We start from the raw sequence: 56,317 nt of genomic DNA, 5'->3' as shown, positions 1-56,317 counted from the left end.
GCAGGCAGCGCCTGGCCGCCGTACTCGCGGGGCCACGACAACCCGAAGAAGCCCTCTCGGTAGAGGGCCCGATGCCACTCGGCCTGACGGGTCCAGTACTCATCGCCAGAGCCGGAAAACTCCTTGGCGTGCAACGAAAGCCAGGATCGTAGGCGTTCCCGGAAGGCGGCCTCTTGCGGCGAGTCACGAAAGTCCAAGGTCGATCTCCTCCCACCTTGCCGGCCACAGCTCGGTCGAGGTCAGCGCCCGGCGCAGGTACACATGCACCAGGCAGTCCCAGGTATTGCCAATCCCGCCGTGCACCTGCACCGCGGTCTCGCAGACGGTCCGGGTAGCGCGCGCGCAGTAGACCTTCGCGATCTGAGCGGCCCGAATGGCTTGCGCCGGTTCGAGTTCGTCAACCGCCCACGCGGCATGCCGCAGTACGCTCACCGAGCCTTCGATCAGCGCAAGGCTTTCGGCCAACAAGTGGGCGATGGCTTGATATGAACCGATCTGTTTACCGTACTGTTCACGCACTTTCGCGTAGTCGCAGGCAACCGCGTGCGCACCGCGTGCATCTCCGATCAGGTCCGCCGACGTGCCCACCAAAGCCAGCGCCTGCCACCGTCCGGCAGCTTCCACCGACACCTCGCCGATAGCCACCGGCGATCCCGCAATGCGCGTGCTGGTTCTGGTCAGATCCGCGCCAGCGGAGATGCCGTCCAGCTCGGCCGTCAGAACCGTGGTCCCCGAAAGCAGCAAGGCCCTCCGATACCCGCGGGCATCGATGGCGATTTCGCCGACCGCGAACGTGACATCGCCGACGTCGGCATCGAGGTGGCGAGCCAGGTCATCGGCCAGGACCGGCCCGAGGAACGGCGCATCGACCAGCCTGCGCGCGAGTTCCTCTGCGACTACCGCTACTTCGACACCAGAAGCTCCGTCGGAACGCAACGATCGCCATCCGGTCGTATCAATGTGCTTGTCCAGACGCGTGATTCGCTTCGCGTCAGCCAAGTCTTGCACTGCTGCGGGTCCAAGATCGTCGGCTAGCTTGGCGGCGGCGTCCCGTAGCAGCTGCTGTTCAGCTGTCAGACGTACATCCATAGCGCTCCTTCAGCTCTCGGCGCAGCACCTTGCCCGAAGGTAGGCGAGGAACGTCGGGCACGAATACGACCTGGCTCAGTCGCTTATAGCCAGCCAGCTTCGCGTCCACCCGGGCGGCGAGCTCGGCGGCGACTGCGGGGTTGCTGGGGCCGTGGGTCGCGACCGCGGCAACGACCGCCTCCCCATTGGCACCGTCGGGAACGCCGAATACCGCGCAGTCTTTGACCGCCGGATGACCGTGCAGCACCGTCTCGATCTCGGCGGGCGCGACCTGGAACCCGCGCACTTTGATCATCTCTTTGCGGCGGTCGGTGATCCGCAACCAACCGTCGCCGTCGAGCGAGCCCACGTCCCCGGTCCGGTACCAGCCGTCACAGAACACGTCGGCGGTCGCGTCGGCCGGCAGGTAGCCGGCCATCAGCGAATTCGACCGCGCCTGAATCTCACCCACCTCTCCGGGCCGGACCGACTCTCCGGTGTCCAGCGACACGATCCGCAGCTTCACTCCCGGCACCGGGCGCCCCACGGCGTCGAGCCGAGCCCCTTCGAGCGGGTTGCAGGCGATCACGGGCAACTCCGTGGTGCCATACGCGGGGACCCACCCGATGCCGGTGCGCCGGGTCACGGTCTCGGCGATGCTGGCCGTGACCGGAGTGGCACCCCACATGATGAACCGCAGCGACGATAGGTCGTAGGACTCCAGCTTCGGGTGCGAGGCAATGGCCAGCGCGATCGGCGCGGCCGCCATTTCGATTGTGATGCAGTCGTTTTCGATGTGGCGCAGCATCGCGTCGATGTCGAATCGCGGATGTAGCCGCACCCAGGCACCGGTGCGCAGCGCCGTAAGGATGTTGAGCAAGCCGAGGATGTGTGCTGGCGGTGTGGCCACCTGAATGCGGTCGTTATCCGTCAGCTGCAGCGCAGCGCGCCAGTGCCGGATTGCCGCGTCCAACGAAGCGTGGGTGTGGCGGACGGCTTTGGGCAGGCCGGTAGTGCCGGAGCTGAACACCAGCAGCGCGTCGCTTTCGGGCGCCGGCGAGCCGCGCACCGGATCTGCCGCACGGATCGGTTCATCCAGATGCAGCATCGGCATCAGACCAGCCAGCACCGGATGGTCACCGACTGCGTGTTCCGGGTTGGTCACCGCCAGCGCATGCTCGACCTCGTCGCGCTTCCATGCGGTGCCGATCAGCACCGCCGACGCACCCAGCCGCCAGATCCCACTCAGCGCGGCGACGAATTCGGGCCGGTTGGACGCCATGACCGCCACCCGACCGCCGGCGCCCACCCCCATCTTGGTCAGCACCACTGCAAGTCCGCCGGCCAGCGCGTCGAGGTCGGACAGGCTGAATTGCCGTTCCTCGTACACGAGCGCGCCCGGATCGGTCACGTCGCGTTCCCCTTCGTGCGGTCGTGAGAAGATCCTATCGTCTTGTGAGAATAGTATTCTCTATAGTGAAGAACGCAAGTGTGGATGCCTGTCCAAGAGAGTGGTCATGACGGAACCTGGCACGGTGACGATCTACCTGGACCGCAAGAAAGTGTCCGTTCCGCGGGCGCCTGGCGAAACGCTGCTGGAAAGCGCCCGCCGGGCCGGGCTCGACCCACCCTTCAATTGCGAGGCCGGCAACTGCGCGACCTGCATGGCCAGGATCACGGAGGGCAGCGCAACCATGCGGGCCAATGACGCACTCGACGACGACGAAGTGGCCGAAGGTTACATACTGACCTGCCAGGGCATACCCGACACGGCATCGATCACCGTGCGCTACGAATAAGTCACGAGGGACCACAAGGAAGAAGCGACCATGCCCAAAGGCATCATTCATGTCGAGACTCGACCCAGCTCGCCAGATCGCGACCAGGAGTACAACACCTGGTACGACGAGGTCCACATACCCGAACTCGTGGCGCTCGACGGCTTCGTCTCGGCGCGCCGGCTGCGACCCGTCGACGACGAGGGGCCATACGTCGCTCTCTACGAAATCGAGGCCGACGATCTGCAGAGCGTGCTACAGAACATGCTCGACAATGCGCGGAACTTGCACATGTCCGATGCGCTGCAATTCGATCCGCCGCCGGTCATGCGCCTGCTCGAGGTGACGAGCGAGTACCGCCCGTAGCGCTCAGCGCAGCTCCGTCGCGAGCGCCGCGATCATCTCGCGGGTTCGACGCTTGGAGGCGACGAGTTCGTCCCGGTTTTCGCCGATGGGCAACAGCCGCACCGATAGATCGGTCACGCCGGCGTCGGCGAATCGCCGGAACCTGGCCAGGATTGCCTCCGCGTCGCCGGCCGCGCAGATATCGCCGACGTCTTGGGCATCGCCGTAGCCGAGCAACCGCTGATAGTTCGGCGAAACCTCGGCCTCTCCGAGGATCCGGTTGGCGCGCTCGCGGGCTGCGTCGACTTCTCCTGCGCTGCATAGGCATACGGGAATGCCGGCGACGATCCGCGGCGCCGGTCGCCCGGCATTGTCCGCGGCCTTGGCGATCCTTGGGACGACGTGCTCGGCCACCGCGCGCTCGTCGGCCATCCACAGCACGGTGCCGTCAGCGCGTTCACCGGCCAGCGTCAGCATCACCGGTCCGAGTGCGGCTACCAACACGGGCAGCGGTGCCACCGGCGCCAGGTCGAGGGGGTTGTGCACTCGGAAGGTGGCGTTCTCCACATCAACCGGCCCGGGGTTGGCGAACGCTGCGCGCAGCACCTCAAGGTAATCCCGGGTGAACGCGGCGGGCCGCTCGTAGGGAAGGCCGAGCATGTCGTCCACGATCCAGTGGTGCGATGGTCCTACACCCAGCACTAGTCGGCCGCCCGAGGCGGCATGCGCCGATAACGCCTGGCGAGCCAACGCAATTGGGTGCTGCGCTTGCAGCGGAACAACTGCGGTACCCAATTCAATGCGGCGGGTGCGCATCCCCATCAGGGCCACCGCGATCAGCGCGTCGAAGTCCGTGGGTATCTGCGGGATCCACGCGCTGTCGAGGCCGGCACTTTCGGCCCAGTCAATGTCGGCCAGCATCCGAGTGACCTTGCGCGCGGAATCCCCGCGTTCGGGTCCGATCATCACTCCGATGCGCACCATTCCTCCACGAAGTGCCGGATCTACATTATCTATACATGAATAACGTACTTGCAAAAAAAGAGAATGCCAATACCGCTGTTTGCTCAGGTCGCGACGCACGCCTAACGCTAGGCGCGACAGACATTCATGTCGCTTAGTCGACCGGCACGTTGAGAATCGGGCGGTTTACTCCGGCACCCGGACCGTCGAAATGCCACCACTCACCGGAGTAAACGGTCAAACCGCCATACTTCATGGCGTCCCGCAATCGGGCCCGGTTCGCCTGTGCTTCGGCGCTGACGTCCTGGGTTGCGAAAGCTTTTGCCCGCGAGGAGAAGTCGTCGAAGTCGGTGCCCATATCGGCCAGACAGAATCCGGACGCGCGGCGCTCAGACGGGCACGGCTGCTGCGGGCTGGTGAACGTCACGTCAACCGAACGGCCCGCCTCATGACTGTTCGCATATTGGCCCGGACGTGCCACCCACGCCGGGTTGGGGACCACGTTGAACATCCGGACCTGAACGTCGTGCGGGCGGTAGCAATCCCAGAAGACCAGCAACTGTCCGTGCGGGCGCAGCGCCGTCGCGGCCGCCGCCAGGCCGCGCGCCATCGATTCGTGCACGAGACACCTAGCGTCGGCGGGATACAACTGCGTATGGGTGAAATTGTTCGTCGTTGCATAGCGCAGATCGATCACCGCGTCGGCAACCACACTCCGAACATCGACGAACCCGGCCGCGCGTGCGGCGTCGCTGACCGGCGGCACGCCAGGAGTCGACGGCGCGGTGGTACCCACAGGGCGCATAGTGACCGTCCCCGAGACAGGCGAACTCGTGCGATTGACCTCGCAGCCGGCAACAGCAGCAGCCGCGACGGCGATCGCCACCAGCAGTAACCGCACCCGTCGAGCCATGTGTTTATTGTCCCGGGTCATCCAGGCTGGCGCCGGCACCGGTCAGCTGATGTCGCCGTCGACGTAACGCTGCAGGTTGGGCGCCATCGCCGCCACCACCTCGTCGTCCGGCATCGACGCAATCGGTTCGATCTTCCAGACGTATCGCAACAACGCGAACCCGATCAGCTGACTGGAGATCAAACCACTGCGACGCAGCCGTTCATCCTCGTCGCCACCAAGGGTCGACTCGCCGATCAGGCCGCGCTCGACGAGCACCCGTAGTTTTTCGCGGGTCTTGGTTTCGTGTGCGGCGGTCAGCACCACCGCCCGCAGTGCCGGACCAACTTCCTCATCCGTCCAGATGTCCAGCACATTGCGGATCAGCTGCCTGCCCAGATCGGCCCGGGGCGTCGCCCACGTCTTGACGACCGACTCGAGAAACTTCTGTGGCGGCGCAGTCGCCGCGTCGAGCAGGCCTTCCTTAGAGCCGAAGTAGTGGTAGATGAGCGCGGGGTCGACGTCGGCGGCGCGAGCGACGGCGCGGATTGCCGTTCCGGCCCAGCCGTGTTCGGCAAACTCCTCGCGGGCCGCGGCCAGGATGCGCGCCGCCAACACGCCACGTTCGTCGCGTGGACCCGGGGTGATCGAGCGTCTCGCCACAGACCTCACCATACAGTGCAATTTCATCTTGCGTTGAGACTAGTTTCAACATACCGTGAAACTATGCAGACCCTCAACGGCCCGCAGACCACCGGCCGGCAATACCGCAACCTCAGCGAACCGCGCTACACCAAGCGCAGCGACATCAATGCACCGGTCACCATGCGCGATGGCACCAATCTGTTGGCCGACGTCCACCGGCCCGATTCAGACGGCCGCTTCCCCGCGCTGATCGCCGCCTCGCCGTACCCCAGGCAGATGCAGGATCTCGGCGCCCCCGCCGGATTCATCGAAGCAGGCGTGACGGACTTCTGGGTGTCGCGCGGCTACGTGCACGTCATCGCCAACGTGCGCGGCACCTGCGGATCCGGCGGCACCTTTGGCTTCTTCGACGCACAGGAACGCCGGGACATGTACGACCTCGTCGAGTGGGTCGCCGCCCAACCCTGGTGCGACGGCAATGTCGGCATGATCGGCATCAGCTACTTCGCGATGACTCAACTCGCCGCGGCGGTCGAGCGCCCGCCACACCTCAAGGCGATCTTCCCTCTTGCCGTGACGGCGGACGCGTACGAGGCCGCCAACCACCACGGCCTGTTGAGCTCGTCGTTCGTCACGCCCTTCCTCGCGATGATCGGGCTGACCTCCGAGCGCAGCGACAAGCTGTGGCGCGGCAAACCGGTCGGTCTGGCCCGCCGCGTGCTGAACAGCCCACGGCTGCATAAGAAATTCGCGACCGCGAACGGAGAAGCGGCAGTGACCATGCTGCGCCAACTCATCAGGCTGCCGCACAACCCCCACCCATGGGACGAGTTGTGGCTGGAATCCGTGGTCAAGCATCCAACCCGCGACGAGTGGTGGGACGAGCGAAATCTGTTGCCATTGCTGAAAGAAGTCGATATTCCGGTGTACCTCGGGTGCGACTGGGAGAACGTGCCACTGCACTTGCCGTCGACGTTCTACACGTGGAAAGGCTTGTCGGACAACGCATGTGTGCGAATGGGTCTGCTCGGCAAGTTCGGCCTGACCTGGCCTTGGGAGAGCCTGCACACCGAGGCCCTGGCTTGGTATGACCATTGGCTCAAGGGCCGCGACACCGGGATCACCGACGGGCCGCCGATCCGCTACTTCCTGCCCGGCGCCGACCAGTGGCGTACGGCGGACTCGTGGCCGCCGTCGGCCGCTCCGCACCGCGAACTCACCCTGAGAGCCGACGGCTTGTTGGGGGACGACGAGGGTGCGCCGGGCAGTCGTGAGTTCATGGTGCTGGGATCCGGTCTCGGACGAGTCAAGCCGAGCGCGATCGATCCGCCGTCGGTGCTGACCTGGACCAGCGCGCCGCTGAGCGAGGATCTGGATGTTGTGGGCGAGATTGAACTGCGGCTGGTCGCATCGGCGACCGCGATCGACACCGCATGGATGGCGACGCTGCAGGACGTGACGCCGGACGGCCGCACCTGTGATGTGACCGCGGGCTGGTTGCGTGCCAGCATGCGCGAGGTAGACGAGGCGGCCAGCCGCCCCGGCGCGCCGGTGCTGCCGTGCCGGAATGCACGGGCGGTGCCGTTGGGCGAAGATGTCGTCTATCGAATCCCGTTGGTTCCCAATGCTCGACGGTTCAAGCGCGGCCACCGCATTCAATTGGTGCTCACCAGCGATGACCAGGACGCGTCGGCACCGGCGATAATGAAGTTCCGTCATGCCAGCGTCGGGACCAGCAGCCTGAACACCGTCCGCTCAGCCTCGCGGCTACTGATTCCGGTGCTCGACTGATACCGCGCCTAACACGCGGGCGGTTCGTCGAAAATAGTTCCGCCAGAGTCGATTTGGATGACGATGCTAGCCGATGCGGTCAGTGGTGGTCTGAAGGATGGCGGTTGCGATCCGCTCTGCAGGCTCCAGACCCACCACGCCGACGGACATCAACACCGACGACTTTTCGCGATACACATGGCTCCAAGCTTCGGCGGTGATCCGCAGGGTGGACGGATCCGGCTTGTCCAACGTGAAGTCGTAGTCGGCGTCGTGCAGGTCAATGCATGCTTGTAGGGACGACTCCAGCTGATGAAGCGCGCCGCGCGCGGTATGCGAGTCGGGGTACACGGCGACGGCCTGACTCACGGATTGGATCATGGCGGGTCCACCCGGCTTGAGGTCGTCGGTGATGCCGTGGTAGCCGGCACTACGAAACTCTGACCAGCCGCTGCCAAAGGTGAGATCGCTGGTTCCCGCCGCCCGACAGGGTCCCGGAGCGTTGAGGTCTCCTTGTGGTGGGTGACGCAAGTCCGCGTGTGAATGCGCGGTGAGCTCCTCATAGTTGGCGATGCGCCGGACATCTTCGACACTGACGATCAATGCATCGGCACGTGACACGGGCGCGGAACTCGGCTTGGCCGACGTTCCGCTATGCGAGCATGCCGTGATCGCGACCAATGCGCAGCACGCGAGGACCGCCGAGCTGCCGGCTTTTGGCTTCATCGTCGACGCCATGGTCAATATCTTAGAGACGCATGCTCATCTTGGTGGCCAATGCCACGAAGGCTGTTCAAGGAGGCGCTGACCGGCGATCCGGGTCTCACCAAGCTCTTTTGTCAGGCGCACGGTGTGCACGTCGGCGGCCGCCTGCAGGGCTGCGACGAGGTGTTCGGAGTGGGTAACGACGACGATCTGGCTGCGGTCGGCGGCGGTGGCGATCAGCGATGCCAAGGCGGGCAGCAGCTCGGGGTGCAAGCTGGTCTCGGGTTCGTTGAGCACGAGCAATTGCGGTGGACGTGGTGTCAGCAGGGCCGCGGTCCAAAGCAGATACCGCAGCGTGCCGTCGGATAACTCGGCTGCGGCTAACGGGCGTAGCATCCCGGGCTGGTGCAGAACCAGTTCGAAGCGAGTATTCGTATTCCGGACTTCGACTCGGCTGCCTTCAAAGGCACGGTCGATGGCTTCGCTGAGCGCGACGTCGTCACCAATCTCGTGAATCGTTTGTATGGCGGCAGCCAAGTCCGCGCCATCGTGGCCCAATACCGGTGTGCGCGTGCCGATTCGGCTCTGCCGTGCGGGCGCGTCGGCGTCCGTGCGCAGATGATCGTAGAAGCGCCAATATCGGGTACGCTCGCGCATCTGCATCAGCTCCGGTGCACGTACCGGGTCTGCCAGCTCGCTAAGCATGGAGTCAAATGGCCGCAGCACGTCGGCGATCACATGCCAGTCGCCGTCGCCGTCACGCACCCGCGCGGTGAGCCCGCCGCGCTCGGCGATCACCGCGGCCGTGCGCCACACCGGCCCGACCCACAGTGCCTCCACCTTGACCTCGGGATCCAGCGCAAAGGCCGTCTTCGTCGTGCTGGGCAGCCCAAGGTCCATCGCATAACCGAAATCGTCGCCGGCAAAGCCAAGTTTCAGGCTGGCCGGGCCGGTGCTCACCGTCCCCTGAACTCGATGGCGCCCTTGGCGCACCGACTTGCCGATCACCGCGGGGCCGGCCCACATCGTTGAGCTCAACCCGCCCTCGCGTGCCAGCGCCGCCACCGCGCCGTTGCGAGCAGAGTCGGCGAGTAGGCGCAACGCTCGATAGAGGTTCGATTTACCACTGCCGTTGGGACCGGTAACGACATTGAGCTGTCGCAGCGGGACGACCAGCTGGCGCAACGAGCGGTAGTTCTCCACCGCGACCGTCACCAGCACCCGGCCACGCTATTCCAACGCCCGCCCACTCGGCAAAGGACGTTCGGCGGTTGGTGCTGCGGGTGGGTGCGGCGCAGCGGTTAGGGCAGGTCGTCGACTCCGTTGAGCCCCAACCATTCTCCGGTTGTACCGACGCCCCCCCGGATCCCGCCGTTGCCGTCTTATGACGTCAAACCGTTACTGGACGGGGTTATCCAGATGGTCAACGGTCAGCCCCTGGAAGCCCTTATCAACGCGATCGACAAACCATCGCCGACAACCCCTCACGGCTTGACCGGGACGCCGTATCGAAGTCCTTGATCGACAAACTCTCTCGGCGTTCCACAGGACGTCAGAGATCCGGAGCACGTGGATACCCAAGCGCTGAAACCACTTGCACCCTGACGCTTGGGTGTCCGTCGACGATTTCTTGATGTCGCGGGGACGTCCACGAAAGATGGCTTTCGGGCACCAGGCGAACTGTCGACGAATAGTGCCGAATTTGCCGCCGTGGCGCTAACATCCGATTTGTCTTAATTGCGGACGGCAATCAGATCAGACGGTTGCGGGAGGCATCGCATGTCGTTTGTAATTGCAGCGCCGGACATTGTGGCCATGACGGCGGAGAATCTCGCAAGTATCGGTTCGTCGCTCACAGCGGCCAATGCGGCGGCCGCGGCCCCGACAAGTGGGCTGGTGGCCGCTGCTGGCGATGAGGTGTCGGCGGCCATCGCGGCGTTATTTTCCAGCCACGCTCAGCAGTTTCAGGCGCTGAACGCCCAGGCGGCGGCGTTTCATGCCCAGTTCGTACAGGCGCTAACCGGCGCTGGGGGCGCGTATGCGGCCGCCGAGGCGGCTAATGCCCTCGAGCAAGGCGTGCTGGGCGCGATGAACGCGCCCGCCGCCGCGTTGTTGGGCCGCCCCCTGATCGGCAATGGGACAAACGGGGCGCCGGGAACCGGGGAGGCCGGTGGGCCTGGGGGGTATTTGTTCGGCAACGGCGGCAACGGTGGCTCTGGTGCCGCCGGGATGGCCGGGGGCGCCGGCGGGGCCGCCGGGCTGATCGGCAACGGCGGGGCAGGCGGCGACGGCGGAGCCGGCGGGTTCGGAGCCACCACCGCCGGCAAAGGCGGCAACGGCGGCAACGCAGTGCTGATCGGCGACGGCGGCAACGGCGGCAACGCCGGGAAGGCCGGCGGCACGGCGGGCACCGGCGGCACTGGCGGGCTCCTGCTCGGCAACAACGGCAACAACGGGAAGGCTTAACCAGGCCAGCGGTCGCGGCCGAGTAGCGAATCGCCAAGTTCTAGCGAACTGGGCGGCGTTCCCACGACGTCGCCCAGTTCGCGACTTCGGACGACGGTGTTCGTGGCGGCGGCCTAGTAGGCTCCCGGTTCAACGCCGCTGCAGATGCTGGTGGCAGGTACAGGATTCGAACCTGTGAAGCTTTCGCGACGGATTTACAGTCCGCTCCCATTGGCCGCTCGGGCAACCTGCCGCCTAGCAGGTTACAACGAACGGGTAGACAGATCACAAACGGCTTGCACCAACGAGGAAGGGCTATCGAATGGCGGACTCATCGTTCGACATCGTCAGCAAGGTCGACCGCCAGGAGGTCGACAATGCTCTCAACCAGGCCGCCAAGGAGTTGGCCACGCGCTTTGACTTCCGCGGCACCGACACCAAGATCGCGTGGAAGGGTGACGAGGCCGTCGAGCTGACCTCGTCCACCGAAGAGCGCGTCAAGGCCGCTGTCGATGTTTTCAAGGAAAAGCTCATCCGGCGCGACATCTCGATGAAGGCCTTCGACGCCGGCGATCCGCAGGCTTCGGGCAAGACCTACAAGGTCACTGGCACCATCAAGCAAGGCATCACCAGCGAGAACGCCAAGAAGATCACCAAGCTCATCCGCGACGATGGGCCCAAGACCGTCAAGACGCAGATTCAGGGCGATGAGATCCGCGTCACCAGCAAGAAGCGCGACGACTTGCAGGCCGTCATCTCGATGTTGAAGCAGGCCGACCTCGACGTCGCGCTGCAGTTCGTCAACTACCGGTAGCGTTCGGTTCGTGCACTAAGCTGGAATGCACGAACCGAACGAAGGAGCTCGCGTGAAGACCACGGTCGCCGAGCTGGACGCGGCGAACCGGCGCCTGCGTGAAAGCGCTCACGCCATCGGTGTCGCGCTGTCGTCGGTCACGGTGTACACCGAACCCGCCGTCGCACGCGCGGTCCAGGCCGAACAAAACCTGTACGCCCGCATCGACGCCGAGTTCGGGATGCTGACCAGCACCGAAGCGGGCAAACGGATGGGATCGCGATCGAGCGCACCCCGCAACCTGGCGACCACCGCACACCGAAACAACGCGCTTGTCGCCGTCCGCCAGGGCAACTATCTCGCCTACCCCGGGTTCCAGTTCGGGTCCGGCGGAAAGCCGCTGGCCGTCATCGCCCGGCTGCGCGAGGTTGCCGATTCCAGCGGCTGGTCGGAGGCGGGCCTGGTGCAGTGGCTCTGCTCACCCACCACCTACTTCGACGGCGAACGCCCCGTGGACCACCTGGCCACCGACCCGGACCGGGTTGTCGCGGTGGCGGCGGAGGCGATGGCCGTCTCTTGGTAAGAGGGCCAGTGAGGCGGCCTCCAGACCCGTTCGACCCGGCCATCGCTACCCTGTCGCCCGGCCATTTGCTCTACCGCGTGCTGTCGGCGACCCGCACCGCCACCGATTTCAACCCGGGGTTAGGCGCGCCAACCCGGTTCGGCTTCTTCGGCAAGCCCGGCAAACCAATAGTGCCGATCCTGTACGCGGCCGAAAGCGAAGACGCCGCCATCGCCGAGACCTTGCTGCACGACATTCCCGTCGAGGGCGGCACCCTCCCCTACGACCAATACGCGAGCAAAGTACTGGTCCGGCTGAAGGTGACGCGGAAGCTGCGCGTCGGGATCCTGCACGGCACCGGACTGCGACGCCTCAAGGTCACCGCTGGTGAGCTGACGGCCGGCCCGGCGTCCAGCTATCGCAGCACGGTGCGGTGGGCCGAGGCGGCCCATGACGTCGGGCTGGATGGGCTGGTATGGATGTCGCGGATGTGCAATGACGCTAAGGCGTATGTCTTCTTCGGCGACAGATGCGGCTCCGATGATCCTGCGTTTTCCCAGGACCCCACCCACGCGCGCATCTTCGCCAGCCCGGCCGACCAGATCTGGCTGATCGACCGTTGCGCGCCCCTGCACGTCGACGTGCTGATGGAGCCTGCTTAATCTTGGTGACGTGACTCCCCAGGATGCCGACTATGTCGACGTCGTGATCGTCGGCGCGGGCATCTCCGGCCTCGGCGCGGCCTACCGGCTGACGGAGCGGAATCCCCACCTGACCTACACGATCCTGGAGCGTCGCGAACGGATCGGCGGCACCTGGGATCTGTTCCGCTATCCGGGGGTGCGATCCGACAGCAGCATCTTCACGCTGTCTTTCCCCTACGAGCCGTGGACCCGCGACGAAGGCGTCGCCGATGGCGACCACATCCGGGAGTACCTGACCACCACCGCCCACAAGTACGGCATCGCCCGCCACATCCAATTCAATAGCTATGTCCGCGCTGCGGACTGGGATTCGTCCACCGACACCTGGACCGTCACCTTTGAGCAAGAGGGCACCCAGCACCGCTACCGCAGCCGCTTCGTGTTCTTCGGCAGCGGCTACTACAACTACGACGAGGGCTACACACCCGACTTTCCCGGCACCGACCAATTCGGTGGCGCCCTAGTGCATCCACAGCACTGGCCGGAAGACCTCGACTACACCGGCAGGAAGATCGTCGTGATCGGCAGCGGAGCCACCGCGGTCACGCTGATCCCGTCGTTGGCCGAGCGGGCTGAAAAGGTCACCATGCTGCAACGCTCGCCGACCTACATGATGTCGGCGTCCAAGTACAGCAGGGTTACCACCGTCGCTCGCATGGTGCTGCCCCGCAGGGCTTCTCACCACGTCATCCGGATGTACAACGCGTTGATGGAAGCGGTGTTCTGGTTCCTGTCCCGCAAGATACCGGCGTTCGTGAAGTGGCTAGTACGGCGTGTTGCGGTCAACAACCTGCCCGAGGGGTACGACATCGACACCCACTTCAAGCCGCGCTACAACCCATGGGACCAGCGGATGTGCCTGATCCCCGACGCCGACTTGTACAGCGCCATCAGCGAAGGCCGCGCCGCCGTGGTCACCGACCACATCGATCACTTCGACGCCACCGGTATCGCGCTCGAATCCGGCGAGCACCTCGACGCCGACATCATCGTCACCGCGACCGGCCTGCAGCTGCAGGCACTTGGCGGCGCCAAGATCAGCCTCGACGGCGTCGATATCGATCCCACCGACCGCTTCGTCTACAAGGCGCACATGCTCGAAGACGTGCCCAACCTGTTCTGGTGCGTGGGATATGTGAACGCGTCCTGGACGCTACGGGCCGACATGACGGCTCGAGCGACCGCAAAGTTGCTGGCGCACATGGCCTCTCACGGATACACCCACGCCTACCCACACCGCGGCAACGGACCGATGGACGAAAAGCCGTCGTGGGACATCCAGGCCAACTACGTGTTGCGGTCGCTGCACGCGCTGCCCAAGTCGGGCACCAAGCGGCCATGGAATGTGCGGCAGAACTACTTCGCCGACGCCATCGACTACCGGTTCGACCGCATCGAGGAGGCGATGGTGTTGGGCCGCGTTCAGCAATACGCTGATCTGCATGGCAGTTGAGAAGCGCGAACCCAAAGTCGTTGTCCTCGGTGGTGGTTCCTGGGGTACCACAGTCGCGTCAATCTGCGCACGCCGAGGACCGACCTTGCAGTGGGTGCGCTCCGAAGCGACCGCCGCCGACATCAACGAGAATCACCGCAACACCCGCTACCTCGGCAACGAGGTCGTGTTAAGCGACACCCTGCGCGCCACCACCGACTTCGCGGAGGCCGCCAATTGCGCCGACGTCGTTGTCATGGGGGTGCCCTCGCATGGATTCCGGGGTGTGCTCACCGAGCTGGCCAAGGAACTGCGCCCCTGGGTGCCGGTGGTGTCGCTGGTCAAGGGGCTCGAGCAGGGCACCAACATGCGGATGTCGCAGATCATCGAGGAGCTGCTGCCCGGTCATCCGGCCGGCATCCTGGCCGGGCCGAACATCGCCCGCGAGGTGGCCGAGGGCTACGCGGCCGCGGCAGTGCTGGCAATGCCCGACCAACACCTGGCGACCCGGCTGGCGGCCTTGTTCCGCACCCGACGCTTCCGCGTGTACACCACCGACGATGTCATCGGTGTCGAGACGGCGGGCGCGCTGAAGAACGTCTTCGCGATCGCGGTCGGGATGGGCTACTCACTTGGTATCGGTGAAAACACCCGCGCGCTGGTGATCGCCCGCGCACTGCGGGAGATGACCAAGCTGGGTGTGGCCTTGGGCGGGAATCCCGAAACGTTCCCCGGACTGGCCGGCCTGGGCGACCTGATCGTCACATGCACCAGCCAGCGCAGCCGAAACCGGCACGTCGGCGAGCAACTCGGCGCGGGCAAACCGATCGACGAGATCATCGCCTCGATGAATCAGGTCGCCGAGGGCGTCAAGGCCGCCAGCGTGATCATGGAGTTCGCCAACGAATTTGGGTTGAACATGCCGATCGCCCGCGAGGTCGACGCCGTCATCAACCACGGGTCCAGCGTGGAGCAGGCTTACAGCGGCCTGATCGCCGAGGTTCCCGGACACGAGGTCCACGGCTCGGGGTTCTAAACGTGATCTCGGAATTCGGTTGGAGGGCAAGCTAGTCGAAGGGAAACGACCCGAAGCCGCCTAGCTGTCGCCCAGAGAGCTTCTGAACCACCAACTGGTTCATCGAAACGCGTTGTTCCGCAGCTTCGATGGCGAGGCGCGCATGCAACGCTCGTGATGTCCTAATGACGATTGTGCCGCTGTAGTTCCGTTCGGTTAGCGGAGTGGGCGGCTCTTCGCCGGTTCCCCGCAGATCACTCACATGCTGGTCAACAGCCTCCGCTATGGCGGCGATGGCTTCGTGGGCGGTTGGCGCCCCCGCGACAAGTATCGCAATTCGACACACGCACCGATGTATTCGTCGTACTCGGGGCACCATTCGGCACGGTAGGTGTAGCGATTCACGCGGAATGTGATAGCACAAGCACTAGCAGTTTCGACAGTCACTCATAGGCCCCGACAACCCAACACACCAAGGGCATAACCCTACTCAAGCTGCTAGCACATCCGCTAGCGGATTCAACAGCCACCCATAGGTCCCGACAACCCAACACACCAAGGGCATAGGCAAGTTCGAAGTTTGATAGCGCATGCGCTATCAAACGCAGCTCAGCCCCGCGCCATCGCTTCCAGCCGGCGGATGCGGTCCTCGATCGGCGGGGGAGGGGAAAACATCGACCCGATCCGTTCACCCGCCCGGAACGGGTTGGCGATCATCAAGTGCGCTTGGCTCGCAAGTTGCGGTTCCGGCGGCAACGGCGCCAGCTGCACGCCACCGGAGATCTTGCGGAGCGCAGATGCCAGCGCCAGCGGGTCTCCTGTCAGCACGGCACCGGATTCGTCGGCTTGGTATTCCCGGGACCGCGACACCGCCAGCCGTACCACGGTGGCGGCAATCGGACCCAACAACGAAACCAGCAGCAGCGCAAAGGGATTAGCGCCTTGTTCGCGGTCACCGCCAAAGGCGCCGAACCACAAGGCCATGTTGGCCAGCGCGGTGATCACCGACGCCAGCGCGCCGGCGACGCACGAGATCAGGATGTCGCGGTTGTAGACGTGCGACAGCTCATGGCCCAGCACGGCCCGCAGCTCGCGCTCGTTGAGGATCTGCAGAATTCCCGTGGTACAACACACCGCGGCATTGCGCGGGTTGCGGCCGGTGGCAAACGCGTTGGGCGCGCTGGTGTCACTGATGTACAGCCGAGGCATCGGCTGGTGCGCGGCGGTGGCCAGCTCGCGCACGATCCGGTACATCACCGGCGCCTGCAGCTCGGAAACGGGCTGGGCGTGCATCGCGCGCAAGGCCAGCTTGTCGCTGTTGTAGTACGTGTAGACGTTGATCCCGACGGCGAACAGGGTGGCGATGATTAACGCCGTCCTGCCGAACAACGCGCCGACGAACACGATCATCGCCGACATACCGACCAACAGCACGAAGGTCTTCAACCTGTTGGCGTGCGGATGCCAGGTCATCAGCGTGTCCTCCTACGAACACCCGGTCTTGCAGCTTCTAGCTAACCCAACGCCCATCATGGCCCCCTGGGTTCCAATGAGTTCGGTCAGCCGTGTCGGCTGACGGTGTAGTCGACTAGCGCCGACAGTGCTCGCCGGCCCGGGACGTCGGGCAGCAGGTCCAGCTCATGGCGCGCCTGGGCCGCGTATTGCGCCAGGACGCCTTTGGCCTTGGCCATACCCGGCGACGCGCGCAACAGGGTCAGCGCCTCGAGCACCTCCGCGTCGTCGTCGACGGGTCCGGCCAGCAGTTCCCGCAGCCGCGCGGCGTCGGGTCCGGTTTCGCGCAATGCGTACAGCATCGGCAGCGTGTTCACCCCTTCGCGGATGTCCGTGCCGGGCAGCTTCCCCGACTTGTCGGATTCACTGTCGATGTCGATGATGTCGTCGGCGATCTGAAACGCAGTGCCCACGAGGTTGCCGAGACGACTCAGCAATTCGACCTGGTCGTCGTCGGCACCGGCAAACATCCCGCCGAACCGGCCCGCCGCGGCGATCAGGCTGCCCGTCTTCTCGTGGACCACCCTGAGGTACTGCTCAATCGTGTCCGCGCCCGCAGGGGCGCCGCGGGTCTCGCGCATCTGGCCGGTAACGAGCTCAGCGAACGTGTCGGCGACAATCCGAACCGCCTTCGGCCCCAGCCGGGACACCAACCGCGACGCCGTCGCCAACAGGTAGTCGCCTGCCAAAATCGCCACGTTGTTGCCCCAGCGCGCGTTGGCGCTCGGTGCACCGCGGCGGACCTGCGCCTCATCCATCACGTCGTCGTGGTACAGCGTCGCCAGGTGGATCAGCTCGACGACCGCGCCGGCGATGGTCACCTCCGCGGCGTCCGGCTTCGGCCCGATCTGCGCGGACAGCACCGTGAACAACGGGCGGAACCGCTTGCCGCCAGCCTTGAAAAGGTGCAGCAGCGAATCGGTCATCACCTCGTCGGTGCCGCGTAACTCGGCATCCATGAGCCGCTCAATCTGGGTGACACCGTCACGCACCGTCGCGGCGAAAACGGCGTCGTCGAAGTCAACGCCCGCCACCACCGTCGCCGCAGTCCTCATCCGACCAACATACTGGTGAACGTGGAGACCCGAGCTGACGTGGTAGTCGTAGGCGCCGGACCGGCCGGCTCGGCGGCGGCCGCCTGGGCCGCCCGCGCCGGCCGCGACGTGCTGGTCATCGACTTCGCCAGCTTCCCGCGCGACAAGGCCTGCGGAGATGGGCTGACACCGCGCGCGGTGGCCGAACTGCAACGGCTTGGGCTCGGCGAGTGGCTGCACGGTCGCATCCAGCACCGCGGTCTGCGGATGAGCGGGTTCGGCGGTGAAGTGCAGGTGGAGTGGCCGGGCCGGTCATTCCCGACGTACAGCAGCGCGGTGGCCCGCCTCGAACTCGACGACCGGATCCGCAAAGTCGCCGAGGATTCCGGCGCACGCATGCTACTGGGCACCAAAGCCGTTGCCGTTCACCATGACTCGTCGAGGCGAGTGGTCTCGCTGACGTTGGCCGACCACACCGAGGTGAGCTGCCGCCAGCTGATCGTTGCCGACGGCGCCCGCTCCCCGCTAGGCCGCAAGCTGGGCCGGCGATGGCATCAGGAGACGGTGTACGGCGTTGCCGCGCGCGGCTACCTGACCACGGCCCGAAGCGACGACCCCTGGCTGACGTCGCACCTGGAACTGCGCTCCCCCGACGGCGCCGTGCTGCCCGGCTACGGCTGGATTTTCCCGCTGGGCAACGGCGAGGTGAATATCGGCGTCGGGGCTCTATCGACGACCAAGCGACCGGCCGACCTGGCGCTGCGGCCACTGATCTCGTATTACACCGACCTGCGCCGCGAAGAGTGGGGCTTTACCAGCGACCCGCGGGCGGTGTCGTCGGCGTTGTTGCCGATGGGCGGCGCGGTTTCGGGGGTGGCCGGGCCGAACTGGATGCTGATCGGCGACGCCGCTGCCTGCGTCAACCCGCTCAATGGCGAAGGCATCGACTACGGGCTGGAGACCGGAAGGCTGGCCGCCGAGCTGCTGGACGCGCGGGATCTGTCGCGGCTGTGGCCGTCGCTGCTACGGGACCACTACAGCCGCGGATTCTCGGTCGCGCGCAGGCTGGCGTCGCTGCTGACCTTTCCACGATTCTTGCCCGCGACCGGGCCCATGGCCATGCGGTCGGCAACGTTGATGAACATCGCGGTGCGCGTGATGGCCAACCTCGTCACCGACGACGACGCCGACTGGGTGGCCCGGGTGTGGCGAAGCGGTGGGCGGGCGTCACGGCTGATCGATCCCCGACCGCCGTTCAGCTGAGCGATGAAAGCCGGCCGATTTTTCAGGGCAACATGTCCAGCGCGTCACGGCATGCCCAGGCGTATAGTCCACCTAATGAACGGCAAGAAGCTGGCTACGATCGCCGGTACCGCAGCGGTGGCAATCATGCTCGCCGCGCCCGCGCAGGCCGACGACTACGACGCCCCCTTCAACAACACCCTCCACGGCTTCGGCATCTACGGACCGCAGGACTACAACGCCTGGCTGGCCAAGATTAGCTGTCAGCGACTGGGCCGGGGCGTGGACGGCGATGCGTACAAGTCGGCCAATTTCATCCAGCACAATCTGCCGCGAGGCACCACCGACGGGCAAGCGTTCCAGTTCCTGGGCGCCGCGATCGACCACTACTGCCCGGAGCAAATAGGCGTGCTACAGCGGGCCGGCACCCGCTAAGTTCTCACCTCACTCGGTTGAGCGGCTTGTACCCGGCATGCAAGGCAACGATGCCGCCGGTCAGGTTTCGCCACCGCACCGCTGCCCACCCCGCTTGCGAGATCTGGTGTGCCAGCGTGGCCTGGTCGGGCCAGGCCCTGATCGACTCCGCGAGGTATACGTAGGCCTTAGGATTGCTGGACGCCGCTCGGGCTAGCCGGGGCAGTGCCTGCATCAGATATTCCTTGTACGCGGTGGCGAACAACTTGCTGGTCGGTGTGGAGAACTCACAGACCACCAAGCGACCACCGGGCCGGGTGACGCGGGCCATCTCGCGCAATGCCGCCTGCTGGTCGACGACGTTGCGCAGGCCGAAACTAATTGTGACCGCATCGAATACGCTGTCGTCAAACGGCAGCCGGGTGGCGTCACCGGCCACCTTCGGCACCTTCCGCGCACCGCCGGCCGCCAGCATCCCGACCGAGAAATCGGCCGCCACACACCACGCCCCGGACTTGGTCAGCTCCACCGTTGACACCGCTGTACCCGCGGCCAGGTCCAGCACCTTCTGCCCCGGCCCAATCCGCAGCGCCGAGCGGGTGGCCCGCCGCCAGTGCCGGTCCTGCCCGAACGACAGGACGGTGTTGGTCAGGTCATAGCGGCGAGCGACGCCGTCGAACATCGACGCGACATCTCGGGGATTCTTGTCCAGCGCCGCGCGACTCACGGAGCGAGGCTACCTCAGGCAGCCTGAGCCCGTCGCTTCCCCTGCACCGCCTCGTAGTGGCCGAGCAACTCGTCACAGATCACCGGCCAGCTACGGCCGAGCACACTACGCCGAGCTTCGGGCGCGTAGCGGTTGCGTTCGTGGATCAAGTGAGCTACTGCGGCCGGTAGCCGAGCCTCGAATTCGTCGACGGGCAGCAGCAGCCCGGTGCGTCGCGGAGTGATCAAATCTCGCGGACCGCCGGCGTCGGGGGCAATCACCGGCAGCCCCGACGCCAGCGCTTCCTGCACGACCTGACAAAACGTCTCGTGCTCGCCGGGATGCACGAAAACGTCCATACTGGCATACGCCGCGGCGAGCTTGTCACCATATAGTGCGCCAGTGAAAAGTGCTGTGGGCATTGCTGATTGAAGCTTGATCCGGTCAACTCCATCACCGATGATGACGAGCCGCACCGCGCCGCCGGCTGCCAGGGCCGCGAGACGATCGACATGCTTCTCGGGTGCGAGTCGGCCAACGAAACCGACGATCGGCTTTCCGTCCGGCGACCATTGGCGCCGCAGCGCATCGTCTCGCGCTGACGGCGCGAACCGGAGCAGATCTACCCCGCGCGCCCACCGATACACTCGGGGGATGCGTTGGGCAGCAAGGACTTCCATCGTCGCCGTGGAGGGCGCTAGGGTGCGGTCGGCAAGACCGTGCAGGTGGCGGAACCATACCCACGCAGCCCGCGCGGTCATCGGGATTCCGTAGCTCGCCGCGAAACCCGGTACGTCGGTTTGGAATACCGCGACCGTGGGTACTCGGAGACGCCGCGCGGCGCGCAGCCCGCCGTAGCCGAGCAATGCCGGCGACGCCAAGTGCACCACGTCGGGATCGAAACCGTGCAGCACACGAAGAATTCGCGGGGTGGGTACCCCCAGCGGCAGTGTGGTCACCTTGGGGAACATTCGCGACGGCGCCCGGTGTACCCGGACGCCGTCGTGCAGGCGGTCGGCACGGGGTTCACCCGGGGGTGCATCCGGGGCGATGACGAGGGCTTCGTGACCGGCCCGACGCAGGTGCTCAAGTACCCGGATCACCGAGTTGCTGACACCGTTGACGTTCGGGAGGAACGATTCGGCGACGATGGCAACGCGCACGCCACCACGGTGTCAGCGACGGCTGTCGGAAAGGTTGCCGACGGGCATACGGGACGCGAAAACTAGCGATTCAGTCGCTTATCCAGGAGCGCGAGCAAGACCAGCGCAACCGTTGCCACCAGCCAGGCCACCACCGCGATGGACCCCGCCGGGATGATCGCCAACGCGGCGTTACGGTGCTGCACCCGGACCAGGTTGGGATCGTTCTTGTTGTATTCGACGTAAATCCGCATACCGGTGGCCAGCTCGGACGGATACAGCACACCGAGTTCCGGCCGATAAGTGACGCGCTCCGGTGTCACGAACTCGATAGTTGAGCGCCGCGGCCCGGCGCTGAGCACCTCTGCCTGCGCGACGCCCATGTTGCGGTCGATGGCCAGATCGTTGCGCCAGGCCCCGGCCACCAACAGCACCGACTGCAGGGTTACCAGAACCGCAGCGATCAGGATAGCGATTCGCACCCACCGCACCACAATCCGCGCACGGGTATCCGGTAGTTCTTCACTCGTTCCGTGAATCAGGGTGCGCAACAACTGTTTTGGCGAAATCACGCGATCCTCACAGGGACGCCTTGATCGCGGCGTGCAGCTGCCGCAGCGAGGACCGGTCCGCCTTGACCTCCAGCACCCGCATGCCGGGGCCGGCCTCGTCGAGCGCCGACTGCAACTCGTCGACCTCGATCTGCCCGCTCTCCACGTGGTAAGCGCGACACAGCGCGCCCACGTCGACGTCATGGGGGGTGCCGAAGATCCGCGATGACACGTCGGCGAACCGCGGGTCCCCCTGCTCAAGCAGTTCGAAGATGCCACCGCCGTTGTCGTTGGACACCACGATCGTTAGCTGTCGCGGCGTCGGTTCGGTGGGACCGATCAACAGCCCGGAGCTGTCGTGGACGAACGTCAGGTCGCCGATCAGCGCGATAGTGCGCCCGGCACCACCGACCCTCTCATAAGCCAGCGCCGCCCCGATGGCGGTGGACACGGTGCCGTCGATACCGGCGACGCCGCGATTCGACCGCACTTGGATGTCATGGGTGTCCAGGCCTACCAACGCTGCATCGCGCACCGGGTTGGACGCCCCCAGTACCAGCTGGTCACCGGGCCTGAGCGCATCCGCCACGGCCGCGGCGACGTGCAGTCCGGTGGTCAGCGGGTGCGCCCTTAGCTGACCGCGCACCGCCTCGTTCGCGTGCCGGTTCAGCTCCGCACAGCGGTGCAGCCAGGCCGGGTTGGGTGACCCGGTGGTGACCGCCCGGGTGCCGGTGGCCTGCGAGTTGCCCGAGACATCCGGCCAGCGCGGCCCGGTGGTTAGCGCGTACACCGGAACCTTGGGGTCGGCCAGTAGCGCCGACACCGGACGGTGCAGTGTCGGGCGGCCCAGCATGATCACCTGCTGGGGGTGCAGCAGCGGCAGCGCCAGCGGGTGCAGCGGGTATGGCCTCGCCTGTCCAAAAGGTGAGGTTGGCTCGGCTACGGTCGGTAATTCCGCCAGGTTGGGGTGCACGCCCGCGCCGTGGCCGGCGACGACCACCGTGTCGGCCGACAGGTCGATCTCCAGCGGCTGGTCGAAGGTGACCGGCGGAGTGTAGGTCCACGGTTTGCCGTCGGGCCGGCCCGGCGGTGTGCCGGCACCGCGCGGTTCCGGATCTGGGACCAGTGGCTCCCGCAGCGGGATGTCGAAATGTACCGGGCCCGCATTGGCGGTCCGAGCACCTGTGGCAGCCACCAACACTCGGCAGGTGGCCGACCGCCACGTCGCGTTGAGGGCGGCCATGCGTTCGGGCGCGTCCTCGGCCAGTCCCAGGCTGATGGTGGCGCGCACTTGAGTGCCGAAATAGCCCAGCTGCTCCATGGTCTGATTGGCCCCGGTGCCCAGCAATTCATAGGGCCGGTTGGCTGATAGCACGATCAGCGGCACCCGGGCGTAATTGGCCTCGACAACCGCCGGCCCAAGGTTGGCGACTGCGGTGCCCGACGTCATCGCGACACATACCGGCGCATCGGCCGCGATCGCCAGGCCGATGGCGAGGTAGCCGGCGGTGCGCTCGTCAATGCGAACGTGCAGCCGGATCCTCCCGGACCGGTCGGCGTCCTGCAGCGCGAAAGCCAGCGGCGCATTCCGCGAGCCCGGGCATAGCACCACGTCGCGGACGCCGCCACGGATCAGCTCATCAACGACGACGCGGGCTTGTGTCGTCGAAGGGTTCACCAGTACAGGGTGTCATAGCCGCGCAGACGTGGACGGGAAGAGTCGTCACCCCTACACCAGCACCGTGCGGCTAGGGGCCGCCGGGTCCGCCGGGTCCGCCGGATCCGCCGGACCCGCCACTGGTCCCGGTCGCGACGGATCCGGTGCCACCGCCGCCGCCGTTGTGGCCGGGGAAAATCCCACCGAAGCCGCTGCCGCCGACGCCGCCGTGGCCGCCGGTGCCGCCTTGCGCGCCGTTGGTGGTGCCGAAGGGAGGCACCCCCCCCGCCCGCGGCGCCCCCGCGCCCGGCCCCGCCCCCGCCCCCGTCCCCCCCCGGGGCGAGAACCCCGAGCCCCCCCCCCCCGCCCCCCCCCCCCCCCCGGTCCCCGGTGGGCCCTCCCCCCCCGCCCCCCCCACCCCCGCCCCCGGAACCCCCAACCGTTCCGCCTTTCCCCCCGCCCCCCCGGCCCCCGCCGGTACCGCCGGTGCCGGTGGCGACGGAGGCAAGGCCGAACTGATTGGGATCTCGGTGGCCGGTGCTGGCGGCGCCGGCGGCGCAGCTCTCACTGGTACCGGCGGCGACGGCGGTGCCGGAGGCGATGCTCTCGGATTCATCGCCGCGGGCGGGAACGGCGGCAACGCCGGCACCGGCGTCGGCGCTGCCGACGGCGGTAACGGCGGTAACGCGGGGTTAGTCATCAACGGCACCTTCGCCCAGTCGCTATACGGCGACGGCGGAAACGGCGGCAACGGCGTCAACGGCGGGAGCGGCGGCACGGGGGGCAGCGCTGGCAAGTTTGGCGGCACGCCGGGGAAGAACGGGTCGCCATAGCTGGATGAGGGGCCGGTAGCCAGGTCAACGTGGTGGCCAGGGGCGGGATCGAACCGCCGACCTTCCGCTTTTCAGGCGGACGCTCATACCGACTGAGCTACCTGGCCGGAAGGCAGCATGTGCCTCGCCGCATTGGCGACCCTGACGGGACTTGAACCCGCGACCTCCGCCGTGACAGGGCGGCGCGCTAACCAACTGCGCCACAGGGCCTTGCTGTGCTGCTCCAGCAGCACCGCGTAGCAGGGTACCCCCTACGGGATTCGAACCCGCGTTACCGCCTTGAAAGGGCGGCGTCCTAGGCCGTCTAGACGAAGGGGGCCAGAACCGAATCTCTCCGGGGCACTCGCAACGTGGTAGCCGTTGGGAGCCACGTCAGCTTAGGTCACCCCGGGCCCAATCCTCAAACGAGCGTCGTGTGACTACCCAGTATTCTGAACCTCCGTGGCCCCTATAGCTCAGTTGGTAGAGCTACGGACTTTTAATCCGCAGGTCCCAGGTTCGAGTCCTGGTGGGGGCACTGAGCACTGAACAGGGGCTGCCGCGTTCCCGCAGTTGCGCGACTAGGCGTCCGCTCAGCCATGTTGCAGTCTGCAACTTGATATCGCATGCGCTATCACGTTTCCGGTTTGGCGATGACGAGCCGCGGCGGTGCTGGCGTGACTGGTGTGACCGCCGGCCACTCATCGACGGGTTTCGTCGGCCGACTACAAAGACGCCTGCCGATTGCACTGTCAGGTGGCGTGAGGACGCTCACACCGTTTGGCTATGCTCGCGGCATGCTTCCCGACACAAATCAGGATGGAATCCAACCCAACGCGCCCGTCGCCCTGGTGACCATGGAAATCCGTCATCCGGCAACGGATTCCCTCAGCGATTCGGCGAGCCGGGAGTTTAAACAGCTGCTCATCAATGACCTGCCGATCGAACGGCAGGCGCAGGACCTCAGTTGGGGGATGACAACGCCAGGTTCGCCTCCGACGCCCGTTGCGGATCGCTTCGTCCGTTACGTCAACCGGGATAACACTGTCGCCGCCTCCCTGAAGAGCCAGGCCGTCGTCGTCGAGACCAGCGCCTACAGCAGCTTTGAGGCCTTCAGCGACATCGTGTTGCGCGTCGCCGACGCCCGCGCGCAAGTCTCGTCAATCGTTGGAGTCGAGCGCATCGGTCTGCGATACGTCCTCGAAATCCGTGTCCCAACCGGTTTCGATGGCCGCGTCGAGTGGAGCAACTGGATCGACGAACAACTGCTGGGACCGCAGCGCCTCACTCCCGGCGGCCTAGCCCTGACCGAATGGCAGGGTGCCGCGGTCTTCCGCGAGGCGCAACCTGGGAAGTCGCTCATCGTGCGCTACGGCCCCGGTGTCGGCCAGGCCCTCGATCCCAGTTACCACCTGCGCCGCACCACGCCGACCCAAACCGGGCCATTCTTCCTCATGGACATCGACAGCTTCTGGACTCCGCCGAGCGGCTCCATTCCCGAATACAACAGGGACGCGCTGATCTCGACGTTCCAGGACTTGTATGGCCCGGCGCGTGTGGTGTTCCAGGACATGATCACCAGCCGACTGAAAGACGAGCTGCTGCGCCAATAGGTCCGGTCAGGCCTCGAAAGGTCTAGGCGCGAGCACCCCGCTGCTGTAGGTGACATCGGCAAAGGCCTCAGCGAGTTCATCGTCGGGGTAGACAAAGCCGTTTGCCTCGTGCAGCTCCTTGACCGTGTGGGACGAAGTCTGCCAGCCGTTGCGAGCCAGATGGTCGATGATGTGGCTGCGCTTGCCGTGGTAAACGAGATCGTTGAAGTCGACCTCGAACCCGAGCTCACTCATCCGGTCATGGTGTGAGCGCCATCGCTCATCGGCGAAAATCGCTGTGTCAGGCACGAATTCAAACGCCAGCCGGCTGTCTGGCGCACTCAAAGCGGTGATGTTGTCGAATAGCCCGTCCTGTGCTTCGTCGGGCAAATAGACGAGCAGCCCCTCGGCACTCCATGCGGCCGGAGATTTCGGGTCAAATCCTGCCGCCCGCAGGGCCGCTGCCCAGTCATCGCGCAAATCGACAGCAACCGTCCGTCGCTCGGCGGTCGGCTCGGCACCGAGACCGCTCAGCGTCGAGGTCTTGAACTCGATCACCTCCGGCATGTCGACCTCGTAGACGACGGTGCCGGCCGGCCACGGTAATCGGTAGGCGCGCGCGTCGAGACCGGACGCGAGAATCACCACCTGGCGAATTCCGTGCCTTGTGGCGTCGAGAAAGAACTGGTCATAGAACCTGGTCCGGCAGGCCATTCCCCTGGCCATCCGCGCCGGATCGAACTCGGAGTCCTCCTCGACGGGAATCTGCCCGTCGACCAGCCGAACATAAACGTCCATACCGACCGCTCGCACCAGCGGTGCCGCGTACGGGTCATCGATGAACGAGTATTCCGGGTCAGAAGCCAGTGCCCGCTGCGCGGCGACCATCGTTGCCGTAGCTCCGACACTGGTCGCCAGATCCCACCTATCACGATCGGTGCGCACCATACTGCTCCCCTATTCCAAAATGCATATACAACAAATATAGATAACCTAGTTAGTATCCCAGGCCTCCCGACGACACCGCCGACTACCCTTCCAAGCGTGACGGACTTCGCCCAACGGACTATCGATCTTGCTCGCCAGAATGTCGCCGAAGGCGGTCGCCCATTCGCGACGGTCATCGTCAAAGATGGCGAGGTCCTCGCCGAGAGCGCCAACAAGGTTGCTCAAACCAACGACCCGACCGCCCACGCCGAAATCCTTGCCATTCGTGACGCGTGCACCAAGTTGGGCACCGAGCATCTCGTTGGTACCACGATCTATGTGCTGGCCCACCCCTGCCCGATGTGCCTGGGTTCGCTTTACTACTGCTCCCCCGACGAAGTCGTATTTCTCACGTCGCGCGACGCGTACGAACCGCATTACGTTGACGACCGCAAGTACTTCGAGTTCGCCACGTTCTACGCCGAGTTCGCCAAAGACTGGCAGGACCGACGCCTCCCGATGCGCTACGAACCTCGGCCCGCCGCAGTAGACGTCTACCGGTTCTGGCAAGAGCGCAACGGTGGTAGCCGCACCGTGACCGTCGTCCAGCCCGGCTAGATCGGCATCAAATCGGCGCAGCGGCACATTGACGAGGCGTCGCGCTATTATCTGCGTATGCATGCAGATAATAGGCCTCTGCGGTTGCCAGATGACCAGATCGGCCTGGTGGTCGAGGTGTTTCGGATGCTGGCCGACGCCACCCGCGTGCAGGTTCTGTGGTCGCTGGCAGATCACGAGATGTCGGTCAACGAACTCGCCGAGCACGTGGGCAAGCCGGCGCCGTCGGTCTCCCAGCATCTTGCGAAGTTGCGGATGGCGCGCCTAGTGCGAACCCGCCGGGACGGAACCACGATCTTCTACAGCCTGGAGAACGAACACGTGCGCCAGCTCGTCATCGACGCCGTCTACAACGCCGAGCACGCCGGCCCCGGGGTTCCCCGTCACCATCGAGCCGATACTGGCCTAAAAGCGGTCTCCCACGATGCCGGCTAACCGAATCTAACAGCAACACAACATATTTCCCGCAAGCAAAGACGACCAGGGTCAGACTTTGGGGCAGTAGTGCGCCGGGTTGTCACGCTCGTCCAGCGGAGGAAGATTGCGCGCCGGCGTCTGCACCAGGGGTGCGTCGGCCGGGATGCGTGAAGTGGCGCGGTCCCAGCCGGCACGAGCCCGTGGGTGCTTGCGGTATCGGCGGGGCACCCAGGCGAAGATGACGCGGACGATGTCGCCGAAGCGCCGGTGCAGCCATTCGTCACGCCGCGACCATCCATAGCCCATCAGCTCACGAACCGGCGGATCGTAGAGGCCCACCGTCAGCCAAACGAAGAACGGCGCCAGCAACTTGCGCTGCGCGGCCCATAGCCGGTCCGGGATCCGTTGAGCGAAAGGAGGTTTGGGCAGCTCGGTGAGGTCCAGCACGGCACGTGCCGCGTAGTTGTTCTCTAACACGTTGCGGCACATGTGATCCCAGTAAACCTGGAATTCCTCCCAGGAATCCGGCACCGGCCGCATGCTCATGCCGTACATCCGATACCAGTCGATGTGTTCGTCGAACAGCTGACACTTCTGCGCGTCGGTCAGCCCGCCACAGAAGCGTTCGGCCACATGGATAGTTCCCATAAAGAACGTCGCGTGTGCCCAGTAGAAGACGTCGGGGTTCAATGCGTGGTAGCGACGGCCGGCAGCGTCGACACCCTTGATGGTGACGTGATAGTCGCGCACCTCCGCTCCAGTGATCGGTGCCCGGTCGCCATCGAAGACAACTCCGGCGATCGGGTACAACGACCGCATAAGCCGCGGCCCGCGCTCCCGGAAGAATGTCGAGTGATCCTCAACCGCGGCGCCCAGCTGTGGGTGCATGTTCTGCATGGATCCGGCCCATGGCCCCTGCAGCATGCCGCGCCAGTCGCCGAAGTACCGCCACGTCAAGGAATCGGGGCCAAGCGGCATCGGCGGCGCCTCGTAGCCCAGCGAAGACACTGGACAGCCGTCGGCCACCAGGTCAGACCCGCGCGGCATTGCGACCTCGCCACCGCCGCCTGCAAATGAGCCAACTTTGGTGCTGGTCAGCGGGCAATGCGCGGACGTATGTTGAGTCACTGTGATTTTCCCCTGGCCTCAGCGTCAGCGTCAGCAATTCTGACTACACGCGTTGTCACTTTGAGATTTTAGGAGCGACGTGCAGACCGGTCAAAGACGGGGCCGCTGGTCCGGTGTCCCCCTCGAGGATCGCAATGCGCTGCGCCGCGACAACCTCATCGCCGCCGGCGTTCAATTGCTGGGCGGTGAAGGCGGCCCGGCGCTGACGGTCCGTGCCGTCTGCCGCAAGGCCGCGCTGACCGAACGCTACTTCTACGAGAGCTTTGCCGACCGGGACCAATTCGTGCGCGCGGTCTACGACGACGTCTGCACCCGCGCGATGGCGACCCTCACGTCCGCCAAGACCCCACGGGAAGCGGTCGAACAATTCGTTGCGCTGATGGTCGACGATCCGGTGCGCGGGCGCGTGTTGTTGTTGGCACCGGCGGTAGAACCAGTTCTGACCCGGTCCGGGGCGGAGTGGATGCCCAACTTCATCGAGTTGCTGCAGCGCAAACTGTCCCGAATCGCTGATCCTGTGCTGCAGAAATTGGTGGCCACCAGCTTGATCGGCGCCCTGACCGGACTGTTCACCGCGTATCTGAACGGCCGGCTGGGAGCCACCCGCGCACAATTCATCGACTACTGCGTCGACATGCTGCTCAGCACGGCTGCCACCTACGTGCCGCGGCGCGAGCACGGCGAAGCCGAGGTCAGGGCGGCAGCCGGGCCACACGACTGATCCAGTCCGCAAGCGAGACTTGGCAAGCGGTTTCGCCGTGTCCGCGATTGTGCAACTGTGACCTGCCACGCCGGGACGCAAACTTGATGCTACTGGGCGACACAGATATATTGAGTGCTACCCATAGACACAGATAACTGGAGGGATCATGTCAGCCACGCTGACCGACCTGCAGCTGCTGCAAGAACTTGAGCCGCTGGTCGAGGACAAGCTCAACCGGCACCTGAGCATGCACAAGCCTTGGAACCCGCACGACTACATCCCATGGTCGGACGGCAAAAACTTCTACGCCCTCGGCGGCCAGGACTGGGACCCCGAACAGAGCAAGCTTTCCGATGTTGCCCAGGTGGCGATGGTTCAGAACCTTGTCACCGAGGACAACCTGCCGTCCTACCATCGCGAGATCGCGATGAATATGGGCATGGACGGCGCCTGGGGCCAGTGGGTCAACCGCTGGACCGCCGAGGAAAACCGGCACGGCATCGCGTTGCGCGACTACCTGGTGGTGACTCGTTCCGTCGACCCCGTAGAGCTGGAGAAACTTCGCATCGAGGTGGTCAACCGGGGCTTCAGCCCGGGCCAGAACCACCAGGGTCAGTATTTTGCCGAGAGCGTCACCGACTCCGTGCTCTACGTCAGCTTCCAAGAACTGGCCACACGGATTTCGCACCGCAACACCGGCAAGGCCTGTAACGACCCCATCGCCGATCAGCTAATGGCTAAGATCTCGGCCGACGAGAACCTGCACATGATCTTCTACCGCGACGTCAGCGAGGCCGCGTTCGACCTCGTTCCCAACCAGGCGATGAAGTCGCTGCACCTGATTCTGAGCCATTTCCAGATGCCCGGCTTCCAGGTACCCGAGTTCCGACGCAAAGCCGTGATCATTGCCGTAGGGGGTGTCTACGACCCGCGAATCCACCTCGACGAGGTCGTCATGCCGGTGCTGAAGAAGTGGCGCATCTTCGAGCGCGAGGACTTCACCGGCGAGGGAGCCAGGTTGCGCGATGATCTTGGCCGGTTGATCAAGGAACTCGAGATGGCCTGCGACAAGTTCGAGGTGTCCAAGCAGCGCCACATCGAGCGGGAAGCCCGTACCGGTAAGAAAGTCACCGCCCACGAGCTGCATAAGACCGCTGGAAAGCTGGCGATGAGCCGTCGGTAGCCCGGCGACGATGCAGAGCGCGCAGCGCGATGAGCGCGATGAGGAGGAGGCGGGCAATCCAACCCAGCCCGGCGACGATGCAGAGCGCGCAGCACGATGAGCGCGATGAGGAGGAGGCGGGCAATCCAACCCAGCCCGGCGACGATGCAGAGCGCGCAGCGCGATGAGCGCGATGAGGAGGAGGCGGGCAATCCAACCCAGCCCGGCGACGATGCAGAGCGCGCAGCGCGATGAGCGCGATGAGGAGGAGGCGGGCAATCCAACCCAGCCCGGCGTTGCGCATCGGTCCGATCCCGCTCGCCAGCCCGGTTGTGCTGGCCCCGATGGCCGGTGTGACGAACGTCGCATTCCGGACGCTGTGTCGCGAGTTAGAGCAGTCGAAGGCGGGCACGGTCAGCGGGCTCTACGTCTGCGAGATGGTGACCGCACGCGCGCTCGTCGAGCGCCATCCGGTAACGATGCACATGACGACGTTCTCCCCGGAGGAGTCCCCACGCTCGCTGCAGCTCTACACCGTCGATCCCGACACCACCTACGCGGCGGCCCGAATGATCGCCGACGAGGGCCTGGCCGATCACATCGACATGAATTTCGGCTGCCCGGTGCCCAAGGTGACCAAGCGCGGCGGCGGCGCCGCCCTGCCGTTTAAGCGGCGGCTGTTCGGCCAGATCGTCGCCGCGGCCGTCCGTGGTACCGACGGCACCGATATTCCGGTGACCGTTAAGTTCCGCATCGGCATCGACGACGCTCACCACACGCACCTGGACGCCGGCCGAATCGCTGAAGCCGAGGGTGCTGCCGCAGTCGCGCTGCACGCCCGGACGGCGGCGCAACGCTATGCCGGCACGGCCGATTGGGAGCAGATCGCCCAGCTCAAACAGCAGGTTCGGACGATCCCGGTCCTGGGTAACGGCGACATCTACGATGCCAGCGATGCGCTGGCGATGATGGCTACCACCGGGTGCGACGGCGTTGTCATCGGCCGCGGCTGCCTGGGCCGGCCGTGGCTTTTTGCCGAGTTATCGGCCGCGTTCACCGGCAACGCACCGCCCGTCCCGCCGACTCTCGGCGAGGTCGCCGACATCATCCGCCGGCACGGGGCCCTGCTTGCCGCACATTTCGGCGAAGACAAGGGCATGCGCGATATCCGCAAACACGTCGGTTGGTATCTGCATGGCTTCCCGGCCGGCTCTGACTTGCGTCGGGCGTTAGCGCTGGTCAAGACGCTGGATGAACTTGACCGCCTGCTGGATCGGCTGGACGGCAACGTCGCGTTCCCGGACGCCGCCACCGGCCCGCGTGGTCGCCAGGGTTCACCCGCCCGGGTTGCCCTGCCCGACGGCTGGCTGAACGACCCCGATGACTGCCATGTGCCCGACGGGGCCGACATCATGCACTCTGGTGGTTGAACCGAGACGCTCTTGAAATCGCGTCTTCGCCGATATGTCAGTACGATGTGAGCCTTACGGAACTGCGCGGCGCTGATCAGATAGCGCTGCGCTCACGCTTGTGCACAGCACCACTGACGTCCGCATCAGACTTTCGGAGGCCGGTAGGACATGAGTGACGGCGAACACGACGCCACTCGTCGCCGTCGGCGCGCCTCGGACGCCCTTGCCGATGCCGATGCTGAATGGCTTACCGCAGAACCGCGGCAAACGCCAGGCGCCGCGCCGTGGGAACGGTTCGCTGCGTCCGCGGTTGATGCGGATCAGCGCCGATGGTCGGCTACGCCACCCGAGGAACCCGAGGAACCCGAAGAACCCGAGCAGCCCGAGGACACCTCGAGGGTCGGAAGCCACATCGGCGGGGGCGTCAGCGTCGCCGAACTGATCGCAAAGCTCGGCGCTCCCGTTCCTGTCCATCCCACTCACCATCGCGTCGCCGCGGACCCTGAACCAGACCCAGAGCCGTCCGACGTGAACGCGGAGGACCCGGACGACCGGCAGGACACCGACGTCATTCCCATCCCGGCCTACTCTCTCCAGCTCCAATCGGAGCTGCCCGACCTCGGGGCGACCAACTATCCGCACGGCGACGAGATCGACGGCGACACCAAGAAGCCCAGCAAGACCACGTCGGCTCGCAGGTCAACAAAGCGGATCCGTCGGTCCGCTGTAACCAAGGCCCCTAAGACTCGCGCAGCGGCGCCGAAATCCCGCCGCCGTCCGCTGTTGCTGGCCGGACGCTCGCTGGCGGCATTGGTTGCCGTGCTGGCACTGACCCTGACCGGCGGGGCTTGGCAGTGGAGCGCGTCGAAGAACAGCCGGCTGAACATCGTAAGCGCGCTCGACCCGAGTTCGGGCGACATCGTCGATCCCAATGCGCAGTACGGCGATGAGAACTTCTTGATCGTCGGAATGGACTCACGCTTAGGCGCGAACGCCAATATCGGCGCCGGCGACACCGAGGATGCGGGTGGCGCGCGGTCGGACACCGTGATGCTGGTCAACATTCCGGCGAATCGCCAACGAGTTGTCGCGGTGTCGTTCCCGCGTGACCTTGCCATCAACCCGATCCAGTGCGAGGCCTGGAACCCAGAGACCGGCAAGTACGGACCCATCTACGACGAGAAGACGGGAAAGATGGGTCCCAGGATGGTCTACACCGAGACCAAGCTGAATTCGGCGTTCTCCTTCGGCGGTCCGAAGTGTCTGGTGAAGGTCATTCAAAAGCTGTCGGGGTTGAGCATCAACCGGTTCATCGCCGTAGATTTTGTCGGTTTCGCGCGGATGGTCGAGGCACTTGGCGGCGTCGAGGTGTGCTCCACCACTCCGCTGCGGGACTACGAATTGGGCACGGTGCTCGATCACGCCGGACGCCAAGTCATCGACGGGCCGACCGCGCTGAACTATGTGCGGGCCCGCCAAGTCACCACCGAGAGCAACGGCGACTACGGCCGCATCAAACGCCAGCAGTTGTTCCTGTCGTCGCTGCTGCGTTCGATGATCTCCGCGGATACCTTGTTGAACCTGAACAAGCTCAACAACGTCGTCAATATGTTCATCGGCAACAGCTACGTCGATAACGTCAAGACCAAAGACCTGGTAGAGCTCGGTCGGTCACTGCAGCACATGGCGGCCGGGCACGTCACGTTCGTCACGGTGCCCACCGGTGTGACAGACCAGAACGGCGACGAGCCCCCGCGCACGTCCGACATGAAGGCACTTTTCACCGCGATCATCAACGATGATCCACTGCCACTGGAAAACGATCACAACGCGCAGACGTTGGGGACCTCCCCAACATCGGGGCCGACTACCGCGCCCACTACCACCAAGAAGACACCCCAGGCGAGCCCGACCAATGAAACTCAGCGCCAGCAGGTGACAACGACCTCGCCGCAAGAGGTCACGGTTCAGGTCTCCAACGGCACCAGCACTGCCGGTCTGGCCACCACCGCGGCTAATCAACTGAGGCGGAACGGCTTCAACGTGATGACGCCGGACGACTACCCGAGTTCGCTGAAGGCCACGACGGTGTTCTTTGCGCCTGGCAACGAGCAGGCCGCCGCCACCGTGGCCGCGGCGTTCGGCGGTTCAAAGGTCGAGCGGGTTACCGGAATTGGACAGGTGATTCAGGTTGTCCTGGGACCAGACTTCAGCTCGGTGACCACGCCCCCGCCTAGCGGCTCCTCGGTCAGCGTTCAGATAAGCCGCAACTCCACCGCAACTCCGACCAGACTCCCCGAAGATCTGACGGTCACCAACGCCGCCGACACTACTTGCGAGTAGAGCCTGGGCAGCGCTTGGCGGCGTTTCGCGTGTTGAGAACGTAGGCTTTATTCCATGCGGACCGCCTACCATGAGCAACTCTCGGAATTGTCCGAGCGGCTCGGCGAGATGTGCGGGCTAGCAGGGATCGCCATGGAGCGGGCAACGCAAGCGTTGTTGCAGGCCGATCTAGTGCTGGCCGAACAGGTGATCTCCGACCACGAGAAGATCGCGAGCCTGAGCACCCGCGCCGAGGAGAGTGCCTTCGTACTGCTGGCTTTACAGGCGCCGGTCGCCGGTGACCTCAGATCTATCGTCAGCGCCATTCAGATGGTGGCCGACATTGACCGCATGGGTGCGCTGGCCCTCCACGTTGCCAAGATCGCCCGCCGCCGCCATCCCCAGCACGCATTGCCTGAAGAGGTCAATGGCTATTTTGCCGAAATGGGCAGGGTCGCAGTCGAATTGGGCAGCAGCGCGCAAGAGGTGGTGCTGTCTCGCGACCCGGAGAAAGCTGCGCGGATCCGCGAAGAAGACGACGCGATGGACGATTTGCACCGGCACTTGTTTACCGTGCTGATGGATCGTGAATGGAAGCACGGTGTGGCGGCCGCCGTCGACGTTACGTTGCTGGGCCGGTTCTACGAACGCTTCGCCGACCATGCCGTCGAAGTGGCACGACGTGTCATCTTCCAGGCCACCGGCAGGTTCCCCGAGGACGATACGGCGCCGTCCTCGCGGCCGTCGCACTAGCTAGCTACAGCCGCTCGGCTTCGTCGCCGAGCCGGGGCTCACTTAGCCAAAGCGGCCGGAGATGTAATCCTCAGTAGCCTTCTGCGTGGGATTGGAGAAGATCTTCTCGGTGTCGTCGATCTCGACCAGGCGGCCGGGCTTTCCCGCGCCTTCTAGGTTGAAGAACGCCGTCTGATCACTCACCCGCGCGGCTTGCTGCATGTTGTGAGTGACGATGACGATGGTGTAGTCCTGCTTCAATTCACTGATCAGGTCTTCGATCGCCATCGTCGAGATGGGGTCCAGCGCCGAGCATGGCTCGTCCATGAGCAACACGTCAGGTTGCACGGCGATGGCCCGAGCGATGCACAGCCGCTGCTGCTGCCCACCGGACAATCCGCCGCCCGGCTTGTCCAACCTGTCTTTGACCTCGTCCCATAGATTGGCGCCACGCAGGGAGTATTCGGCCGTGTCGTCGAGCACTTGGCGATTGCGCACACCCTGCAGCTTCAGGCCGGCCACCACATTGTCGCGAATTGACATCGCTGGGAATGGATTAGGCCGTTGAAACACCATCCCGATTGCCCGGCGTACCCCGACCGGGTCAATGCCGGGTGCGTAAATGTTTTCATCGTCGAGCAGCACCGTGCCATCGACGCGAGCGCCGGGGATCACCTCATGCATCCGGTTCAGCGTGCGAAGCACCGTCGTTTTGCCGCAGCCCGACGCGCCAATGAATGCCGTCACGCTACGGGGCAGAACCGACAGCGACACATCAGCGACCGCGTGAAACGACCCGTAGTAGATGTTGACCTCCTTGAGGTCCAACCGTTTGGCCACTTATGCTCCTGCCGACGACTTCTTAAGGGCGAAGATCTTCGCGACCACCATGGCTCCGATATTGATGGTTGCGACGACCAAGATCAAAGTCAGCGCAGCGCGCGGCCACAAGTTCACCGCACCCGCGTTTGCTGGGTTGGGCGTTGTCACAGTGATCCCGTCGATATTGTCGTCTGCCGAGGCCATCCCGTTGGTCAAACAGTCACTGCATCGCGTTGATCGCGGCGACCAGGCGCGCCTTGACTTTATCCGGCAACGGAACGTAACCGGCCGAAGAGAGGCCGGCTTGGCCGTCGTTGACGGCGGTGGTGAGGAAAGCTTTGATCGCGGCTGCGGTGTCCGGCTCGTATCCGCCGGAGCACACGATCTCGTAGGTGGCCAGCATCAAGGGGTAGGTATTCGGCTCCTGCAGGCCGTAGATCGAGTTCAGCTCCAGTACGAGATCATGGCCACTGGCCGCGAACGAGACGGCGTCGACGGCCTTGCGGGCGGTTTCATCGGTAAGCGGGACCACGCCACTACCGGTGTTGAGCTGCGCGAACGGCACGCGGGCGTGATCGGCGAAGCCCTTCTCGACGTATCCGATCGCACCCGAGGTGGTCTGCACCGCCTGGATCACACCAGCTGACCGTTGCACACCCTCACCGACACCGCCGTGAAACTCGGTGCCAACACCTTTGGTCCAACTCTGAGGCGCGGCGGCGGTCAGATACTTCTGAAAGTTGTCGGTGGTTCCCGACGAGTCGTTGCGGTAGATGGGTGTGATTTTACTGTCGGGCAGCGCCACACCAGGATTGAGTGCGGCCAATACCGGATCGTTCCACATTCGAATCGCGCCGCTGAAGATCTTCGCCACCGCGTCAGCATCAACAATCAACGTTTGCACACCAGCCACGTTGTACACCAATGCAATTGGCCCAAACACCAACGGAAGATCCCACGCTGCATTGCCCTTGCACCGCTTGGCAGCCGGATCGAGCTGCGCCGCGACCAGCGGCGAGTCCGACCCGGCGAAGTCGACATGGCCGGCGATGAACTGCTCGCGCCCGGCACCCGACCCGGTTGGGTTGTACGACACCTTCTTGCCAGGACACGCCTGGCCCCACACCTGGTTGAACAACCTGATGGCGTTCAGTTGCGCGGTTGAGCCCTCAGCCGTCAACGAATTTTTGCCCCCACAAGCCGCCGGGCCGGGGGTTGCCGGCGACATCGCCGTGGAGCCGTTTCCGCGATTGTCGTCACCGCCGCAGGCGGCGAGAACCCCTCCGCATATCGCCGCAACAACCACCGCCATTGCCCTGCCCACCGTGTCGCGCCTCACCCGATCTCGCTTCCGACCGCATTCTCGACGGTTGCCGGCGCTGCTGGCCGTCTCCCACAGGGAGATTGCCAGGTCAGTCGGAAAGTATGCCCGGATATGCCCATCGGCTGGTTTCGGTCAGGTTTCCGTTGACGCAAGCGCGTAGGCTGTGTCGACGCTGTAGATCGTGAAACCCAGGCGTTGGTAGGTCCGCACCGCAGCCGCATTGTCGGATTCCACGTAGAGCATCACGGTGGGTTCGGCTGCATCTGCCAACCGTCGCGCCAGCGACGCAAGCCCAATCGACGTCAACAACTGACCCAGACCGCGACCCTGTGCCGACGGGTCGACACCTAAGACGTAAACCTCACCCAGGCCCGGGTGGTCGCTATGCACTTTGGTCCAGTGGAAGCCCAGCAGCCTGGCGGGTTCGTCGGGCCTGGCGTCGAAGGCCAGGAACAAGCCCGCCGGGTCGAACCACGGTTCGCTACGCCGCTCGGCGAGCTGGACTTCACTCCAGCCACCCTGTTCTGGGTGAGATGAGAAGGCGGCATTGTTGACCCGCAGCAGCTCGGCATCATCTGATGCGCCCGCGTAAGTGCGGACCCGCAGATCGTCGGGGATCGCCGGTTCGGAGATATCACGCAGCGGGCGCCGCATTTGCATCAGTTCGCGGACGGGGATCAGACCGAGCGCGGACCCGGTCGCCTGGGCGGGGGGCAGGGTGCCGTGCGCCCAGAACTGGTTGTGCCCGCCGGACTTGGCCAACGCCGCGCGTACCATCCCGGCGCCAATACCACGACGTCTGGCCTGCGGATGCACCACCAATTCCGCCATCGCGCCACCGCCCGTACTGAGGTTGAGGTAGCCGATGATTGCGTCGTCGGCGTCAGTGGCCAGCAGATGCTCGGTGCGTTCGTGACCCAATTCCCGCAGCACCTGTTCCCCAACAGGTGCCACCCCATCGAATTCGGTTGCCGCCGTGATCAGTTCGCGCACGCGTTGCTGCTCATCGGCGGTCATTGCGGAGCGCCAGCTAGGCGTTGTCACTGACTGCGCAACGGGTCGACCAGTGGGTCTTGGAAATCATCTCGCTCAGGCTCGCTGTCATCGCCGGTGTCGGATTCTGATACCGGAGCTCGACCGCGCGCTGGCCGAACCGCCTTATAACCGACGTTGCGTACGGTGCCGATCAACGCTTCATGTTCGGGACCGAGTTTGGCACGCAGTCGTCGTACATGCACGTCGACAGTCCTTGTGCCGCCGAAGAAGTCATATCCCCATACCTCGTGCAGCAGCTGCGCGCGAGTGAACACGCGGCCCGCGTGCTGCGCCAGGTATTTCAGCAGCTCGAACTCTTTGTAGGTGAGGTCGAGGGGGCGGCCGCGCAGCCGGGCGGTGTAGGTGCCTTCATCGATCACCAGCTCGCCCAGGCTCACCTTGCCCACGCTTTCCTGGTCAGCTAGACCTCCGCGGCGCCCGACCACCAGCCGCAGCCTGGCGTCGATCTCGGCGGGCCCGGTAGTCGGCAGCAATATCTCGTCGAGCCCCCAGTCCGCGCTGACCGCCACCAGCCCGCCTTCGCTCACCACCGCCAATACCGGGGCTGACCGTCCCGCTGTGCTCAACAGACGGCATAGACCGCGCGCAGCCGAGAGGTCATGGCGCGCGTCGACAAGCACCGCGTCGGCGTTTCCCGCCTCCAGCAGTGAGGAAGCCTCCGCAGGCGCTGTCCGCACAGTGTGGGGAAGCAGCGACAGCGAGGGCAAGACCGGGTCGGGATACAGCTCCGAGGTCAGTAGTAATAACTCCAACAAGCCCCTCCAGCGTCGTGGGAAAGGCATCTCCCAGATTCATCGCGCTATGTGACGTTAGCGGCCAGCTGATCTAACGATAACGTGCCACCTGGTCTTTGGCGCTGCGACGATGCGTTCCGGGGCGGAACGCTGAGGAGCAGCGCGATCAGAACGGGCGCTGCGACGATGCGTTCCGGGGCGGAACGCTGAGGAGCAGCGCGATCAGAACGGGCGCTGCGACGATGCGTTCCGGGGCGGAACGCTGACTGTGAACCGGCGGCTTTGAGTGTGCACACAGGGTGGAAAATCCGCGATTCCTCCTCCCTAGACGCTCGCTCAAAGCCATCAGCGCACACTCAACTCACCAAGCGCCGACCCAGCCCGCTGATAGGCCACAATATGCGGATGCGCAAGGTGCTGATCGGTGTGACCGCCGCGACGATCGTCGCCGTCGTCGTCATCATCGGCGCCATCGGCGTCGACTTCGGGGCCAGCATCTACGCCGAATACCGGCTCTCGATCAGTGTGCGCAAGGCGGCAAATCTGGGATCGGACCCCTTCGTCGCAATCCTCGGATTTCCGTTCATCACGCAGGCGATGCGTGACCACTACAACGAGCTGGAAATCAAGGCCTTCGCCGTCGAGCACGCGACGGTCGGCAGCGCCACTCTCGAGGCCACCATGCACTCGATCGACCTGACCAACACGTCGTGGCTAATCGGCCCCGATGCCAAGCTCTCGGTGCATGAGCTAGAGAGCCGCATCATCATCGACTCCACGCACCTGGGCCGCTACCTGGGGATTAGCGACCTGATGGTGCAGGCGCCGCCTCAGGAGAGCAACGACGCCACCGGCGGCACTACCGAATCAGGGATATCCGGCAGCCACGGCCTGGTGTTCAGCGGCACCCCGAAATCGGCGATCTTCGATCACCGGGTCAGCGTCTCGGTAGACCTCTCGATGGCCCCCGACGACCAGACCACCTTGGTGATTACCCCCACAGGCGTGGTGACCGGGCCGGACACCGCGGACCAACCCGTTCCGGCTGATAAACGGGACGCCGTACTGCACGCCTTCACCGGCAGGCTGCCGAACCAAAAGCTACCGTTCGCGGTGGCACCGAACACAGTGGGTGCGCGGGGCTCGGATGTCATCATCGAAGGCATCACCTACGGGGTCACGGTCTCGCTCGACCAGTTCAAGCAGTCGTGAGGATGGGGTGGTCGCTTCGGCTGGACAGCCTCGACCGCTGTTGGCTTGATCACTATGTCATTGGGTAAGCTGACCGACGTGTCAGCTCGCACCCAGCCCTTGCGCACCAAGCGCCGCACAGCGGATTTGTGTCGCATCGCTGGCTGTTGTTGTTGCTGTTGCTGTAGCCGCTGATTAGCCGCGCCCACCCACGCAGCACTCGGAGCCTACCCTGACGTGTCTCCCGTTCCGTGCAACAGGCGCATCTACACGCATTAGCCAGAAGAATCGAAAGGACCGAAACCATGGCACGCTCTGACGTCCTGGTCTCTGCCGACTGGGCTGAGAGCAACCTAGACGCCGCCGATGTCGTCTTCGTTGAGGTTGACGAAGACACTAGCGCTTACGACGGCGGCCACATCGCCGGCGCTATCAAGCTGGACTGGCGCACGGATTTGCAAGACCCGGTTAAGCGCGACTTTGTCGACGCCCAGCAGTTCTCCAAGTTGCTCAGCGACCGCGGCATCTCCAACGACGACACCGTGATCCTGTACGGCGGCAACAACAACTGGTTCGCGGCCTACGCCTACTGGTACTTCAAGCTGTACGGGCATAACAAGGTCAAGTTGCTCGACGGCGGCCGCAAGAAATGGGAGCTCGACGGACGCCCGCTGTCCAGCGACCGGGTCAGCAGACCCGCGACCTCCTACACCGCGGCGGCGCCGGACAACTCGATTAGGGCGTTCCGAGACGAGGTCATCGCCGCCATCAACGTCAAGAACCTCGTAGACGTGCGCTCCCCTGACGAGTTCTCCGGCAAGATCCTGGCGCCCGCGCACCTACCGCAGGAACAAAGCCAGCGGCCCGGGCACATCCCAGGCGCGATCAATGTGCCGTGGAGCAAGGCCGCCAACGAGGATGGCACCTTCAAGTCCGAAGAGGAGTTGGCCAAGCTGTACGCCGACGCCGGCTTGGACGGCACCAAGGAAACGATTGCCTACTGTCGAATCGGGGAACGGTCATCGCACACCTGGTTCGTTCTGCAGGAATTGCTCGGGCATAGGAATGTCAAGAACTACGACGGCAGTTGGACGGAATACGGCTCCCTCGTGGGTGCCCCGATCGAGTTGGGAAGCTGATATGTGCTCTGCGCCAAAGCAAGGACTGACGTTGCCCGCCAGCGTCGATCTGGAGAAGGAAACGGTGATCACCGGCCGCGTCGTGGATCGCGACGGGCAAGCCATCGGCGGCGCGTTCGTGCGCCTGCTGGACTCGTCCGATGAGTTCACGGCTGAAGTCGTCGCGTCGGCCACCGGTGATTTCCGGTTCTTCGCCGCGCCGGGATCTTGGACCCTGCGCGCGTTGTCGGCGGCCGGCAACGGCGACGCCGTTGTGAAGCCTTCGGGCGCCGGCATCCACGAGGTAGACGTCAAGATCGCCTGACTGGCTACGGCCGGCCGGTCCCCGGAAGCCCTCTCCGGCGAATAGACTCGTCGCCGTGGTGCTGTTCTTCGAGATCATGCTGGTCCTAGCGACCGTGGTCATCGCGTGGTTCGCGCTGTATGCGCTGTATCGGCTTATCACCGACGAGTCGTGACCTCAGACGATCCCGCAGGTTCCGGTGACCGTGCCGTGGCTGCTGCGGCCGAACGTGCCAAGTTGACTGCCGCGCGCAATATCCCCGCCTTCGACGACTTGCCGGTCCCCACCGACACCGCGAACCTGCGCGAGGGCGCCAACCTGAACGACGCGCTGCTGGCACTGCTGCCGCTGGTCGGTGTATGGCGCGGCGAAGGCGAGGGCCGCGGCCCCGACGGCGACTACCGATTCGGCCAACAGATTGTCGTGTCGCACGACGGCGGCGACTATCTGAATTGGGAAGCCCGCTCGTGGCGGCTCAGCGAGTCGGGTGACTATCAGGAACCGGGTCTGCGTGAGACGGGCTACTGGCGTTTCGTCGCCGATCCCGACGACCCGAGCGAGTCCCAGGCGATCGAGCTGCTGTTGGCCCATTCGGCCGGTTACGTCGAGTTGTTCTACGGGCGGCCGCGTACCCAGTCGTCGTGGGAGTTGGTGACCGACGCGCTGGCCCGGAGTCGGTCAGGCGTGCTGGTCGGCGGGGCAAAACGGCTCTACGGCATCGTCGAGGGCGGAGACCTCGCCTATGTCGAGGAACGCGTGGATGCCGACGGCGGACTGGTGCCGCATCTCTCGGCGCGACTGTCCCGGTTCGTCGGATAGCCGGCCCAGCCCTGGCGTAGCCCTCGCCCAGCCCGGTCGGTGTTGCCTTCGGCCGATGATTCTGCTTACTGTTCGACGTCCGAGCAGCCGATGTCCGACGAAAGGAAGTCGACGGATGCCGCGTACCAGGACAACTCCGCCCGTGGCGCGGTGGACCGTATCCGCCATTGGGCTGGTGTTGCTCGGCTACCTTGCCGCGCTGGCTCTACAACCTCGTATCCTCGACGTTCTGCCGTCGTGGCTGGCGTGGTTCGGGCGTCCGGGGTCGATGCTAACGCTCGTGATTGTGGTGGTCGTGCTGATCGCGGTGTGTGTGCTGACCTTTCGATCGAACGGCAGCCACCGATTGGTGGGCGTTTCGTTCACCGTGATTGCAGTCCTCATCACGATGAGCGCGGTGCTGGGCCTTAGCTCGTATTGGTGGTGTCACGACGCAAACCATCCAGCGTTTTTCACCCCGCTGATGGCAACCGCCCAGCTGGTCAAGGGCGGCATTGGCGACTATTCGCTGAGCGGACGAACCTGCCCCAACCCAACTCCGGTCGGGCTGGAGCTGGCACGGATAGCGGCGTTGGCGGCAATCTTCACCGGCTTGGGCGGCGTCGTGGTCGGCGTATTCCGGTCCCAGGTGGACCGGCTCCGGGCAAACATCGCCGACTCCGTCACCGCAATCGTGGGCATCGACAACGACACCCAATCAATCATCAGTGGCGTCGCGCGCACCCTGGACCGACGCAGCACGTTGGTCGTCATCACCAGCGCCGGCGACGACCGCGTACAGCGGGCACGCAGGCAGGGTGCCCGGGTGGTGTTGGTGGATTTCAACACGCCGTCGAGCCTGGTGTCGCTGCGACTGTGGCGCCACCTCGGACGTTTGTATCTGATGGCGCCCGATCCGGCGACCAACCTGTTGTGGCTGGACCTGATCAGCCGTCGACTGGCCGAGGTCGGCACCAAACAGCGGTTACCCCTCATCGTGCGCATCGATGACCCGTGGTTGGCCGAGGCGTGGCGTGCCCAACAATTCGGCGGATCCGACACCCGATGGGCGGCCGATGTGGTCGGCAAGTACGAGATAACCGCCGGCCGGCTACTCGACAGCATCATCGCAGCAAGGACCATTCAACGTGTGTTCGTCTGCGGCACTTCGCAATTGACGCTTGCTTTGTGCGCGGACCTAACCCGTCGCGCCCTGGAACGCGACTTCTACAGCCCACCCGGAGAGCCCCCGTTGCCGGCGCTGACCCTGGTCGAACGAAACGCCGACGAGTACCTGGAAGATCACGAATTTTACCGGCAGCAAGCCGGATTCGCGTCGGACGGACCGACGATCGACGCGGTGACGGAAGGGCCGACGGTCCCGACCATGCTGCGTCTGCTCGGCGATGTTGACCCGCTAACGAGCGCCGTGATTCTGGTCGATAGCAATGCCTCGACGACGGGTACCAGGTTAGCCGCGCGCTTCCCCGACATGCCGGTCTACGCCTGGGATCTCAACGCCCATGCGGCCGACGAGGATTCGTCGCAGATCGTCGGCCTACTGCAGACCTACAGCCTGGCACTGGACACCCGGGAAGGCCAGATCCAGGATGCTTGGGAACGCGCGGCCAGGCTGATCCACGAGCGTTATGTCGCGACGATCGACCCGAGTTGGCCACGGGGTCCGGCGGCGGTGCCGTGGATCGAGCTCGACGAGTTCTATCGCGGGTCGAACCGGCGTCAGGTGCGCAATGCGTTGTGGATGGTTGAACAGATCGCCGGACACACCTGGAACACTTGGGGCAGCCCCCCGGCACAGCTGTCTGGCAGCGACATGGCGGTTTCGCCGCCGCTGGAGCAGCTCGCTCTCATGGGCTTCGACCACTACTCCGCGCTGAGCATGGCGAAGGCAGAACACGAAGACTGGTGCCGCTACTACCGCCGCAACGGCTGGAAATATGGCACGCCCCGTGATGACTCGCGCAAGATTCACGACAAGCTGGTGGATTGGTCTGTGGTTGAAAGCAATCCGGATCTGCTCAACGCCGCGGTGCGCAGTTTGGCAGCCACGCTGTGGAGCCTGCGTCAACTCGGCTATCGATCACGTCCCCTGTGGCAGTCGTTCACCAGGGTGGGAACCGTCATCGCGGAACAGCGAAGCGCTCCATGGACGTGGAAGTCCGATTCAGGGCACACCATGACGGCCAACGCCGGGGACTGGGCGGTACACGCAGACGGAAAACTTTGGTCGGTGCGCGACGATATCTTCCGCGACACCTATGAGCCCGTCGGGGACGGGAAGTGGCGCAGAAAAGGGCGGGTCCAAGCGCGGCCAGCGCTTGCGGGCGAAACGATCAACACGCTCGAGGGTCCCACGGTGGCGGCCGATGGCGACTGGGTGGTGCGCGGCGCTGACGGCGAACAATGGCCGGTTCCCGGTAAAGAGTTCGTCGAGCGTTACGCGGAATTTCATCCGCCCGCAGACGCCCACGCACCAACAGCGGCTGATAGCTGATCGACCCGATTGCTGTGGATAGCGCCATGCGCTACCGTCGCAGCACGGATTCGCCGTGTTAGCTCATGTGCCTCAGTTGAGGAGACCAAGTATGGCCATATTCATCAGCTACTCGAGCCAAGACAGGTCGTCGCTCGAAGCCCTGACGACCGCGCTGAAGCGTGCTCAGCAGCAAGTCTGGTTCGACCAGGAGTTAGGCGGTGGCGACGCGTGGTGGAACGCGATCCTGGAGCAGATCCGGTCCTGTGAGGTATTCATCGTCGCGCTGTCTAACAACTGGCTACAGTCCAAGCCCAGTCAGGCGGAGTTGCGCTATGCGCAGGCGCTGAATCGGCCGATCCTTCCCGTCAAGGTGGGGCCGGTCGACAGCGTCCGCGTCAATCCCGTCTCGACGCTGCAAATCATCGACTACCAGAAACCGACCGTTGATGCCGGCATTCAACTGGTCACCGCAATCCATGCGCTGCGCGACAAGGCTGGGCCGCTTCCGTCGCCGCTGCCGGATGAGCCACCGGTGCCGTTCGGCTACATCATGCGGTTGGGCAACACCCTGTCGGAGAAGGAACTCAGCCCGCAGCAGCAGCTCCAATTGTTGGTGGAACTGCGATCCGGACTCGATGAGGACGGCGACGACCCCAGCGCGCGAAGCGACATCGCCCAACTGCTGCGCATGCTGCGAATGCGGCACGACGTCACCTACCGCACTCGAAGTGAAATCGACAACGTGCTGGCCGAGATCGACGCGAAAGGCAAACCGGCGGCGGGCCCGTCGCCGACACCAGCCGCCAAGACTGAACCGCAGCCGCCGGCGGGCGCAGGCACCGCGCCGCCAACCCCGCCGCGCCCACCCGCGGGGCAACGCGTCTCGGCGACGCCGGCAAGTGCCACGGCCGGCGGTGGATCGAACAAGCGGCTGCTGATCATCGGCGGTGCCGCCCTGGCCGCCGTCGTGGCGATCGTGCTGATCGCGGTCTTCGCCACTCAGGGAGGGGGCGGGCAGAAGCCGGCTGCAAAGCCGGACGGTTCAGCGGCAGCGGCGCCGGCCTCGTCGTCACGCGTCGAGTCGGTCCTCCTCAGCGCTCAAGAGATCGGCACCATACTGGGCGACCCGAACATGCAATCCTCAGGGCGCGGCGACCAGTTGCACGCGCAGCATGGAACACTGTCAAACCCGGACTGCCTGGGGACTTTCGAGCCGCTCGAGGAGAGCCTGTATCGGCCCTACGGCCCCACCGCAATGCGCAGCGAGGCGCTCAAGACCACGGGAAGCGACGCGGGTCACCAAGTGGTCCAAGCCGCGGCAATCTTCCCGTCGGCCGACAAGGCCCGCGCGTTTGTCGAGGCGTCGGCTGAAAGATGGCGGGCGTGCGCCAACCAGACCGTCACGTTCACCAGCTCGGGCAAGCCGGTCGAGTGGAACGTCGGGGAGGTTACCGGGGGCGCACCGACGATCACGCAAGTGCGCACGCGGGCCGACGGCAACGGCCGGACCTGCCAGCATGCGCTGAGCGCAGTGGATGATGTCGTCATTGACGTCCAGGCGTGCGGGCCGGATATCACCGACGGAGCCGGCAAGATTGCCGAGCAGATGGGCAACAAGGCCAAGAAGTAGTCGCTTATCGGTCTTGCGACATGGAACGGCCCCCGAGCGCTTTTGGCCGGTGGGACAGACCGGAACTCGGGGGCCGGGTGGCTGCGGGGAATTCGCCAGCGCGCGTTGTCGCCAGCTCTTCCGAGCTACTGCCGCTAGCGCGCAGCCACCTCACATGTCCATGAAGTTATCAATTTCGCGGACCACCTCCTTCCCTGTGTAGGGCCGACCGTACCCGCACTCCGGGTCACCCACAACAGAATTCGTGGTCTCAGCGATCACTGACGATGGCAGCGTCCACCAGCTCGGCGAAGGCCGCGGCGAACGGGGCACGCGGTAATCGCCGGCCGTCGAGTGTATGCACGCGGGCGGCGAGGGTCATGCTTGATATCAACCAGATTCCCTGGGCCTCAAGGAGATCCGCGATCCGCAGCGCTCGGTAGTCGCAGTCGTACCCCTTGGCGCGGGCGACCTCGAACAGCGCCTGTTGTGTGGTGCCCCGCAGAATCGGGTACCACGGCGGCGGCGTCAACAGACAGGGGTTGCCGCCGACCCCGTCTTCACTGTCGGCGGCGATCACCACCGTCGAACGCGGGCCTTCCAATATGTAGCCGTCCGAGCTGACGAAAATGACGTCGCCGGCGCCCTGCCGGTCGGCGTGGCGCAGCACGGCCATGTTCACTGCGTAAGACAGTGTTTTGGCGCCGGCCATCAACCAAGGCATCGCGTCGACACCGACGGCCGGCAACCCTCGATTCAGCGTGATCGCCGATACGCCATCGCGTCGGACCGTAGCCACCCGCTCTGGGACGGGGTTGACCATCACATAAGCGGTCGGGCCGGTCGGCGCCGACCCGCTCTCGCGACCGCGGCTGTAGATCAGTCGCATCGCACCTTCGTCACCCGTACCCCTTACCCAGCGCCGTGTGGCCACGTCGATCGCGTGCCGCCAGCTGCGGAGGTCCGGTTCCGGCAGATCCATCAATTTGGCAGATTGAGTCAGCCGCTGCAGGTGCGGCTCCACCAGGCAGGCGGCGCCGTCGCGCACCAGCAGCGTCTCGAAGACGCCATCGCCTCGTACCGCGGCTAGGTCATCGGCGTGCAACAGGGGTGTTTCCGTCTCGAGGATCTCACCGTCGAGCGTGACCACCACACCAGCCATGAGTGAGCAGCCTAACCGTGGCGATCGCAAGCGCGGCCTTGGCCGGGCGCAGCGGGTCGCCACCATCAGACCGCGACACGTTACCGCCCAACGCGACGCTGGCGTGACGTTCGCCGCCCAACGTGACGCTGGCGTCACGCTCGACGGGCAAAGCTCCGTAGAGTTGTTGTGTGACTGCAGTCCCCGCCCCAGAGCCTGGACCCGACGCGGGTGCGATCTGGCACTATGGCGATCCACTGGGCGAGCAGCGGGCCGCCGAAGCCGATGCCGTGCTGGTGGACCGCTCGCATCGAGCCGTAATCACGCTGACCGGAGGCGACCGGCAGACGTGGCTGCACAGCATCTCCACACAACACGTCAGCGCACTGCCGGAAGGCGCCAGCACACAGAATCTCAGTCTCGACGGCCAGGGCCGAGTCGAGGACCACTGGATGCAAACCGAGCTGGGGGGCACCACTTACCTCGATACCGAGCCCTGGCGGGGTCAACCGCTGCTGGACTACCTCCGCAAGATGGTGTTCTGGTCCGACGTCACTCCAGGCAGCGCGGACATCGCGGTGCTGTCGCTCCTGGGCCCCCGGCTGGCGGACCGGCCGCTGCTCGACGCACTGGGTTTGGCTTCGCTGCCTGCGGAGACGACGGCGGTGCCGCTGGATCGCGGTTTTGTGCGCCGGATGCCGGGCTCGTCCGCCGGCCAAGTAGAACTGGACCTGCTGCTACCGCGCGGTGATTGGGCTGACTTGCAGCTGCGCCTGACGCGGGCGGGCGTACGACCGGCGGGGATATGGGCCTATGAAGCTCACCGAGTAGCCCACCGGGTGGCCGCGCGGCGTCCGCGACTAGGCGTGGACACCGACGAACGCACCATTCCCCACGAGGTGGGTTGGATCGGCGGTCCGGGTGAAGGCGCGGTCCATCTCGACAAAGGCTGCTATCGCGGGCAGGAGACCGTCGCCCGGGTGCACAACCTGGGAAGGCCGCCCCGAATGCTGGTGTTGTTGCACCTCGATGGGTCGGTCGATCGGCCGTCCACGGGTGACGCGGTCCTGGCTGGCGGTCGCACAGTCGGACGGCTGGGAACGGTGGTCGAGCACATCGACCTGGGGCCGGTGGCATTAGCCCTGGTCAAGAGGGGGTTGCCGGCGGACACCGAGTTGATGACAGGCCCGGAAGCTGACGTCGCCGCCGTAATCGACACCGAGTCGTTGCCACCCGCCGACGACGTCGGTGCCGGACGACTGGCCGTCGAGCGGTTGCGAGGCCAAAACCGATAGCGTCCACACGGCAGGCAGGCCGCACCCACGCCTACCCGTGAGGCACGGTAAACTGTCGGCAGGACAATAACGACACTAAGAGATCGGAGCCGCCTCCTCGTAGGCCGCTCCGTTATTTCGCGAGGGGGTCCCCCCATGGGCCGCGGCCGGGCTAAGGCAAAGCAGACCAAGGTTGCTCGAGAACTGAAATACAGCTCCCCCCAGACCGACTTCCAGCGGCTTCAACGCGAGCTGTCAGGGACGAGCACCGACGAATCCGACCGGGTGGACGGCTCCGACGATAAGGGCCCCGATGACGCTTGGTACGACGAGGACGACTGGCGCCGCTAGAACTGATTGCCCACTTTAGGGCCGGTTCTTAAAATCTCGGGTGCTGCCCGACCAATTTGGCTCGCGGGCCTGCTTTTCCGCCTTTGCAGACGGTCCCCAAAACCCAGCAGTTCAGGTGCCGCGCGGTCAGTATCGCCAAGGCGCGGTCGGTGTCTTCAGGGGCGACCACGGCGATCATGCCTACGCCCATATTGAACGTCTTTTCCATCTCGGCCCGCGTGACCCGGCCGCGCTGCGCAATCATGGCGAACACCGGGGCCGGCGTCCACGTGCCGCGGTCCACCTCGGCAACCAGCCCATGGGGGATGACACGCGCCAGGTTGCCCGCCAACCCACCGCCGGTGACATGGCAAAACGTGCGGACATGGGTCTCGGCAGCCAGCGCCAGGCAGTCCTTGGCGTAGATGACAGTGGGCTCCAGCAGTTCTTCGCCCAGGGTGCGCCCGAACTCCTCCACGTATCCAGCGAGGTTCATCCGGTCGATGTCGAGCAGGACGGCGCGGGCCAGCGAGTAGCCGTTGGAATGTAGACCGGACGATCCCATCGCGAGAATGACGTCGCCGGGTTTGACGCGGTCCGGCCCGAGGATATTGTCGGCCTCGACAACGCCGACGCCGGTGGCCGAGAGATCGTAATGATCCGGCTCCATCAAGCCAGGGTGTTCGGCGGTCTCGCCGCCCAGCAGTGCACAGCCTGCCCGCACGCAGCCTTCGGCGATGCCGCTGACGATCGCGCTCAGTCGCTCAGGCACGGTTCGGCCGACGGCGATGTAGTCCTGTAGGAACAGCGGCTCGGCGCCGCAGACCACCAGGTCATCTACCACCATGGCGACCAGGTCGAGGCCGACGGTGTCGTGCTTGTCCATCGCTTGTGCCACCGCCAGCTTCGTGCCAACACCGTCAGTGGAGGCCGCAAGCACGGGTTCGCGATAGCCGCCGCGCAGGGCGAACAATCCGGCGAATCCGCCTAGCCCACCGCGCACCTCAGGTCTGGTGGCCTTGGTGGCCAACGGCTTGAACAACTCGACAGCACGGTCACCGGCTTCAATATCCACCCCGGCCGAGGCGTAGGTGATGCCCTGGTTGCTGAAACTTCGTCCGGAGCTTTCAGGGCTATCTAGGGGATCCGTCATCGCGATAAAGGCTACCGGGCCGCGCGCACCGCCGGTATCAGCAGCCGGTGCAGTCATACCGACTGCTTACGGCAGCCGTCGGTCAGTGCCGAACTGGGACTTCATCGGCGGCCAGATCGCCCAGTGAGGCACCGCGAGCCGCATTAGCGAGCATGTGCTCGATGACGTTCTTGCCCAGTGCGGTCTCGCCGGGCAGCTCGATCGGGTACGCGCCGTCGAAGCAGGCCGTGCATAACCGTGAGGCGGGTTGCTCGGTCGCGGCGATCAGACCACGCAACGAAATGTAGCCCAACGTATCGGCGTTGATGGCATGCCGGACCGCCTCGAGCATCTCCCCCTCGTCTTCGACTGCGTTGGCGATCAACTCAGCCGGCGACGGGAAGTCGATGCCGTAGAAGCATGGCCACTTCACCGGCGGTGAGGCGATTCGCACATGCACTTCGAGGGCACCGGCCTCGCGCAGCATTCGCAGTAGGGCGCGCTGGGTGTTGCCCCGCACGATTGAGTCGTCGACGACGATGAGCCGCTTGCCGCGGATCACCTCTTTGAGCGGGTTCAGCTTCAGCCGGATGCCGAGCTGACGGATCGTCTGTGACGGCTGGATGAATGTGCGCCCGACATAGGCGTTCTTCATCAAGCCCTGCCCATAGGGAATACCGGACTCCTGTGCGTACCCAACCGCGGCCGGGGTGCCGGACTCCGGCACGCCGATCACCAGGTCGGCGTCCACCGGGCATTCACGAGCCAACCGACGGCCGATCTCCAGCCGAGAGGCGTGCACCGACCGGCCGGCGATCGTGCTGTCGGGCCGGGCCAGGTAAACGTATTCGAAGACGCAGCCCTTCGGCGTGGGGTTGGCGAACCGCGTGGATCGCACCCCGTCGGCATCGATCGCCAGCAATTCCCCGGGCTCGATGTCGCGAACGAACGAAGCGCCGACGATGTCGAGCGCGGCCGTTTCGGAGGCCACCACCCAGCCCCGATCCAGCCGTCCCAGCGACAGCGGCCGGACCCCATGTGGATCGCGGCAGGCATACAACGTGGTTTCGTCCATGAACGTCAGGCAGAACGCTCCGCGCACTGTCGGCAGCAATTCCAGCGCCGCCTGCTCCAGGGTGGAATCGGCCGCGCCATGGGCCAGCAGCGCGCCGAGGATGTCAGAGTCCGTTGTCGCCGGGGCCGGGCAGCGCGTGGCGATCAAACCCGCATCGCGGGCGCGGGCCGCCAGGGCAGCCGCGTTGACCAGATTCCCGTTGTGTCCCAACGCAACCCCGGTGCCGGCGGCGGTATTGCGGAACACGGGTTGGGCGTTTTCCCACGTTGTATCGCCTGTGGTCGAGTAGCGGCAGTGTCCGATGGCGACGTGGCCCTGCATGGCCGCCAAAGTCTGCTCATCGAACACCTGGCTGACCAGGCCGAGGTCTTTGAAGACCAACACCTGGGATCCGTCGGCGACCGCGATTCCCGCGGCTTCCTGGCCACGATGCTGCAACGCGTACAGGCCGTAGTAGGTGAGCTTGGCGACATCTTCACCGGGGGCCCAGACCCCGAATACACCACACTCTTCCCGGGGCGAGTTCAGGTCTTGCTCGGGCTGCTGGACGGTCACGGTTTGGCGGCTCCCTGGGGCGCGATTGGTGACGATACGGAGTCTACGGGCACTGTGGCCCCATCGCCGAATCAAACTCGTGTGTTTGCATGGGACAAACTGCACATTCACCACAAAACCGCAGCTCAGCCCGCAAGTTCAGGTCAAATTCACAAGCGGCAACCAATGTTGGATTTCGCGGGCTCGGGACCCTGAAAGGGTCAACGCCCCCGTCTGCGTCGCCTCGGCCAACCGCAGCAGGCCGGTGGCTAGCAACAGCCACGTCCGCGGATCGGTTTCGACAACATTGGGCGGGGTGCCGCGGGTGTGCCTAGGCCCGGACACGCATTGCACCGCGACAAATGGTGGGATTCGGACTTCCACGCTGGCGCCGGGGGCCAGCGCAGCGAGAGTGCGCGCCGTGAGCCGCACCGCCGTTGCCAGAGCGTCCCGGTCGGGCGCCGGAGAGGTTTCGTCGCGTAGCCAGTCCGCAATGGTCAACACGGAGTGACGAGTTGTTGCCGGATCGGCCTTGTCGCGGGCGCCCATACCTTAGGGTCTCAGAATCATGGAGCGTCGCCGTCGGGGAAGGCGGCCACCTTACCGGACCATCGGGCTGATTGCGCTGATGGTGTTGCTGCTCGCCGGCACGGCCTTGTATTGGCAGTTTCGGGGGAATTTCACCCCGAAGGCGCACTTGACGATGAGAGCTCCGCGGGCCGGCTTGGTGACGGATCCGGGAGCGAAGGTCACCTACAACGGCGTGCAGATCGGCCGGGTGGCCAACATTTCGGAGGTTGCGCCCAACGGCGTGCCGATGGCGCAGCTGGTGCTGGACGTGGATCCGAAGTACCTCAGCTCGATTCCGGCCAATGTGGCGGCCGAAATCAAGGCCACCACCGTCTTCGGAAACAAGTATGTGGCCCTGACATCCCCAAAATCGCCGGAAAACCCTGCACCACAACACGTCACATCGTCGACGATGATCGATGCGACAAGGGTGACAACGGAGTTCAATACGTTGTTCCAGACGCTGACCTCGATCACCGAGAAAGTCGATCCGGTCAAAGTCAATCTGACGCTCAGCGCGGCCGCTGAGGCCCTGAGCGGGCTGGGCGACAAGTTCGGCGCCGCCGTGCTCAACGGCAACGCAAGCCTCGATCAGGTTAACCCACGGATGCCGCAAGCCCGCCACGACATTGCGCAGCTGGCGGCTCTGGGTGACATCTACGCCGACGCCGCACCCGACCTATGGGATGCGCTCAACCACGCGGTGCCCACGGCACAGTCCGTCAACAAGCGGCGAGGCGACTTGGATACGGCGTTGCTAGCGGCGGCCGGATTGGGCAATACCGGCTCCGACGTGTTCGGGCGCGGCGGGCCATACCTGGCGCGTGGGGCCGCCGACCTGGTCCCCACGAGCCAGCTGCTCGACGAGTACAGTCCCGAAATCTTGTGCACCATCCGCAACTACCACGACGTGGCACCCCGCGTCCATGCCGCCGTCGGCGGTGACAACGGCTACTCACTGGGCGCGGCTTCAGGCAGCATCACGGGAGCGACAAACCCATATGTCTATCCGGAGAATCTGCCCCGGGTCAATGCGAGGGGGGGACCCGGCGGGCGACCGGGCTGCTGGAAGGAAATCACCCGCGACTTGTGGCCGGCGCCGCTTCTGGTGATGGACGTTGGCGCCAGCCTGGCGCCATACAACCACTTCGAACTTCCGTCACCGCTGGTTCTCGACTATGTATGGGGTCGGCAGGTGGGTGACAACACCATCAACCCCTAACCGAGGGAAATCCATGACACTGTCGCCTTCGCGGACGCTCGCGGCTGTGGTTGCGGGCGTGCTGGCGCTCACCGGCTGCACCGGCGCACACCCGGGTACGCCCAGCGCGGGCTGCCGGACCCTGGCCGCCGATCCCGGATGGTATGGGGATAATCGCGACCGGATTGACGGCATGATTAGGCAACTGGGGACCTGCGGTAAAGCCGGATCCGTCACCAGCGGCGCCCCTTTGGCGTTGTTCGACTGGGACAACACGATGGTGCGAAACGACATCGGGAACGCGACATTCTTCTGGATGGTGCGCAACTCCAAAATCCGTCAACCCGCCAACCGGGATTGGACCACCACCAGCGCATACCTGACACCACCAGCCGCTGCTGCGCTGGCCGCCGCATGTGGTGAACTCGCCGATCCCGGCCAGCCGTTGCCCACCGGCGCCAACACTGGATGTGCGGACGAGCTGGTGTCGGTGTACACCAACCGCGAGACCCGCTCAGGGGCAACGGCGTTCGGCAACTTCAATCATCGCCGCATGCAACCCTCCGATGCCTGGGGAGCGCAACTGCTGGCCGGCTGGAGCGACGCGGAGGTAACCGGATTCGCCGCAGCGGCCCGGCAGGAAAACCTGGACGCCCCCGAGAAGGCTGAGCAGACGGTCGGCACATCCCACCAGGTCGGCTGGGTGCGTTATTACGCACAGATGCGGGATCTCGTCGCAACCCTGCAGGCCAATGGATTCGACGTGCGCGTCGTCTCCGCATCCGCCGAGCCGATCGTCCGGCTTTGGGCCGCTGACGTCGGTATCGCCGCCGACCGCGTGATGGGTGTTCGCACCGAACACGATGGTGACGTTCTGACGGCGCGTCTAGCAATGTGCGGCGGTGAGCCATCGATCCCCTACAACGAAGGCAAACGCTGCCGGGTCAACGAGCAGGTGTTCGGCGCGCCGGGCGCGGCGGCATTCCAGCAGCTGCCGCAGGAGCGGCGCCAGGCGTTCGGCGCAGGCGACTCCGACGGCGATGTGACCTTCATCTCGGACGCCACCGCATTGCGGCTGGTTCTCAATCGGAACCAGATCGAGCTGATGTGCCGGGCCTATTCCAACTCCGACGGCCGATGGCTGGTGAACCCGACATTCATCGAGCCGCTTCCGATGAGCCCGCCGTATCCGTGTGCTACCCAGGGTTTCGACGTGCCCGATGGCGGCCAGGGACCGCTGCTGCTACCGGACGGCAGCGTCGTCGCCGACCAGCCCGACCGGGTGTACTGACTGTGACGCACATACAACGGACAGGTTTACAGAAGATGTCGGCAATGCGCTAAATCTGCTGTGCTGCAAGCATTATCGACGTACCGCACAACTTCATGTGAAGTCCGTGCAAATGCACTGTCTCTACCATGCGCTGACGTCCGATCTATGAGATCCTCTCGGTGCCCTAGTCGCCACACTTCCCCTAAAGTCCCTAAGGCGGTGTTCTGATGCCCAAGCTCATGTCGCGCGACGGCGGTCGGCCCGCCATGAATCCCATCATCGTCACCCGGCGAGGCAAGATCGCGCGTCTGGAATCCAGCCTGACCCCTCATGAGGCACAGATCGAGGATCTGGTGTTTCTGCGAAAGGTCTTGAACAAGGCCGATATTCCGTATCTGCTGATACGCAACCACAAGAACCGGCCAGTGCTCGCGATCAACATCGAGCTGCGCCCAGCGTTAGAGCGTGCGCTGGTTGCCGCGTGCGCCGCGGAACCGATGTACGCCAAAACCATTGATGAGCGAGGTCTTTCCCCGGTTCTAGTTGCCACCGGCGGGCTCTCTCGGCTGGTCGATCCGCGCATCGTGCGGTTGTACCGACGACGCATTGCGCCCGGAGGATTTCGCTATGGGCCGGCGTTTGGTGTGGAACTTCAATTCTGGGTGTTCGAGGAGACGATGATCCGCTGTCCGGTGGAAAACTCGCTTACCCGCAAGGTGCTGCCACGCTCAGAGCTAGTCCCGACGACCGTCAAGCTGTACGGGTACAAGTGGGCCACCATCGAGGGGATGTTCACGCCGCACGCCAGCGACGTGACATTCGATATCGACATGGTGTTCTCCTGGGTCGACGGCAGTGATCCGGAGTTCCGTGCGCGGCGCGCGGCACAAATGTCGCAGGTCGTGGTCGGTGAAGGCGACGACGCCGAAGCGCGGATCCGGCAGATCGACGAGTTGAAATACGCACTGCGTTCGGTAAATATGTTTGCTCCGTGGATCCGCCGCATCTTCATTGCGACGGATTCGTTGCCGCCGCCATGGTTGGCCGAGCACCCCAAGATCACCATTGTGCGCGCCGAGGACCACTTTTCCGATCGTGCCGCGTTGCCCACCTACAACTCGCATGCGGTGGAAA

General features: G+C 64.9%; 57 protein-coding genes, 5 tRNA genes and 1 pseudogene (2 of these 63 running past the window's edge). 32 read left to right on the top strand and 31 right to left on the bottom strand.

Going from position 1 to position 56,317, the window contains the following annotated elements; genetic code table 11:
* The 3 genes in view from MSIMFI_RS10935 to MSIMFI_RS10925 are tightly spaced (each overlapping or abutting the next) and all read right to left on the bottom strand, a layout consistent with a single transcriptional unit that may run on beyond the window.
* A protein-coding gene (locus MSIMFI_RS10935; RefSeq protein WP_191497212.1) for an acyl-CoA dehydrogenase family protein crosses the window boundary here: on the bottom strand, positions 1-197 show its beginning. Its footprint begins 892 nt before the window's first position; only the first 197 of its 1,089 coding nucleotides appear in the window; its start codon is at positions 195-197; the stop codon falls past the left edge of the window.
* Positions 184-1,089 (bottom strand): acyl-CoA dehydrogenase family protein, encoded by a 906-nt coding sequence (locus MSIMFI_RS10930; RefSeq protein ID WP_191497211.1) that lies wholly within the window; start codon positions 1,087-1,089, stop codon positions 184-186. The genes MSIMFI_RS10935 and MSIMFI_RS10930 overlap by 14 nt, the downstream gene beginning before the upstream one ends.
* Positions 1,067-2,479, bottom strand: a complete 1,413-nt coding sequence (locus tag MSIMFI_RS10925) for a class I adenylate-forming enzyme family protein (RefSeq protein ID WP_191497210.1) — start codon at positions 2,477-2,479, stop codon at positions 1,067-1,069. Before MSIMFI_RS10925 ends, MSIMFI_RS10930 begins: the two co-directional genes overlap by 23 nt.
* 106 nt (positions 2,480-2,585) lie before the next feature.
* Between MSIMFI_RS10925 and MSIMFI_RS10920 the strand changes: the two genes are divergently transcribed.
* On the top strand, positions 2,586-2,867 hold the full coding sequence (locus tag MSIMFI_RS10920) for a 2Fe-2S iron-sulfur cluster-binding protein (protein ID WP_186244743.1): 282 nt from the start codon (positions 2,586-2,588) through the stop codon (positions 2,865-2,867).
* 30 nt (positions 2,868-2,897) lie between these two features.
* Positions 2,898-3,212, top strand: a complete 315-nt coding sequence (locus MSIMFI_RS10915) for a DUF4286 family protein (protein WP_191497209.1) — start codon at positions 2,898-2,900, stop codon at positions 3,210-3,212.
* Positions 3,213-3,215: 3 nt separating this feature from the next.
* Here MSIMFI_RS10915 and MSIMFI_RS10910 read toward each other — a convergent pair whose 3' ends face one another.
* The 3 genes from MSIMFI_RS10910 to MSIMFI_RS10900 form a co-directional block, all read right to left on the bottom strand.
* Complete coding sequence (locus tag MSIMFI_RS10910) at positions 3,216-4,172, bottom strand: TIGR03564 family F420-dependent LLM class oxidoreductase (protein ID WP_191497208.1); 957 nt, start codon at positions 4,170-4,172, stop codon at positions 3,216-3,218.
* Positions 4,173-4,308: 136 nt separating this feature from the next.
* Positions 4,309-4,959, bottom strand: a complete 651-nt coding sequence (locus MSIMFI_RS10905; RefSeq protein ID WP_396820191.1) for a M15 family metallopeptidase — start codon at positions 4,957-4,959, stop codon at positions 4,309-4,311.
* A gap of 150 nt (positions 4,960-5,109) precedes the next feature.
* Positions 5,110-5,721 carry a TetR/AcrR family transcriptional regulator gene (locus MSIMFI_RS10900; protein WP_186244747.1) on the bottom strand — a complete coding sequence of 204 codons (612 nt, stop codon included), beginning with the start codon at positions 5,719-5,721 and terminating at the stop codon, positions 5,110-5,112.
* 51 nt (positions 5,722-5,772) lie between these two features.
* Between MSIMFI_RS10900 and MSIMFI_RS10895 the strand changes: the two genes are divergently transcribed.
* Positions 5,773-7,482: a CocE/NonD family hydrolase gene (locus MSIMFI_RS10895; protein WP_191497206.1), complete on the top strand. Its 1,710-nt coding sequence runs from the start codon at positions 5,773-5,775 to the stop codon at positions 7,480-7,482.
* A 66-nt stretch (positions 7,483-7,548) separates the two neighbouring features.
* Here MSIMFI_RS10895 and MSIMFI_RS10890 read toward each other — a convergent pair whose 3' ends face one another.
* Entirely contained in the window at positions 7,549-8,199 is a 651-nt protein-coding gene (locus tag MSIMFI_RS10890; protein WP_186244749.1) for a sensor domain-containing protein, read from the bottom strand.
* Positions 8,200-8,223: 24 nt separating this feature from the next.
* A complete protein-coding gene (locus MSIMFI_RS10885) occupies positions 8,224-9,387 on the bottom strand; it encodes an AAA family ATPase (RefSeq protein ID WP_191497205.1) in 1,164 nt (387 codons plus the stop codon).
* 558 nt (positions 9,388-9,945) lie between these two features.
* Between MSIMFI_RS10885 and MSIMFI_RS10880 the strand changes: the two are divergent.
* Positions 9,946-10,623: pseudogene (locus MSIMFI_RS10880) on the top strand (PE family protein); the annotation flags it as partial.
* 157 nt (positions 10,624-10,780) lie between these two features.
* Here MSIMFI_RS10880 and MSIMFI_RS10875 read toward each other — a convergent pair.
* Positions 10,781-10,864, bottom strand: a tRNA-Tyr gene (locus tag MSIMFI_RS10875).
* Between the two features lie 69 nt (positions 10,865-10,933).
* On the opposite strand from MSIMFI_RS10875, the gene MSIMFI_RS10870 reads away from it, so the two are divergent.
* Genes MSIMFI_RS10870 through MSIMFI_RS10850 form a run of 5 tightly spaced genes read left to right on the top strand, consistent with a single transcriptional unit; the run spans position 10,934 to position 15,138 of the window.
* Positions 10,934-11,425, top strand: coding sequence for a YajQ family cyclic di-GMP-binding protein (locus MSIMFI_RS10870; RefSeq protein WP_186241597.1), 492 nt, complete (start codon positions 10,934-10,936; stop codon positions 11,423-11,425).
* Positions 11,426-11,477: 52 nt separating this feature from the next.
* Positions 11,478-11,987, top strand: a complete 510-nt coding sequence (locus tag MSIMFI_RS10865; RefSeq protein ID WP_191497203.1) for a hypothetical protein — start codon at positions 11,478-11,480, stop codon at positions 11,985-11,987.
* Between the two features lie 8 nt (positions 11,988-11,995).
* Positions 11,996-12,628, top strand: a complete 633-nt coding sequence (locus tag MSIMFI_RS10860) for an RES family NAD+ phosphorylase (protein WP_191497202.1) — start codon at positions 11,996-11,998, stop codon at positions 12,626-12,628.
* A gap of 10 nt (positions 12,629-12,638) precedes the next feature.
* Entirely contained in the window at positions 12,639-14,123 is a 1,485-nt protein-coding gene (locus MSIMFI_RS10855) for a flavin-containing monooxygenase (protein WP_191497201.1), read from the top strand.
* Positions 14,113-15,138 carry an NAD(P)H-dependent glycerol-3-phosphate dehydrogenase gene (locus MSIMFI_RS10850; RefSeq protein ID WP_191497200.1) on the top strand — a complete coding sequence of 342 codons (1,026 nt, stop codon included), beginning with the start codon at positions 14,113-14,115 and terminating at the stop codon, positions 15,136-15,138. The genes MSIMFI_RS10855 and MSIMFI_RS10850 overlap by 11 nt, the downstream gene beginning before the upstream one ends.
* Before the next feature lie 31 nt (positions 15,139-15,169).
* Here MSIMFI_RS10850 and MSIMFI_RS29635 read toward each other — a convergent pair whose 3' ends face one another.
* The 3 genes from MSIMFI_RS29635 to grcC1 form a co-directional block, all read right to left on the bottom strand.
* Positions 15,170-15,379, bottom strand: coding sequence for a type II toxin-antitoxin system HicB family antitoxin (locus MSIMFI_RS29635; protein WP_224770151.1), 210 nt, complete (start codon positions 15,377-15,379; stop codon positions 15,170-15,172).
* Between the two features lie 347 nt (positions 15,380-15,726).
* Positions 15,727-16,590 carry a zinc metalloprotease HtpX gene (htpX, locus tag MSIMFI_RS10840; RefSeq protein ID WP_191497199.1) on the bottom strand — a complete coding sequence of 288 codons (864 nt, stop codon included), beginning with the start codon at positions 16,588-16,590 and terminating at the stop codon, positions 15,727-15,729.
* A gap of 86 nt (positions 16,591-16,676) precedes the next feature.
* Positions 16,677-17,684, bottom strand: a complete 1,008-nt coding sequence (gene grcC1 / locus MSIMFI_RS10835) for a nonaprenyl/(2E,6E)-farnesyl/geranylgeranyl diphosphat synthase (protein WP_186241590.1) — start codon at positions 17,682-17,684, stop codon at positions 16,677-16,679.
* A 21-nt stretch (positions 17,685-17,705) separates the two neighbouring features.
* On the opposite strand from grcC1, the gene menJ reads away from it, so the two are divergent.
* A complete protein-coding gene (gene menJ / locus MSIMFI_RS10830; RefSeq protein ID WP_396819807.1) occupies positions 17,706-18,926 on the top strand; it encodes a menaquinone reductase in 1,221 nt (406 codons plus the stop codon).
* Between the two features lie 75 nt (positions 18,927-19,001).
* Positions 19,002-19,340: a DUF732 domain-containing protein gene (locus tag MSIMFI_RS10825; RefSeq protein ID WP_191497198.1), complete on the top strand. Its 339-nt coding sequence runs from the start codon at positions 19,002-19,004 to the stop codon at positions 19,338-19,340.
* Positions 19,341-19,344: 4 nt separating this feature from the next.
* Here MSIMFI_RS10825 and MSIMFI_RS10820 read toward each other — a convergent pair whose 3' ends face one another.
* From MSIMFI_RS10820 to MSIMFI_RS10800, 5 genes are all read right to left on the bottom strand, one after another.
* Complete coding sequence (locus MSIMFI_RS10820) at positions 19,345-20,046, bottom strand: demethylmenaquinone methyltransferase (protein WP_191497197.1); 702 nt, start codon at positions 20,044-20,046, stop codon at positions 19,345-19,347.
* Between the two features lie 14 nt (positions 20,047-20,060).
* The gene (locus MSIMFI_RS10815) at positions 20,061-21,188 is read right to left on the bottom strand and encodes a glycosyltransferase family 4 protein (RefSeq protein ID WP_191497196.1); all 1,128 of its coding nucleotides are present in this window, start codon (positions 21,186-21,188) and stop codon (positions 20,061-20,063) included.
* 62 nt (positions 21,189-21,250) lie between these two features.
* Positions 21,251-21,739: a DUF3592 domain-containing protein gene (locus MSIMFI_RS10810; RefSeq protein WP_186241586.1), complete on the bottom strand. Its 489-nt coding sequence runs from the start codon at positions 21,737-21,739 to the stop codon at positions 21,251-21,253.
* A gap of 7 nt (positions 21,740-21,746) precedes the next feature.
* A complete protein-coding gene (gene menD / locus MSIMFI_RS10805) occupies positions 21,747-23,396 on the bottom strand; it encodes a 2-succinyl-5-enolpyruvyl-6-hydroxy-3-cyclohexene-1-carboxylic-acid synthase (RefSeq protein WP_191497195.1) in 1,650 nt (549 codons plus the stop codon).
* Positions 23,397-23,466: 70 nt separating this feature from the next.
* Positions 23,467-23,814, bottom strand: a complete 348-nt coding sequence (locus tag MSIMFI_RS10800; RefSeq protein WP_191498239.1) for a hypothetical protein — start codon at positions 23,812-23,814, stop codon at positions 23,467-23,469.
* A gap of 91 nt (positions 23,815-23,905) precedes the next feature.
* Here MSIMFI_RS10800 and MSIMFI_RS10795 point away from each other — a divergent pair, with 91 nt between their 5' ends.
* The gene (locus MSIMFI_RS10795) at positions 23,906-24,208 is read left to right on the top strand and encodes a hypothetical protein (protein WP_263597366.1); all 303 of its coding nucleotides are present in this window, start codon (positions 23,906-23,908) and stop codon (positions 24,206-24,208) included.
* Between the two features lie 30 nt (positions 24,209-24,238).
* On the opposite strand, the gene MSIMFI_RS10790 is transcribed toward MSIMFI_RS10795, so the two are convergent.
* The 3 genes from MSIMFI_RS10790 to MSIMFI_RS10780 form a co-directional block, all read right to left on the bottom strand.
* Positions 24,239-24,315, bottom strand: a tRNA-Phe gene (locus MSIMFI_RS10790).
* A 26-nt stretch (positions 24,316-24,341) separates the two neighbouring features.
* Positions 24,342-24,418 (bottom strand) — tRNA-Asp (locus MSIMFI_RS10785).
* 35 nt (positions 24,419-24,453) lie between these two features.
* A tRNA-Glu gene (locus MSIMFI_RS10780) sits at positions 24,454-24,527 on the bottom strand.
* Between the two features lie 125 nt (positions 24,528-24,652).
* On the opposite strand from MSIMFI_RS10780, the gene MSIMFI_RS10775 reads away from it, so the two are divergent.
* Both MSIMFI_RS10775 and MSIMFI_RS10770 read left to right on the top strand, forming a co-directional pair.
* Positions 24,653-24,725: transfer RNA gene (locus MSIMFI_RS10775), tRNA-Lys, on the top strand.
* 259 nt (positions 24,726-24,984) lie between these two features.
* Positions 24,985-25,800 carry a TIGR04255 family protein gene (locus tag MSIMFI_RS10770; RefSeq protein ID WP_186245968.1) on the top strand — a complete coding sequence of 272 codons (816 nt, stop codon included), beginning with the start codon at positions 24,985-24,987 and terminating at the stop codon, positions 25,798-25,800.
* A 6-nt stretch (positions 25,801-25,806) separates the two neighbouring features.
* On the opposite strand, the gene MSIMFI_RS10765 is transcribed toward MSIMFI_RS10770, so the two are convergent.
* Positions 25,807-26,727 (bottom strand): class I SAM-dependent methyltransferase, encoded by a 921-nt coding sequence (locus MSIMFI_RS10765; RefSeq protein WP_191497194.1) that lies wholly within the window; start codon positions 26,725-26,727, stop codon positions 25,807-25,809.
* 96 nt (positions 26,728-26,823) lie between these two features.
* Between MSIMFI_RS10765 and MSIMFI_RS10760 the strand changes: the two genes are divergently transcribed.
* Both MSIMFI_RS10760 and MSIMFI_RS10755 read left to right on the top strand, forming a co-directional pair.
* Positions 26,824-27,324 (top strand): nucleoside deaminase, encoded by a 501-nt coding sequence (locus MSIMFI_RS10760; RefSeq protein WP_191497193.1) that lies wholly within the window; start codon positions 26,824-26,826, stop codon positions 27,322-27,324.
* 57 nt (positions 27,325-27,381) lie between these two features.
* The gene (locus tag MSIMFI_RS10755) at positions 27,382-27,759 is read left to right on the top strand and encodes an ArsR/SmtB family transcription factor (protein ID WP_191497192.1); all 378 of its coding nucleotides are present in this window, start codon (positions 27,382-27,384) and stop codon (positions 27,757-27,759) included.
* A gap of 51 nt (positions 27,760-27,810) precedes the next feature.
* Here MSIMFI_RS10755 and MSIMFI_RS10750 read toward each other — a convergent pair whose 3' ends face one another.
* Positions 27,811-28,869 (bottom strand): oxygenase MpaB family protein, encoded by a 1,059-nt coding sequence (locus MSIMFI_RS10750; protein WP_191497191.1) that lies wholly within the window; start codon positions 28,867-28,869, stop codon positions 27,811-27,813.
* Between the two features lie 79 nt (positions 28,870-28,948).
* Between MSIMFI_RS10750 and MSIMFI_RS10745 the strand changes: the two genes are divergently transcribed.
* The 5 genes from MSIMFI_RS10745 to phoU all read left to right on the top strand — a co-directional run bounded on the left by MSIMFI_RS10745 (position 28,949) and on the right by phoU (position 35,221).
* Positions 28,949-29,590 carry a TetR/AcrR family transcriptional regulator gene (locus MSIMFI_RS10745; protein ID WP_191497190.1) on the top strand — a complete coding sequence of 214 codons (642 nt, stop codon included), beginning with the start codon at positions 28,949-28,951 and terminating at the stop codon, positions 29,588-29,590.
* A 148-nt stretch (positions 29,591-29,738) separates the two neighbouring features.
* Entirely contained in the window at positions 29,739-30,755 is a 1,017-nt protein-coding gene (locus MSIMFI_RS10740; protein ID WP_191497189.1) for an acyl-ACP desaturase, read from the top strand.
* Between the two features lie 239 nt (positions 30,756-30,994).
* On the top strand, positions 30,995-32,164 hold the full coding sequence (gene dusB / locus MSIMFI_RS10735) for a tRNA dihydrouridine synthase DusB (RefSeq protein ID WP_191497188.1): 1,170 nt from the start codon (positions 30,995-30,997) through the stop codon (positions 32,162-32,164).
* A gap of 150 nt (positions 32,165-32,314) precedes the next feature.
* Positions 32,315-34,489 carry an LCP family protein gene (locus MSIMFI_RS10730; protein ID WP_224770149.1) on the top strand — a complete coding sequence of 725 codons (2,175 nt, stop codon included), beginning with the start codon at positions 32,315-32,317 and terminating at the stop codon, positions 34,487-34,489.
* Between the two features lie 54 nt (positions 34,490-34,543).
* On the top strand, positions 34,544-35,221 hold the full coding sequence (gene phoU, locus MSIMFI_RS10725; RefSeq protein WP_191497187.1) for a phosphate signaling complex protein PhoU: 678 nt from the start codon (positions 34,544-34,546) through the stop codon (positions 35,219-35,221).
* Positions 35,222-35,263: 42 nt separating this feature from the next.
* On the opposite strand, the gene pstB is transcribed toward phoU, so the two are convergent.
* From pstB to MSIMFI_RS10700, 5 genes are all read right to left on the bottom strand, one after another.
* Positions 35,264-36,040 (bottom strand): phosphate ABC transporter ATP-binding protein PstB, encoded by a 777-nt coding sequence (gene pstB, locus MSIMFI_RS10720; RefSeq protein ID WP_191497186.1) that lies wholly within the window; start codon positions 36,038-36,040, stop codon positions 35,264-35,266.
* The gene (locus MSIMFI_RS10715) at positions 36,041-36,238 is read right to left on the bottom strand and encodes a hypothetical protein (protein ID WP_191497185.1); all 198 of its coding nucleotides are present in this window, start codon (positions 36,236-36,238) and stop codon (positions 36,041-36,043) included. It abuts the gene before it with no gap.
* A gap of 4 nt (positions 36,239-36,242) precedes the next feature.
* On the bottom strand, positions 36,243-37,334 hold the full coding sequence (pstS, locus tag MSIMFI_RS10710; protein ID WP_191498127.1) for a phosphate ABC transporter substrate-binding protein PstS: 1,092 nt from the start codon (positions 37,332-37,334) through the stop codon (positions 36,243-36,245).
* Between the two features lie 144 nt (positions 37,335-37,478).
* Positions 37,479-38,390 carry a mycothiol synthase gene (gene mshD / locus MSIMFI_RS10705; protein WP_191497184.1) on the bottom strand — a complete coding sequence of 304 codons (912 nt, stop codon included), beginning with the start codon at positions 38,388-38,390 and terminating at the stop codon, positions 37,479-37,481.
* The gene (locus MSIMFI_RS10700; RefSeq protein WP_191498126.1) at positions 38,387-39,157 is read right to left on the bottom strand and encodes a winged helix-turn-helix transcriptional regulator; all 771 of its coding nucleotides are present in this window, start codon (positions 39,155-39,157) and stop codon (positions 38,387-38,389) included. Before MSIMFI_RS10700 ends, mshD begins: the two co-directional genes overlap by 4 nt.
* A 378-nt stretch (positions 39,158-39,535) precedes the next feature.
* Between MSIMFI_RS10700 and lmeA the strand changes: the two genes are divergently transcribed.
* From lmeA to MSIMFI_RS10670, 6 genes are all read left to right on the top strand, one after another.
* Positions 39,536-40,348 (top strand): mannan chain length control protein LmeA, encoded by an 813-nt coding sequence (gene lmeA, locus MSIMFI_RS10695; protein WP_191497183.1) that lies wholly within the window; start codon positions 39,536-39,538, stop codon positions 40,346-40,348.
* Positions 40,349-40,632: 284 nt separating this feature from the next.
* Positions 40,633-41,466, top strand: coding sequence for a sulfurtransferase (locus MSIMFI_RS10690; protein ID WP_191497182.1), 834 nt, complete (start codon positions 40,633-40,635; stop codon positions 41,464-41,466).
* A 1-nt stretch (position 41,467) separates the two neighbouring features.
* On the top strand, positions 41,468-41,770 hold the full coding sequence (locus MSIMFI_RS10685) for a DUF1416 domain-containing protein (protein ID WP_191497181.1): 303 nt from the start codon (positions 41,468-41,470) through the stop codon (positions 41,768-41,770).
* 150 nt (positions 41,771-41,920) lie between these two features.
* Entirely contained in the window at positions 41,921-42,568 is a 648-nt protein-coding gene (locus tag MSIMFI_RS10680; protein ID WP_186244763.1) for an FABP family protein, read from the top strand.
* A 115-nt stretch (positions 42,569-42,683) separates the two neighbouring features.
* The gene (locus MSIMFI_RS10675) at positions 42,684-45,062 is read left to right on the top strand and encodes a hypothetical protein (protein ID WP_191497180.1); all 2,379 of its coding nucleotides are present in this window, start codon (positions 42,684-42,686) and stop codon (positions 45,060-45,062) included.
* Positions 45,063-45,153: 91 nt separating this feature from the next.
* Positions 45,154-46,674: a sensor domain-containing protein gene (locus MSIMFI_RS10670; RefSeq protein ID WP_191497179.1), complete on the top strand. Its 1,521-nt coding sequence runs from the start codon at positions 45,154-45,156 to the stop codon at positions 46,672-46,674.
* Positions 46,675-46,924: 250 nt separating this feature from the next.
* On the opposite strand, the gene MSIMFI_RS10665 is transcribed toward MSIMFI_RS10670, so the two are convergent.
* On the bottom strand, positions 46,925-47,806 hold the full coding sequence (locus tag MSIMFI_RS10665; RefSeq protein WP_191498125.1) for an aminodeoxychorismate lyase: 882 nt from the start codon (positions 47,804-47,806) through the stop codon (positions 46,925-46,927).
* Positions 47,807-47,985: 179 nt separating this feature from the next.
* On the opposite strand from MSIMFI_RS10665, the gene ygfZ reads away from it, so the two are divergent.
* Together ygfZ and MSIMFI_RS10655 are read left to right on the top strand one after the other, a co-directional pair.
* A complete protein-coding gene (ygfZ, locus tag MSIMFI_RS10660) occupies positions 47,986-49,089 on the top strand; it encodes a CAF17-like 4Fe-4S cluster assembly/insertion protein YgfZ (RefSeq protein WP_191497178.1) in 1,104 nt (367 codons plus the stop codon).
* A gap of 135 nt (positions 49,090-49,224) precedes the next feature.
* Complete coding sequence (locus MSIMFI_RS10655) at positions 49,225-49,419, top strand: DUF3073 domain-containing protein (RefSeq protein WP_186244767.1); 195 nt, start codon at positions 49,225-49,227, stop codon at positions 49,417-49,419.
* Positions 49,420-49,447: 28 nt separating this feature from the next.
* Here MSIMFI_RS10655 and purM read toward each other — a convergent pair whose 3' ends face one another.
* The 3 genes from purM to MSIMFI_RS10640 all read right to left on the bottom strand — a co-directional run bounded on the left by purM (position 49,448) and on the right by MSIMFI_RS10640 (position 52,688).
* Positions 49,448-50,551 (bottom strand): phosphoribosylformylglycinamidine cyclo-ligase, encoded by a 1,104-nt coding sequence (gene purM, locus MSIMFI_RS10650; protein WP_191498124.1) that lies wholly within the window; start codon positions 50,549-50,551, stop codon positions 49,448-49,450.
* 82 nt (positions 50,552-50,633) lie between these two features.
* Complete coding sequence (gene purF / locus MSIMFI_RS10645) at positions 50,634-52,160, bottom strand: amidophosphoribosyltransferase (RefSeq protein WP_186244768.1); 1,527 nt, start codon at positions 52,158-52,160, stop codon at positions 50,634-50,636.
* A 138-nt stretch (positions 52,161-52,298) separates the two neighbouring features.
* Positions 52,299-52,688: a sterol carrier family protein gene (locus MSIMFI_RS10640; protein ID WP_191497177.1), complete on the bottom strand. Its 390-nt coding sequence runs from the start codon at positions 52,686-52,688 to the stop codon at positions 52,299-52,301.
* A 19-nt stretch (positions 52,689-52,707) separates the two neighbouring features.
* Here MSIMFI_RS10640 and MSIMFI_RS10635 point away from each other — a divergent pair, with 19 nt between their 5' ends.
* The 3 genes from MSIMFI_RS10635 to MSIMFI_RS10625 form a co-directional block, all read left to right on the top strand.
* Positions 52,708-53,931, top strand: coding sequence for an MCE family protein (locus MSIMFI_RS10635; protein WP_191497176.1), 1,224 nt, complete (start codon positions 52,708-52,710; stop codon positions 53,929-53,931).
* A gap of 13 nt (positions 53,932-53,944) precedes the next feature.
* Positions 53,945-55,201 carry a haloacid dehalogenase-like hydrolase gene (locus tag MSIMFI_RS10630; RefSeq protein ID WP_191497175.1) on the top strand — a complete coding sequence of 419 codons (1,257 nt, stop codon included), beginning with the start codon at positions 53,945-53,947 and terminating at the stop codon, positions 55,199-55,201.
* A 209-nt stretch (positions 55,202-55,410) separates the two neighbouring features.
* Positions 55,411-56,317 carry the 5' portion of a stealth family protein gene (locus MSIMFI_RS10625; RefSeq protein WP_191497174.1) on the top strand. Its footprint extends 683 nt past the window's final position, so only the first 907 of its 1,590 coding nucleotides appear in the window; its start codon is at positions 55,411-55,413; its stop codon lies off the right edge, out of view.

It is taken from the genome of Mycobacterium simulans (genome assembly GCF_900232995.1).
Taxonomy (GTDB): Bacteria; Actinomycetota; Actinomycetes; order Mycobacteriales; family Mycobacteriaceae; genus Mycobacterium; species Mycobacterium simulans.
This window is presented reverse-complemented; position numbering and strand designations above follow the sequence as displayed.

Bases quoted from the DNA above. Each gene is read 5' to 3' on its own strand.
- MSIMFI_RS10685 (WP_191497181.1), top strand. From the start codon at position 41,468: ATGTGCTCTGCGCCAAAGCAAGGACTGACGTTGCCCGCCAGCGTCGAT.
- MSIMFI_RS10635 (WP_191497176.1), top strand. From the start codon at position 52,708: ATGGAGCGTCGCCGTCGGGGAAGGCGGCCACCTTACCGGACCATCGGG.
- MSIMFI_RS10930 (WP_191497211.1), bottom strand. From the start codon at position 1,089: ATGGATGTACGTCTGACAGCTGAACAGCAGCTGCTACGGGACGCCGCC.
- purM (WP_191498124.1), bottom strand. From the start codon at position 50,551: ATGACGGATCCCCTAGATAGCCCTGAAAGCTCCGGACGAAGTTTCAGC.
- MSIMFI_RS10905 (WP_396820191.1), bottom strand. From the start codon at position 4,959: ATGCGCCCTGTGGGTACCACCGCGCCGTCGACTCCTGGCGTGCCGCCG.
- grcC1 (WP_186241590.1), bottom strand. From the start codon at position 17,684: ATGAGGACTGCGGCGACGGTGGTGGCGGGCGTTGACTTCGACGACGCC.
- MSIMFI_RS10675 (WP_191497180.1), top strand. From the start codon at position 42,684: ATGCCGCGTACCAGGACAACTCCGCCCGTGGCGCGGTGGACCGTATCC.
- MSIMFI_RS10850 (WP_191497200.1), top strand. From the start codon at position 14,113: ATGGCAGTTGAGAAGCGCGAACCCAAAGTCGTTGTCCTCGGTGGTGGT.
- pstS (WP_191498127.1), bottom strand. From the start codon at position 37,334: ATGGCGGTGGTTGTTGCGGCGATATGCGGAGGGGTTCTCGCCGCCTGC.
- MSIMFI_RS10655 (WP_186244767.1), top strand. From the start codon at position 49,225: ATGGGCCGCGGCCGGGCTAAGGCAAAGCAGACCAAGGTTGCTCGAGAA.
- MSIMFI_RS10915 (WP_191497209.1), top strand. From the start codon at position 2,898: ATGCCCAAAGGCATCATTCATGTCGAGACTCGACCCAGCTCGCCAGAT.
- MSIMFI_RS10640 (WP_191497177.1), bottom strand. From the start codon at position 52,688: ATGGGCGCCCGCGACAAGGCCGATCCGGCAACAACTCGTCACTCCGTG.
- MSIMFI_RS10670 (WP_191497179.1), top strand. From the start codon at position 45,154: ATGGCCATATTCATCAGCTACTCGAGCCAAGACAGGTCGTCGCTCGAA.
- MSIMFI_RS10690 (WP_191497182.1), top strand. From the start codon at position 40,633: ATGGCACGCTCTGACGTCCTGGTCTCTGCCGACTGGGCTGAGAGCAAC.
- MSIMFI_RS10630 (WP_191497175.1), top strand. From the start codon at position 53,945: ATGACACTGTCGCCTTCGCGGACGCTCGCGGCTGTGGTTGCGGGCGTG.
- MSIMFI_RS10765 (WP_191497194.1), bottom strand. From the start codon at position 26,727: ATGGTGCGCACCGATCGTGATAGGTGGGATCTGGCGACCAGTGTCGGA.
- MSIMFI_RS10825 (WP_191497198.1), top strand. From the start codon at position 19,002: ATGAACGGCAAGAAGCTGGCTACGATCGCCGGTACCGCAGCGGTGGCA.
- MSIMFI_RS10920 (WP_186244743.1), top strand. From the start codon at position 2,586: ATGACGGAACCTGGCACGGTGACGATCTACCTGGACCGCAAGAAAGTG.
- MSIMFI_RS10900 (WP_186244747.1), bottom strand. From the start codon at position 5,721: ATGGTGAGGTCTGTGGCGAGACGCTCGATCACCCCGGGTCCACGCGAC.
- phoU (WP_191497187.1), top strand. From the start codon at position 34,544: ATGCGGACCGCCTACCATGAGCAACTCTCGGAATTGTCCGAGCGGCTC.
- MSIMFI_RS10770 (WP_186245968.1), top strand. From the start codon at position 24,985: ATGCTTCCCGACACAAATCAGGATGGAATCCAACCCAACGCGCCCGTC.
- MSIMFI_RS10870 (WP_186241597.1), top strand. From the start codon at position 10,934: ATGGCGGACTCATCGTTCGACATCGTCAGCAAGGTCGACCGCCAGGAG.
- lmeA (WP_191497183.1), top strand. From the start codon at position 39,536: ATGCGGATGCGCAAGGTGCTGATCGGTGTGACCGCCGCGACGATCGTC.
- MSIMFI_RS10740 (WP_191497189.1), top strand. From the start codon at position 29,739: ATGTCAGCCACGCTGACCGACCTGCAGCTGCTGCAAGAACTTGAGCCG.
- htpX (WP_191497199.1), bottom strand. From the start codon at position 16,590: ATGACCTGGCATCCGCACGCCAACAGGTTGAAGACCTTCGTGCTGTTG.
- MSIMFI_RS10730 (WP_224770149.1), top strand. From the start codon at position 32,315: ATGAGTGACGGCGAACACGACGCCACTCGTCGCCGTCGGCGCGCCTCG.
- MSIMFI_RS10895 (WP_191497206.1), top strand. From the start codon at position 5,773: ATGCAGACCCTCAACGGCCCGCAGACCACCGGCCGGCAATACCGCAAC.
- MSIMFI_RS10890 (WP_186244749.1), bottom strand. From the start codon at position 8,199: ATGGCGTCGACGATGAAGCCAAAAGCCGGCAGCTCGGCGGTCCTCGCG.
- MSIMFI_RS10755 (WP_191497192.1), top strand. From the start codon at position 27,382: ATGCATGCAGATAATAGGCCTCTGCGGTTGCCAGATGACCAGATCGGC.
- dusB (WP_191497188.1), top strand. From the start codon at position 30,995: ATGAGGAGGAGGCGGGCAATCCAACCCAGCCCGGCGTTGCGCATCGGT.